Source organism: Paenibacillus artemisiicola, assembly GCF_017652985.1.
Classification (GTDB): domain Bacteria; phylum Bacillota; class Bacilli; order Paenibacillales; family Paenibacillaceae; genus Paenibacillus_Z; species Paenibacillus_Z artemisiicola.
This window is the reverse complement of the sequence record NZ_JAGGDJ010000002.1, coordinates 114,745-172,415: the sequence shown is the minus strand read 5'-3', so window position 1 is coordinate 172,415 and position 57,671 is coordinate 114,745. Positions and strand designations below refer to the sequence as shown.

General features: G+C 62.9%; 47 protein-coding genes and 1 other annotated feature (2 of these 48 only partly in view). Of the genes, 15 read left to right on the top strand and 32 right to left on the bottom strand.

Annotated features, from left to right (window positions below; translation table 11 throughout):
* A protein-coding gene (locus I8J29_RS04030) for an ABC transporter ATP-binding protein (protein WP_208846387.1) crosses the window boundary here: on the bottom strand, positions 1-656 show its 5' portion. Its footprint begins 46 nt before the window's first position; the window shows 656 of its 702 coding nt (coding positions 1-656); its start codon is at positions 654-656; the stop codon falls past the left edge of the window.
* Positions 657-891: 235 nt separating this feature from the next.
* Here I8J29_RS04030 and I8J29_RS04025 point away from each other — a divergent pair, with 235 nt between their 5' ends.
* The 4 genes from I8J29_RS04025 (at position 892) to I8J29_RS04010 (ending at position 3,348) form a co-directional block, all read left to right on the top strand.
* Complete coding sequence (locus I8J29_RS04025; protein ID WP_208846386.1) at positions 892-1,668, top strand: class I SAM-dependent methyltransferase; 777 nt, start codon at positions 892-894, stop codon at positions 1,666-1,668.
* A 21-nt stretch (positions 1,669-1,689) separates the two neighbouring features.
* Positions 1,690-2,646 (top strand): hypothetical protein, encoded by a 957-nt coding sequence (locus I8J29_RS04020; protein WP_208846385.1) that lies wholly within the window; start codon positions 1,690-1,692, stop codon positions 2,644-2,646.
* A 59-nt stretch (positions 2,647-2,705) separates the two neighbouring features.
* On the top strand, positions 2,706-2,960 hold the full coding sequence (locus I8J29_RS04015; RefSeq protein WP_208846384.1) for an NHLP leader peptide family RiPP precursor: 255 nt from the start codon (positions 2,706-2,708) through the stop codon (positions 2,958-2,960).
* A gap of 154 nt (positions 2,961-3,114) precedes the next feature.
* Positions 3,115-3,348, top strand: a complete 234-nt coding sequence (locus I8J29_RS04010; protein WP_208846383.1) for an NHLP leader peptide family RiPP precursor — start codon at positions 3,115-3,117, stop codon at positions 3,346-3,348.
* Between the two features lie 31 nt (positions 3,349-3,379).
* On the opposite strand, the gene I8J29_RS04005 is transcribed toward I8J29_RS04010, so the two are convergent.
* The 3 genes from I8J29_RS04005 to I8J29_RS03995 all read right to left on the bottom strand — a co-directional run bounded on the left by I8J29_RS04005 (position 3,380) and on the right by I8J29_RS03995 (position 8,164).
* Positions 3,380-5,299 (bottom strand): sensor histidine kinase, encoded by a 1,920-nt coding sequence (locus I8J29_RS04005; RefSeq protein WP_208846382.1) that lies wholly within the window; start codon positions 5,297-5,299, stop codon positions 3,380-3,382.
* A 225-nt stretch (positions 5,300-5,524) separates the two neighbouring features.
* Complete coding sequence (locus I8J29_RS04000) at positions 5,525-6,244, bottom strand: YebC/PmpR family DNA-binding transcriptional regulator (RefSeq protein ID WP_090637233.1); 720 nt, start codon at positions 6,242-6,244, stop codon at positions 5,525-5,527.
* Positions 6,245-6,523: 279 nt separating this feature from the next.
* Positions 6,524-8,164, bottom strand: a complete 1,641-nt coding sequence (locus tag I8J29_RS03995) for a flavin monoamine oxidase family protein (RefSeq protein WP_208846381.1) — start codon at positions 8,162-8,164, stop codon at positions 6,524-6,526.
* 242 nt (positions 8,165-8,406) lie between these two features.
* On the opposite strand from I8J29_RS03995, the gene I8J29_RS03990 reads away from it, so the two are divergent.
* Both I8J29_RS03990 and I8J29_RS03985 read left to right on the top strand, forming a co-directional pair.
* Positions 8,407-9,978 (top strand): FMN-binding glutamate synthase family protein, encoded by a 1,572-nt coding sequence (locus tag I8J29_RS03990; RefSeq protein WP_208846380.1) that lies wholly within the window; start codon positions 8,407-8,409, stop codon positions 9,976-9,978.
* 228 nt (positions 9,979-10,206) lie between these two features.
* On the top strand, positions 10,207-10,872 hold the full coding sequence (locus tag I8J29_RS03985) for an MBL fold metallo-hydrolase (RefSeq protein WP_208846379.1): 666 nt from the start codon (positions 10,207-10,209) through the stop codon (positions 10,870-10,872).
* A gap of 101 nt (positions 10,873-10,973) precedes the next feature.
* Here the strand turns inward: I8J29_RS03985 and I8J29_RS03980 are convergent, their stop codons facing one another.
* Positions 10,974-12,050: a branched-chain amino acid aminotransferase gene (locus I8J29_RS03980; protein ID WP_208846378.1), complete on the bottom strand. Its 1,077-nt coding sequence runs from the start codon at positions 12,048-12,050 to the stop codon at positions 10,974-10,976.
* Positions 12,051-12,176: 126 nt separating this feature from the next.
* Between I8J29_RS03980 and I8J29_RS03975 the strand changes: the two genes are divergently transcribed.
* Entirely contained in the window at positions 12,177-13,109 is a 933-nt protein-coding gene (locus I8J29_RS03975) for a LysR family transcriptional regulator (RefSeq protein WP_208846377.1), read from the top strand.
* Here I8J29_RS03975 and I8J29_RS03970 read toward each other — a convergent pair.
* Positions 13,085-14,257, bottom strand: coding sequence for an aminotransferase class I/II-fold pyridoxal phosphate-dependent enzyme (locus I8J29_RS03970; RefSeq protein ID WP_208846376.1), 1,173 nt, complete (start codon positions 14,255-14,257; stop codon positions 13,085-13,087). The two genes, I8J29_RS03975 and I8J29_RS03970, sit on opposite strands and share 25 nt — an antisense overlap.
* Positions 14,258-14,316: 59 nt before the next feature.
* Positions 14,317-14,561, bottom strand: a binding site (T-box leader).
* Positions 14,562-14,792: 231 nt separating this feature from the next.
* Here I8J29_RS03970 and I8J29_RS03965 point away from each other — a divergent pair.
* On the top strand, positions 14,793-15,593 hold the full coding sequence (locus I8J29_RS03965) for a class I SAM-dependent methyltransferase (RefSeq protein ID WP_208846375.1): 801 nt from the start codon (positions 14,793-14,795) through the stop codon (positions 15,591-15,593).
* Here I8J29_RS03965 and I8J29_RS03960 read toward each other — a convergent pair.
* The 7 genes from I8J29_RS03960 to I8J29_RS03930 form a co-directional block, all read right to left on the bottom strand.
* Positions 15,586-16,323, bottom strand: coding sequence for an HAD family hydrolase (locus I8J29_RS03960; RefSeq protein ID WP_208846374.1), 738 nt, complete (start codon positions 16,321-16,323; stop codon positions 15,586-15,588). The genes I8J29_RS03965 and I8J29_RS03960 overlap by 8 nt on opposite strands.
* A gap of 615 nt (positions 16,324-16,938) precedes the next feature.
* A complete protein-coding gene (gene cyoD / locus I8J29_RS03955; protein ID WP_208846373.1) occupies positions 16,939-17,289 on the bottom strand; it encodes a cytochrome o ubiquinol oxidase subunit IV in 351 nt (116 codons plus the stop codon).
* 1 nt (position 17,290) lies between these two features.
* Positions 17,291-17,911 (bottom strand): cytochrome o ubiquinol oxidase subunit III, encoded by a 621-nt coding sequence (cyoC, locus tag I8J29_RS03950; RefSeq protein ID WP_208846372.1) that lies wholly within the window; start codon positions 17,909-17,911, stop codon positions 17,291-17,293.
* Positions 17,912-19,885 carry a cbb3-type cytochrome c oxidase subunit I gene (locus tag I8J29_RS03945; protein WP_090637256.1) on the bottom strand — a complete coding sequence of 658 codons (1,974 nt, stop codon included), beginning with the start codon at positions 19,883-19,885 and terminating at the stop codon, positions 17,912-17,914. It abuts the gene before it with no gap.
* A gap of 21 nt (positions 19,886-19,906) precedes the next feature.
* On the bottom strand, positions 19,907-20,923 hold the full coding sequence (locus I8J29_RS03940; protein ID WP_208846371.1) for a ubiquinol oxidase subunit II: 1,017 nt from the start codon (positions 20,921-20,923) through the stop codon (positions 19,907-19,909).
* Between the two features lie 324 nt (positions 20,924-21,247).
* Positions 21,248-21,550: a hypothetical protein gene (locus I8J29_RS03935; RefSeq protein ID WP_208846370.1), complete on the bottom strand. Its 303-nt coding sequence runs from the start codon at positions 21,548-21,550 to the stop codon at positions 21,248-21,250.
* Between the two features lie 265 nt (positions 21,551-21,815).
* Positions 21,816-22,238, bottom strand: coding sequence for a MarR family winged helix-turn-helix transcriptional regulator (locus I8J29_RS03930; RefSeq protein WP_208846369.1), 423 nt, complete (start codon positions 22,236-22,238; stop codon positions 21,816-21,818).
* 284 nt (positions 22,239-22,522) lie between these two features.
* Between I8J29_RS03930 and I8J29_RS03925 the strand changes: the two genes are divergently transcribed.
* Positions 22,523-26,800 carry a sulfite reductase subunit alpha gene (locus I8J29_RS03925; RefSeq protein ID WP_208846368.1) on the top strand — a complete coding sequence of 1,426 codons (4,278 nt, stop codon included), beginning with the start codon at positions 22,523-22,525 and terminating at the stop codon, positions 26,798-26,800.
* 102 nt (positions 26,801-26,902) lie between these two features.
* Here the strand turns inward: I8J29_RS03925 and I8J29_RS03920 are convergent, their stop codons facing one another.
* The 17 genes from I8J29_RS03920 to I8J29_RS03840 form a co-directional block, all read right to left on the bottom strand.
* Positions 26,903-27,508: a hypothetical protein gene (locus I8J29_RS03920; RefSeq protein ID WP_208846367.1), complete on the bottom strand. Its 606-nt coding sequence runs from the start codon at positions 27,506-27,508 to the stop codon at positions 26,903-26,905.
* Between the two features lie 18 nt (positions 27,509-27,526).
* Positions 27,527-28,624, bottom strand: coding sequence for a hypothetical protein (locus I8J29_RS03915; RefSeq protein WP_208846366.1), 1,098 nt, complete (start codon positions 28,622-28,624; stop codon positions 27,527-27,529).
* Between the two features lie 272 nt (positions 28,625-28,896).
* The gene (locus I8J29_RS03910; RefSeq protein WP_208846365.1) at positions 28,897-30,879 is read right to left on the bottom strand and encodes an FtsX-like permease family protein; all 1,983 of its coding nucleotides are present in this window, start codon (positions 30,877-30,879) and stop codon (positions 28,897-28,899) included.
* The gene (locus tag I8J29_RS03905; protein ID WP_208846364.1) at positions 30,851-31,624 is read right to left on the bottom strand and encodes an ABC transporter ATP-binding protein; all 774 of its coding nucleotides are present in this window, start codon (positions 31,622-31,624) and stop codon (positions 30,851-30,853) included. The genes I8J29_RS03910 and I8J29_RS03905 overlap by 29 nt, the downstream gene beginning before the upstream one ends.
* An 81-nt stretch (positions 31,625-31,705) precedes the next feature.
* Complete coding sequence (locus tag I8J29_RS03900) at positions 31,706-32,698, bottom strand: sensor histidine kinase (protein ID WP_208846363.1); 993 nt, start codon at positions 32,696-32,698, stop codon at positions 31,706-31,708.
* On the bottom strand, positions 32,695-33,393 hold the full coding sequence (locus I8J29_RS03895) for a response regulator transcription factor (protein ID WP_208846362.1): 699 nt from the start codon (positions 33,391-33,393) through the stop codon (positions 32,695-32,697). The genes I8J29_RS03900 and I8J29_RS03895 overlap by 4 nt, the downstream gene beginning before the upstream one ends.
* A gap of 21 nt (positions 33,394-33,414) precedes the next feature.
* The gene (gene vanT / locus I8J29_RS03890; protein ID WP_208846361.1) at positions 33,415-35,631 is read right to left on the bottom strand and encodes a serine racemase VanT catalytic subunit; all 2,217 of its coding nucleotides are present in this window, start codon (positions 35,629-35,631) and stop codon (positions 33,415-33,417) included.
* Positions 35,621-36,502, bottom strand: coding sequence for a D-alanyl-D-alanine carboxypeptidase family protein (locus I8J29_RS03885; RefSeq protein WP_208846360.1), 882 nt, complete (start codon positions 36,500-36,502; stop codon positions 35,621-35,623). Before I8J29_RS03885 ends, vanT begins: the two co-directional genes overlap by 11 nt.
* 90 nt (positions 36,503-36,592) lie before the next feature.
* On the bottom strand, positions 36,593-37,681 hold the full coding sequence (locus I8J29_RS03880) for a D-alanine--D-alanine ligase family protein (RefSeq protein WP_208846359.1): 1,089 nt from the start codon (positions 37,679-37,681) through the stop codon (positions 36,593-36,595).
* 219 nt (positions 37,682-37,900) lie between these two features.
* Positions 37,901-38,530, bottom strand: a complete 630-nt coding sequence (locus I8J29_RS03875; protein ID WP_208846358.1) for an FMN-dependent NADH-azoreductase — start codon at positions 38,528-38,530, stop codon at positions 37,901-37,903.
* A 323-nt stretch (positions 38,531-38,853) separates the two neighbouring features.
* Positions 38,854-39,312, bottom strand: a complete 459-nt coding sequence (locus I8J29_RS03870) for a hypothetical protein (RefSeq protein WP_208846357.1) — start codon at positions 39,310-39,312, stop codon at positions 38,854-38,856.
* 4 nt (positions 39,313-39,316) lie between these two features.
* Positions 39,317-40,198 (bottom strand): DUF5683 domain-containing protein, encoded by an 882-nt coding sequence (locus tag I8J29_RS33635; RefSeq protein WP_240545916.1) that lies wholly within the window; start codon positions 40,196-40,198, stop codon positions 39,317-39,319.
* Positions 40,199-40,421: 223 nt separating this feature from the next.
* The gene (locus tag I8J29_RS03860) at positions 40,422-42,605 is read right to left on the bottom strand and encodes a hypothetical protein (protein ID WP_208846356.1); all 2,184 of its coding nucleotides are present in this window, start codon (positions 42,603-42,605) and stop codon (positions 40,422-40,424) included.
* A 98-nt stretch (positions 42,606-42,703) separates the two neighbouring features.
* Positions 42,704-44,392 (bottom strand): type 2 periplasmic-binding domain-containing protein, encoded by a 1,689-nt coding sequence (locus tag I8J29_RS03855; RefSeq protein ID WP_090637287.1) that lies wholly within the window; start codon positions 44,390-44,392, stop codon positions 42,704-42,706.
* A gap of 108 nt (positions 44,393-44,500) precedes the next feature.
* Positions 44,501-45,397 carry a carbohydrate ABC transporter permease gene (locus I8J29_RS03850; protein ID WP_090637289.1) on the bottom strand — a complete coding sequence of 299 codons (897 nt, stop codon included), beginning with the start codon at positions 45,395-45,397 and terminating at the stop codon, positions 44,501-44,503.
* A 24-nt stretch (positions 45,398-45,421) separates the two neighbouring features.
* Positions 45,422-46,339, bottom strand: a complete 918-nt coding sequence (locus I8J29_RS03845; protein WP_208846355.1) for an ABC transporter permease — start codon at positions 46,337-46,339, stop codon at positions 45,422-45,424.
* A gap of 268 nt (positions 46,340-46,607) precedes the next feature.
* The gene (locus I8J29_RS03840; protein WP_208846354.1) at positions 46,608-47,774 is read right to left on the bottom strand and encodes a GntR family transcriptional regulator; all 1,167 of its coding nucleotides are present in this window, start codon (positions 47,772-47,774) and stop codon (positions 46,608-46,610) included.
* A 374-nt stretch (positions 47,775-48,148) separates the two neighbouring features.
* Here I8J29_RS03840 and I8J29_RS03835 point away from each other — a divergent pair, with 374 nt between their 5' ends.
* From I8J29_RS03835 to I8J29_RS03825, 3 genes are all read left to right on the top strand, one after another.
* On the top strand, positions 48,149-50,218 hold the full coding sequence (locus I8J29_RS03835) for a GxGYxYP domain-containing protein (RefSeq protein ID WP_208846353.1): 2,070 nt from the start codon (positions 48,149-48,151) through the stop codon (positions 50,216-50,218).
* Positions 50,219-50,447: 229 nt separating this feature from the next.
* The gene (locus I8J29_RS03830) at positions 50,448-51,053 is read left to right on the top strand and encodes a TetR/AcrR family transcriptional regulator (RefSeq protein WP_208846352.1); all 606 of its coding nucleotides are present in this window, start codon (positions 50,448-50,450) and stop codon (positions 51,051-51,053) included.
* A gap of 126 nt (positions 51,054-51,179) precedes the next feature.
* Complete coding sequence (locus I8J29_RS03825) at positions 51,180-52,583, top strand: MFS transporter (protein WP_208846351.1); 1,404 nt, start codon at positions 51,180-51,182, stop codon at positions 52,581-52,583.
* A gap of 592 nt (positions 52,584-53,175) precedes the next feature.
* Here I8J29_RS03825 and I8J29_RS03820 read toward each other — a convergent pair.
* Complete coding sequence (locus I8J29_RS03820) at positions 53,176-53,985, bottom strand: helix-turn-helix domain-containing protein (RefSeq protein ID WP_208846350.1); 810 nt, start codon at positions 53,983-53,985, stop codon at positions 53,176-53,178.
* A 117-nt stretch (positions 53,986-54,102) separates the two neighbouring features.
* On the opposite strand from I8J29_RS03820, the gene I8J29_RS03815 reads away from it, so the two are divergent.
* Complete coding sequence (locus I8J29_RS03815; RefSeq protein WP_208846349.1) at positions 54,103-55,335, top strand: MFS transporter; 1,233 nt, start codon at positions 54,103-54,105, stop codon at positions 55,333-55,335.
* A 124-nt stretch (positions 55,336-55,459) separates the two neighbouring features.
* A complete protein-coding gene (locus I8J29_RS03810; protein WP_090637299.1) occupies positions 55,460-56,236 on the top strand; it encodes an ABC transporter ATP-binding protein in 777 nt (258 codons plus the stop codon).
* 176 nt (positions 56,237-56,412) lie between these two features.
* Here the strand turns inward: I8J29_RS03810 and modA are convergent, their stop codons facing one another.
* On the bottom strand, positions 56,413-57,246 hold the full coding sequence (gene modA / locus I8J29_RS03805; protein WP_208846348.1) for a molybdate ABC transporter substrate-binding protein: 834 nt from the start codon (positions 57,244-57,246) through the stop codon (positions 56,413-56,415).
* A gap of 152 nt (positions 57,247-57,398) precedes the next feature.
* On the opposite strand from modA, the gene I8J29_RS03800 reads away from it, so the two are divergent.
* Positions 57,399-57,671, top strand: the start of a protein-coding gene (locus tag I8J29_RS03800; protein WP_208846347.1) for a helix-turn-helix transcriptional regulator. The gene runs 681 nt beyond the window's last position; only the first 273 of its 954 coding nucleotides appear in the window; its start codon is at positions 57,399-57,401; its stop codon lies off the right edge, out of view.

The following is a 57,671-nucleotide window of genomic DNA, read 5'->3' as shown; positions in this document are numbered from 1 at the left end:
CAGCCGGCCTGCTCCCGGACCTCGGCGAGCGAGCCCTGCGCCACGACGGATCCCCCGTCAAGGAGAATGATGCGATCGCAGATTCGCTCGGCGGTGTCGAGCACGTGCGTGCACATGAGCACCCCCGCCCCGCGGCGGCGTTCGTCCTGCAGCAGCTCCAGGAAATCCCGCGTCGCCCGGGGATCGAGCCCGACGAACGGCTCGTCCACGACGTACACGTCCGGCTCCAGCAGGAAGCCGATGATGAGCATCATTTTTTGCTGCATGCCCTTGGAGAAGCCGGTCGGCAGCTTATGCCGCTCGCCGGTCAGACGGAACCGCTCCAGCATCCGTTCCGCGCGGGCGAGGAACGTCGCTTCGTCCAGCTCGTAAGCGGAAGCCGCCAGCTGCAGATGCTCCCACAGCGTCATATACTCGTAGAGCACCGGCTGCTCCGGCACGTACGCGTAACGTCCCTGCTCGCCTCCGAGGCGCACGTCGCCGTCCACGCGGCGAAGCAGTCCGAGCAAGGCCTTGATCGTCGTGCTCTTGCCGGCGCCGTTCGGGCCGATCAAGCCGACGAGCTCGCCCTTATCGACCGCGAACTTAATGTCGCGGATGATGTCCGCGTCCGAGGCATAGCCGGCTTTCCGAATGTCGACCTCCAATACCGTCATGCTTCGTCCTCCGCTTCGTAATCCATAATGATGTTTCGCGCATCCGCGTTCGCCGCAGTTACGACTCAGGATCGGCAATCCCAATCGATGCTTTTATCATAGCATCTCTAGAGGTATCTGTCCCTCCGGCCGGCATGCATCGCATCATCGTCGAAAATCACCAAAATTCGGCATTGTTCGACCGCTATCCCGGCATTATACTTAACCTAGCAAACAAACGTCATCGCCGAGAGGAGTGATTCCGCTGCTTACCGAAGACCCTGCCCGCCTGTTCGACGACATGCTGTCGTTGACCGCGGAGCTCTTCTTCGAACGCGAGCGTGCGTCGTTATTGGACGGGCATATGCGGGAAGCCGAATCCGTGCTCGATATCGGCTGCGGGAACGGCGCCTATCTGGAAGCCGTCAAGCGGGCGTACCCTCGCCTGCGCTGCACCGGAATCGAAAAGGACGCGCGCGTGTATCCGTTCGCGGCGGCCAGATCCGCGCCGGGACTTAGCTTCGTGCAAGCCGATTACAAGGATGCGGCGGCAGGCGGCGAGCCGTTCGACGTCGTCGTCATCAGACTGGCGGCCCTGCATCTGCCGGATTTCCGGCACTTCCTCGCTTGGCTGCGAGGCGTCACCCATGAACGTTCCGCGATTCTGATTCTCGACTTGGACGACGCCGCGACCGGACCGCTGCCCGGCGAGGAACTGCCGCTGTTCGATGCGTTGTTACGCGCTTCGCGCAAACCGCTGCTCGCCCGGTTTCCGAAGCCTCCCCGCGAGGCGCTGGCCGAGCTCGCGCAGGCCGAAGGCTGGATCGCGGACCCGCAGTCCTACCGCATACTGGCCGATGAACCGCGCACGAAACGCCGCATGTATCGGTACATGGAGACCTCGACCCGCATCCTGCAAGGCGGCCGACTCGACCATGATCGAAAAAAAGAGCTCGACGATTGGTTGAGCAAGGAGAGCGCTTCATATTCCGCGGGCATGTTCGCGCTGACGCTGCGGCGGGACCGATACTGATGAACGGAGGTTCTTCGAACGATGCTTTGGAAAACCGAATTCGAAACGGAGTTGACGCAGGTGTTCCGGGACGCGGAGCGGCTGATCGACGCCTTTCCGGCGCCGCTTAACGCGAAGGGCCGCGCCTATTTGCACGCCTTCAATCCGCTCAACCCGTCCGCCAAAAAAAATCATATCTGCTACCTGCTGCCGTTCTGGATGCGGCCGGTCGCGGACTTGGAAGCCGAACGCTACCGCCAGCTGTCGCTTGCAAACGTATTCGTGATGCTGTACTTCTTCATCCAGGACGATCTGATGGACGAAGCGCCTGCCGACTGGAAAGAACAGCTCGCGCTCGGCAATCTGTTCCACCTCGCCATGCTGGACCTCTACCGCGCGCTGTTCGAGCATGCGTCTCCGTTTTGGCGCTATTACCGGGATTACGTGACGGCGTGGTCGCTCGCCGTCGCCTATGAATCGCCCTCCGGCAGCCTGATCCCCGGCGAGCTTGCCCGAAAAGCGGCGCCCGTCAAGCTGGCGAGCACCGGCGCGCTGCTGCTGGCCGGCCGGGCGGAGCTGGAGCCCGCCGTCTCCGAGGCGGTCGATTTGACGCTGGCCACGCTCCAGATGGCGGACGATTGGTCCGACTGGGAGGAAGATTTCGACCGGCGCAACGCCAACGGTTTGGTGGGCATGATCGAGGCCGAACATCGAGCGGCCGGACTTCGGCCTCCGCTGGGGAAGCATGCGATCCAAGCCGCCATTCATGTCGACGGCGCGCTCGGCCGTTACGCCCAAGCGGCCAAAGCGAACGGAGACGCGCTCGTCGGGCTTGGCCTGCCGCTCCGTCATCTGTCGGCGTTCCACGACTATTTGGCGGACGGGCTGTCCGCTTCGGCCGAAAGGCTGAGCGATACGAAGAAACGGCTGCTCGGCGGCGGGTTCGCTTATTGGCTCTCGCAGTATCAGGCTGAAACCGCCGATAATAAACCCGATTAAGAATGAACCTAATTAATGAAAAGGCCAGAACCGCCTTATCGACAAGGAGGCACGCGAACATGACAATGTCCGATACTCAAGCCGCCGTTTGCGTCAAAGAACGCATTATCGAGCGGGCCTGGCGCGACCCGGCATTCCGAGCCGCCCTCGCCGCCGACCCCAAAGCCGCGCTGCGGCACGCGTTCGGACTTTGGATTCCGGACGAAACGGAACTTGCCGTCATCGCCGAAACGCCGAGGCGGCTGGCGATCGTCATCCCGCCGAATCCGGCCGCCATGGCGGAAAATCAGGAGAAGACCGATGATACGTGGTAAATGCGCCCCTCCTTAAAAAGGGAATTTCCGGTAGCGGAAATTCCCTTTTTTTGTCGTTTTTCCGCCTTAATCTAGCGATTTTTAGTAGAATTGTCTCAGCTTTAATGGTACACTTTACCTGGTACATAACTCCTATTAACGAGGTGCGAAACGGATGACCGAACAACAGCTGCAGCAACAAATTATCGAGAAAGCTTGGTCCGACCCTGCGTTCAAAGCAAAATTGCTGACGAACCCGAAAGAAGCGCTGCAAGAGGCGTTCGGCCTGTCGCTGCCGAATGACGTCGAACTCGTCGTCGTCGAAGAAACGCCTACGAAATTCGCGCTCGTCCTTCCTCAAAATCCGGCAGACGCCGGGAAAACGGACGAATCGCTCGACACATGGTAAAATCGAATCCCGCACGCAAAAAACGCGAAGGTCACATCGAGACCTTCGCGTTTGTTTCGACGAAGCGCGCGGCGGGAAAGCGAATCATCGCTTCGGTGCCGATGCCCTTCTGGCTTGTGAATTTGATCGTCCCCTGCATGACCTCGATGATGCGGAACGTCACCATCAGCCCCAGACCGGTCCCCTTCGTCTTGTTCGAGAAGTACGGTTCACCCAATCGTTCCAGGACGCGCTCATCCATCCCGGCGCCGCTGTCCGAGATATGAATGACCACTTGCTCCCGCTCCTCGTACGCCCAAATTTTGACGACGCCCGCGCCTTCCAGCGCTTCGATGCTGTTCTTGATGATATTGATCAGCGCTTGCTTCAGCTTGGAGGAATTGCCCAAGATCCGCAGCGAACGCGGCACGTTCATCTCCAGCCGGCCCCCGTGCAGATTCGCCAGAGGCACGATAATGCCTTCCACGTGCTTGAATTCCTCCGCCAGATTCAATTCGTGCACCTGCTCCATCTGGGGCTTCGCGAACGTCAGGAAATCGGTGATGATCGTCGAAGCCCGGTCGAGCTCGTCGATCGCAAGCTTGTAATAGTTCTCGCCGCTGCGCTCGATCTGATGGCGCGTCTCGAGGATCTGCAGCAGGCCGCGCGTGACTTGAAGCGGGTTGCGGACCTCGTGCGCCACGGAAGCCGCCAATTGGCTGATGATCTCCATCTTCTCCGACCGCTGCAGCTCGGAATTGTAAATTTCCAAGTCCCGCGAATACGTAAGGATCAATTTATGCTGATGCGCGAACCGTCGTCCGAGCAGCACGATGAGCGATAAGACGAACGCCACGAGTCCCCATTTCCACCACGACAGATCGTACGTCTGGGAAGACGCGTAGAACTTCACGAGCTCCGCCGAACCGATGATGGCGAAGATCGCCAAGCCGACCGACAGGATGATCGAATCGATGTTTCGTCTCCACAGCTGCCTGCCCAGAATGAGCAGAATGAGGATGAACTCGGCCAGCATCAGACAGCCGGCCGCCGTGACCGAGACGAAGAAATAAAACGACTGAAACTCATTGTGAAGCGCCCGGTTGACGATCAGCATGACAAGGCCGAATACGGAATAACCGATCTGGAACCGCCGGAAATGCTTCACGATGCCGCGATACCCGCTTCCGAACAAAAACTCGAAAAACACGAGCAGCGCCGGCAGGAACGTGTACAGCGACAGATCGAACAAGCCTTGGTACACGAAGCCGTACGAACCATAGAACGTGTACAGGAACGGGGAATACCCGATTAGCAGGCCGCCGATCGGCAGGATGATGAAGCAGAGCGCGAGCCACAGCTTCAGCTGGTTCCGGTCAAGGAATACCGAGCAGATCAGCATGACGAACGCGACGAAGATGAACGCGCTTCCGAGGATGATATCCAGCAAGTCGTACTTCGCGTACAAGCGCATCAGATCTTGATAATCCGAAATATGAATGCCGCGTCCGAGTCCCAGCCGGTCCGTATCGCTTTCCAGATGAAGCAGCAGCTCCTGGCCGGAATCGTAATTCTCGAGCGGGATCAACACGCGGTTCAAATCGAACCAATGCTTGCGTTCCGAATGAAATACCGCTTCGCCGTTCAAATACGCGGTAATGTTCTGCGCGTAAATCGAACGAAAAAACGCGCCTTGGTTCTTGCCGATTTCCGGCAGCTTGATCCGGACCCACGCGGATTCCACGCGTTCCGGTTTCGAAACGACCGGAGCGGATGCCCGGATGTCCTGCCACCCCGACGCCTGCATCGCCTCGTCCGGCGATGCAAGCCGGTCCCCGTCCGTCTCCCATCTCAGCTGCCAGGAAGAAATCGCGGCGTCCCCCGTAACCGGAGCCGCCTGCGCGGCCGTCGGCAGCATCGGAACAAGACAAGCGATGATGAAAAATAACCCTAAGACGACTTTCAGCTTCATTCCTTCCGACACCTCAAAACGTGGGTAATGTGTATTGCGTCTACAATACCTCATTTCGACAAAATTTTCGGTTTGCCTGCCTCGTTTTCGACAAAACCCCAAAAATCATTCCATTTTTCGCCTCGCAGGTTTATTTTACCTCAAAGCGGTAAAAAGCGGCACAAAAAAAGCCGCGGGATCGCGGCTTTTTGCCAATCAAGCGTGAAGCCGGCGACGGGAGCCGCCTTAGTCCTCGAACTCGACGTTGTGGTACACCTGCTGCACGTCTTCCGAGTCTTCCAGCAAGTCGATCAGACGCTCGAACTGCGCCTGCGCGTCTTCCGGAAGCGTGACGTACGTCTGCGGCAGCATCGTGAGCTCGGCGACGGTGAATTCCGAGATGCCGGCTTGCTTGAACGCGTCCTGCACGGCTTGGAACGCGCTCGGCTCCGCGTAGACGATGACGGCTTCGTCCTCTTCCACGATATCGCGCACGTCGACGTCCGCTTCCATCATGAGCTCGAGCACCTCGTCGACGGTCTTGCCTTCCACGCCGATCACGGCCGTGGCGTTGAACATGTACGACACGGAGCCGCTGACGCCCATGTTGCCGCCGCATTTCGTGAACGCGGAACGGACGACCGGCGCGGTGCGGTTCACGTTGTTCGTCAAGGCGTCGACGATGATCATCGAGCCGCTCGGCCCGAAGCCTTCGTAACGGAGCTCTTCGTAGCTCTCGTCGCCGCTGCCTTTCGCCTTCTCGATGGCGCGGTCGATGATCGCCTTCGGCACGTTATAAGTTTTCGCGCGTTCGAGCACGAATTTGAGCGCTTGGTTGGATTCCGGGTCCGGCTCGCCCTTCTTGGCGGCAACGTAGATTTCAATTCCGAATTTGGCGTACACCCGACTGGTATTGGCGTCCTTCGAAGCTTTCTTTTCTTTAATATTATTCCATTTGCGACCCATCTTGGTTCATTCCCGCTTTCTTTGGATTTCGATTGCACGCAATAACATTACCTCGTTTATTATTGCATTTTCCGCGGTACTAGAACAAGCTCTTGCGGGAAAATTGAGCCGCACCGCCCCGGGACGGCAGGCGAAAGCAGGCGATGGCAAACCGAAAAACCGGTTCCTGAGTCGGAACCGGTTTGCTCTTCACATCGATATTAGGTTCGATTACCGCACCCGGCCATGACCTTGCATGCGCGAATCCATTCGAAAATGCCGCCGCGCCCGGCCTTTGCCTCACTGCCCGCCGCCGGTTGGCCGGACTTGCAGGTCGCCGATGATTTCCTTGGCCGCCCGTTCGCCGCTCTCGACCGCGCCGTTCATATAGCCCTGGAACGCCACGGACGTGTGCTCGCCGGCGAAATGGCAATTTCCCCGCGTCCCCTCGCGCTCCTGCTCCACGCCGGCGAACGCCGTGTGCTGACCGACCTTCCGGTAGGAATACGAGCCGAGGGAAAAGGGATTGCTTAACCAGCAGTCGCGCGCCGCCCGGCCGTTCCACTTGGCCGTCAGTCCCGGGAGGACCGGCTCGATCTGCCGCAGGAACTGCGCCGCGCGTTCGTGCGGCGTCCCCGTGATCATGCCCTCCCCGACGCTGCCGCCGGTATAGTCCACGAGCAGGCCGGATGCGCCGGGCTGCCCCCGGACGACGTCGAACGTGTTCTGGTAGCCGGTGTCCGCGATCGTGTCGCCGTTCGAGCCGAGGCTATGCCAGTGCCGGTCGCGGAACTGCAGGTGCAGCTTGCTGTTCGCCCCCATGCCGAGCTCCCGGATCGCCGCGGCCTTGAGCGGCCGGAAGCCGGCCCGGCTGAAGTCGACGGACGAGCGGAGCACGGCGAACGGCAGCGTGAGCACGACCTTGTCCGCTTCGACGTCGACCGTCCCGGCATGCCGCTGAAACGTCAGCCGGTAGCTGCCGTCGGCCTGCTCGGCCAGCGCGATGAGCCGCATGCCGCGCCGGATCTGCCGCTCGTCGAGCTTGCCCGCCAGCCGGCGAACCAGCTGCTCGTTGCCGCCGCGGATCTGGTACCGCTCGTCGGAGAGCCCGAACATCCGGAAGTCGTCCTCTTCTTCCAGAATGCCGTGCAAATAAATGAAGTTCAAGGCGCTCTGCATGCCGGCATCCGCGCCGTATTCGATCGTGCAGGCGATGTCCAGCAGCCGGCCGAATCTCGAATCCGCGCCGCCGGGCACGTTGGCCGCGATCCAATCCGTGACGGACATCCGGTCCAATTCGCGGCCCCGCTGCGTATAACGGTTATAGAGCGTCGGGAAGCCCGCCGCCGTCAAATCGCGGTTCAGCGGCCCGATGACGGCTTTGAAGTCCTCCGCCGCTTCCGCGAACGAATACGGCTCGCCGTCGAAATAATACAGCGGCGCCGTGTCCGGGGGCTCGGCATCGAGCAGATCGGTCATTTCCAGCCCCAGCTCGCGCGCGAGCCGGCGGAAGGCGCGATGGCCCGTATCGATGAGCATGCCGCCGCGCTCGGCGACCTGTCCGTCTTCGAACTCGCCGTACCGGGTGCTGCAGCGGCCTGCCGAAGGCTTCGCGTCCGCCTCGTAGACCGCGGCGTCGAAGCCGGCGGCCTTCAGCCGGTACGCGCACGTCAAGCCGGCGAGTCCCGCGCCGACGATCGCGATTCTTGGCGCCGCGGGCGAAGCCGCGCCCGCGAAAGCGCCGGCCTTCGCTTCCGGCCTTCGGGCATGCAGGGTCGGGTCTTTCCCGCTTTGAATGTCGCCGACCAGGCGTTCCAGCATCGTTTTGCGGCGCTGCCGGCGTTCGCGGATCGCCTGTTCGACCGTCGTCTTCTTCGCATAAGAATCGGCTGCGACGATATACAGTTCGCGCAGCAGTCTGGCTAATGGTGTACGCGGCATCCTATCCTATCATCCTTCGAAACTCGGATTTGCTTGTCTGCAAGAGTTGTCTGCTCCAGCATATGCATCCAGCGAAGGCTCGGTTTTACGCAACCGTCTGTTTTTTCATCCCGTTTTCATTGTTTTCGGCTCCGGACGCGCGCCGGGCCGGCTCCCGGACGAATGAATCATTCCGACGATTCGTGGTAAGATATACCTGGTCTGCTTGAAGGTCATTTTTTGTCATCTGGAGGTTAATTCGCATGCTGATTACCATTCTCGTCGTGCTGCTCGTCGTCGTCCTCGTGCCTCCGCTCGTGTTCTTCGGGTACATGTACGTCTTGTCGAAGCAGCCGAAGCACTCCGTCATCCGCGCCCATCCGTTTCTCGGCTGGATCCGCTATTTGCTCGAGAAGCTCGGACCGGAATTCCGCCAATACTGGTTCGATAACGATACGGAAGGCAAACCGTTCTCGCGCGCGGATTTTGTCGGGCTCGTCTATGCGGCGAAATACCGGACGGATCTGATCTCGTTCGGCGGGCGACGGGATTACGAGAAGCCGGGCTATTATTTATCCAACGCGATGTTCCCCAAGCTCACCAGCGAGCTGCGGGTCGATAACGCCGTCGTGCGGCAAGGCCGAAGGTACGTCATTATGGACGAAGGCTTGTTCACGCGCAGGGAAAAAATCGTCGAGGAGCAGGTGAGACCGTGGCTGCTGCACGACGACGACGCCATCGTGGTCGGCGAGGGGCGACGGGAGCCTTGGCGGCTCAAGGGCATGTTCGGCGCATCGGCGACGTCGTTCGGCGCTGTCGGCGAGCGGTATATCCACTCGACGGGAGCCGGTGCGCGCATGGCCGGCGGCTCGTGGATCAATACCGGCGAAGGCGGCGTCGCGGACGCCCATCTCGAGACGGGCGCGGACATCGTCGCCCAGATCGGGCCGGGGCTGTACGGCTACAGGGACGCGGAAGGGCATTTCTCGCTGGAGGCGTTCAAGTTCAAGGCGTCGCTCGCCCAGATCAAGGCGTTCGAGCTCAAATTCCATCAAGGGGCCAAAATTCGCGGCGGCCATCTGGAAGGCGCCAAAGTCACCGAGCCCGTCGCGAAAGCCCGTCTCGTCCCCGTCGGCCGAACCGTCAATTCGCCGAACCGGTTCGAGTTCTTGACGAAACCGGAGGAAGCGCTGCAGTTCATTCGCACGCTGCAGGAAGAAGGCGGCAAGCCGGTCGGCGTGAAGATCGTCGTTGGCGATCCGAAACGGCTGGAACCGTTCTTCCAGGCGATGATCGACCTGGACGTGTACCCCGACTTCATCACGGTCGACGGGTCCGAGGGCGGTTCGGGCGCGACGTTCAAGGCGATGGCCGACGGCATGGGACTGCCGCTCTACCCGGCGCTGCTCATCCTCGACGACACGGCCCGCAAATTCGGCATCCGCGGCAAATTCAAGCTGTTCGCGTCCGGGAAGCTCATCACGCCGGACAAAGTCGCGGTCGCGCTGGCGCTCGGCGCCGACGCCGTCAACTCCGCGCGCGGCTTCATGATGGCGAACGGCTGCATCATGGCGATGCAGTGCCACACCGGCAAGTGCCCGACGGGCATCACGACGACGGACGACAAGTACCAGGAAGCGCTGGTGCCGGAAGAGAAGCAGTGGCGCGTCATGAATTACATCCTCCAAATGCGCGAGGGCCTCTTCTCGCTCGCCGCGGCCTGCGGGCTGTACAGCCCGAGCGAGCTGCGGCGCGAGCACGTCGTCTTCACGAGCGAAAACGGCGAAACCGTACGCGTCGTCGACCTGTTCCCGTATCCCGACGCCGCGTCGTAAGCGGCGAACGCAAAAGCGGCTTCCCCTTTGGGCGGAAGCCGCTTTTCTTTGCCCCATGCCGGACGGTTATGTTTTTTTGTTAAGCACGCATGGCGATGGGCACCAGAAGCAAGAGTTCGCGGCTCCATCCGAATTGCCTCCGCTTCCCCCTCTCGAGCGCGGCTTTGCCAAACCGTCTTTAATGTGCTATTATTTGCACATATAACAACGACAAGGCGGTAGATCGCGATGGATATGCAATGGTTCGGTCAATCCTGTTTTCTTCTGACGTCCGCTCAAGGCACCCGCGTATTGATTGACCCCTTCCGCCGGTTTCTCGGGTATCGCATGCCGGTCGTGGAAGCGGATCTCGTCGCCGTCACGCACGATCACCGGGATCATAACCAGGTGAAGGCCGCTTCCGGCGACTTCATGCTCGTGAACGGCCCCGAGCCGGCGACCGTCAAGGACGTCTCGATCCGCGGCGTCCGCACGTTCCACGACAAGCATCAAGGCGCGAAGCGCGGCAGCAACCTCGTCTTCGTCATCGAAGTCGACGGCCTCGTCGTCTGCCACTGCGGCGATCTCGGCCATCTCTTGACGCAGGAGCAAGCCGCCGCGATCGGCCGCGTCGACGTCCTGATCGTCCCCGTCGGCGGCAAAATGACGCTGGGCGGCGCCGAAGCCGCGCAAACCGTCGCGCAGCTCGAGCCGGCCGTCGCCATTCCGATGCACTACCGCACCAAGGCGACCGGCATCGTCGGCCGCCTGCTGTTCGAGCCGGCGGCGCCGTTCGCCGAGGCGACAGGGCTGCCCGCCGCCTCCGGCGTGCGTACGCTGACCCTGGACTCCGATTCGCTCGCCGCGAACCGGGGCGTCGTCGAAATGGCCTATTACAGCGAATATAACGTTTAACGCCATTAATAATATTCGCTCCATTCTTCTTCCGCCGTCCCTTGTTCCTTCAGCACAAAAAAAGACCGCGCCGGATAGCGCGGTCTTCGTATATTCGTCAATTAGTGGACTTCGATCATCCAGCCGAACGGATCTTCCAGCTTGCCGTATTGAATGCCCGTCAGGTCGTTGTAGATCTTCTCGGACAGCTGGCCCGTCTTGCCGCCGTTAATGATCAGCTTCTCGCCGCGCCAGTTCAGCTCGCCGACCGGCGAAATGACGGCCGCGGTGCCGGTGCCGAACGATTCCTCCAGCTTGCCGTTCTTGCCCGCTTCGTAAATTTCCTCGATCGAGAGCACGCGCTCGACGACCGGGACGTTCCAGTGCTTCAGCAGCCGGATGACGGAATTGCGCGTAATGCCGTCCAATATGCTGCCGTTCAGCGCCGGCGTGTAGACGGTGCCGTCAATCTTGAAGAAGACGTTCATGCTGCCGACTTCTTCAATATACTTATGCTCCGCGCCGTCCAGCCACAATACCTGCGTGTAGCCCTGATCCTTGGCCGCGTCCTGCGCCTTGAGGCCGGCCGCGTAGTTGCCCGCCGTCTTCGCTTCCCCGACGCCCCCGACCATGGCGCGCACGTAATGGGACTCGACGAAGATTTTAACCGGGTTGATGCCTTCGGGGTAATACGCGCCTACGGGAGACATGATGACGATGAACTGGTATTCGAGCGACGGCTGCACGCCGAGCAGCGCCTCCGTGGCGATGACGAACGGGCGGATGTACAGCGAGTTGCCTTCGCCGTCCGGAATCCAATCCTGGTCGATCTTCGCCAGCCCCTTGATCGCCTCGAGCGCTAGCTCCGTCGGAATCGGCGGCATGCTCATCCGGTCGTTCGAGCGGTTCATCCGCTTCATGTTGGCGTCCGGACGGAACAGCTGCACGCGGCCGTCCGCCGTTTTATACGCTTTCAGACCTTCGAACACGGTTTGGCCGTAGTGGAACACTTTCGCCGCCGGATCCAGCGTAATCGGCTGGTACGGCACGATGCGGGAGCGGTGCCAGCCGAACTCCGCCGTGTAATTCATAATGAACATATGGTCGGTAAAGTAAATGCCGAAGCCGAGCTTATCCTGCGGAGGTTTCGGTTTCGGAGTTGTCGTGCGTTCGATTTGAATCGGTGTCGATGCGATCATGCTGAATCCCTTCCCTCGTACGTAATAAGTGCACTAATTGCATTTTACTATGCCGGTGACTATATTAATAATATCTAAATTATCCATTTTCCATACCCTACGGGTATCGTAAAGAGGCGAACCACGATGGACTTCAAGCAATTGAAATATTTCCTCGCGATAGCTGAGGAGAAGCAAATCACGCGCGCGGCCAAACTCCTGCACATGGAGCAGCCCCCGCTCAGCCGCCAGCTGATGCTGATGGAAGAGGAACTCGGCGCCAAGCTGTTCGAGCGCGGACGGAAGCAATTGACCCTGACCGCGGCGGGCGAGCTGCTCCGTTCCAAAGCCGAATCGCTGCTGGCGCAGCTAGACGAGACGATGCTGGAAGTCCGCGAGCTGGAGGAAGGCGTACGGGGGACGCTCTCCATCGGGGCCGTCGTATCGTGCGTCTCGATCCTGCCGAAGCCGATTCGCCAGCTGCGCGCCGCCTATCCACAAATTACGTTCAAAATCACGGAAGGTGACCATTTTCTGCTCGGCGAAATGCTGGCCAAGCGGGCGATCGAGCTCGTCGTGTCCCGCCTGCCGTTCGAGACGGGCATCCTGCCGTCGAAGCTGTCGACGCTTCCGCTGCCGTCCGATCCGTACGTCACGGTGTTCCCCAGCTCTTGGGTGCCGCGGCCGCGCGCGGGCGGGGAAGAGCAGAGCATCGGCATGCGCGAGCTGGCGGAGTATCCGCTGCTCACGCTTAAGACCGACAACACGATCCGCATGCACGAGCAGGTCGTGAACGAATTTCGGCGCCATGGCCTCGAGCCGAACATCATCTGCGAGTGCTCCAGCGTAACGGTCATCATGTCCTTGATCGCCTCCGGCATCGGCGCGACCGTCTTCCCGAAATCGATCCTCAACTCGTTCCCGTACGGCGACGTCACGATGCTGCCGATCCGGGACGCCAATTTCCAATCGGATATCGGCATCCTCTGGCTCAAGGACCACCGCCTGTCGAAGCGGGCGCAGCATTTCCTCGATTATTTTCAGTCGGACGGCGCTCAGACATTCCGCAAAAACGTATAAATCCGCTCCAGCGCGGCTTCGAGCTGGGTCTGCGAGGCGGCGTAGCAGCAGCGGATGAAGCCTTCGCCGCCGGGTCCGAACACCTGCCCCGGCACCGCGACGACGCCGGCGGCGTCCAGCAGCCGCGTGGCGAATGCATCGGAGCTTAAGCCCGTGGTTGCGATCGACGGAAACGCATAGAACGAACCGAGCGGTTCATGGCACGGGAGTCCGATTTCGCGCAAGCCCGCGACGAAGATCGCGCGGCGCCGGTTATAAGATGCCACCATCCGGTCTTTTTCTTCCAGACCGACCGTAAGCGAGGCATGCGCGGCGATCTGTCCCAGGATCGGCGCGCACGTCGCGGCGTACTGATGAATCTTAAGCATCGTCGCGATCAGCTCGGCCGGCCCGCAGGCATACCCGACGCGCCAGCCCGTCATCGCGAACGCCTTCGAGAACCCGCTGATCAGCAGCGTCCGCTCCCGCATGCCGGGCAGCTCCGCGATGCTTTCGTGGCGGCCGGCGTACGTCAGCTCCGCGTAGATTTCGTCCGTAATGACGATCAAGCCGCGCTCGGCCGCCAGCTTCGCGACCGGCCGCCAATCGTCCAGCGTCATGACGGCGCCGGTGGGATTGCTCGGGTAGCTGACGAGGAGCACCTTCGAGCGCGGCGTCAGCTTCGCCCGCAGCGAATCGGCCGTCAGTTTGAACCCGTTCTCCGCCTTCGTCTCGACCGGCACCGTCACGCCGCCGAGCAGCGCCGCGAGCGGCGAATAAGCGATATAGCACGGTTCCGGAATCAGAATCTCGTCGCCCGGCGTCAGGAGCGACCGCAGCGCGAGATCGATCGCCTCGCTGCTCCCGTTCGTGACGAGCACCTCGTCCCGGGGATCGTACGGCAGCCGGAACGAGGCGGCCAAGTAGTCCGCGATCGCTTCGCGCAGCTCGGGCAGGCCGGCATTCGGCGTATACGTCGTCCGGCCTTTCTCGAGCGCCGCCGCGCAGGCGTCCCGGACGGGCTTCGGCGTCACGAAATCCGGCTCGCCGACGCCGAGCGAGATGACATCCTTGCGTCCCGCCGCGTAATCAAAATACCTCCGTATGCCCGATGGCTGCATGTCGCGAGCCGCCGGCGACAAAAAATCCGTTAACGTTGTTCCGCCCATCCGTTTCTCCTCCTTCTTGATCGTGAAGCGCCCGAAGACGCCAAAAAACCCGTCCCCAAAAAAGGGACGGGCTGTTACCCGTGTTACCACCCTAGTTCCGCCATCCGTCATGGACGGCAGCACTCCGTTACGTATCCGACAATACGCGTCCCGTTAACGCTGGACCTGCGGCATCGCTTACTTCTTGCGTTTCGGCTAGCTTCTCGGGGATGGCTTCGGCCGGCGTCCGAATGTTGGTTCGCACCTCTCCCAACTCTCTGCGATACGGACAGCCCGACGTACTCTTTCCCGTCAAGGAATTTCGGTTGTGTTGAATTAGTTGTCATTATAGCCAACAGCCGCCGAACGCGTCAATAGGCAAATTGCCGGCTCGGTCAAAATCGCCGTTGACGCGCCGCGCGCCCGTCCGGTATGGTGGCTATAGGAAGACATTCCTAAATCAGCCGAATCACCTGCAGATCCGGCAGCCTGGAATTCCGGCATCCTTCGAATCCCGCACGCAAGAATGCGATGATCCCAAGAAAAGAGGTGCGTCATGGACGATCGCTCCGCGCTCATACGCGACCAATGGAACGAATGGTCCGAGACCTGGTACAAACGCTACCGGACCGGCGAGGTCATCGCCGGCTTGATCGCGCGTCCCGAATCCGCTTTCCACCCGGCGACTCTCGCGCTGATCAAGCGCGCGCTGCCGGACTTGCGCGGCAAACGGGTATGCGTGCCGTCGAGCGGCAACAATCACGCGGTCTTCGCCTTTCACCTGCTCGGCGCCCGCGTGACCTCCTGCGACATCTCCGATAGGCAGCTGGACAACAGCCGCGCCATCGCCCTACAGCATGGCTGGGCGATCGATTTCGTCCAGGCCGATACGATGCGGTTGGACGCGGCCGCCGACGGGGCGTACGACCTCGTCTATACGTCGAACGGCGTCCATGTCTGGATCTCCGACCTGCCGGCGATGTACGGCAGCATCCGCCGCGTCTTGAAGGACGGCGGCGCGTGCGTCATGTACGACGAGCACCCGTTCACTAGGCCGTTCGACTACAACGCCGACCGGAAGCTCCGCGTCGTCAGGCCGTACGACGGTACGGGCCCGTTCGGCGACGTGCCTAGGTATACGTGGCGCGTGCAGGATATCGCCAACGCGATGTCCGGGGCGGGTTTGCGCATCGCCCGCATCGAAGAAACGTACGCGGAAGACGGCTCCTTCTGGATCGACGAATCGCGGGACGACCAGACGCCGCTCTCGCCGGAGGAACTGGAAGCGCTCGGCGATTGGCGCGCCAATCCGTTGGCCGCCCTGCCGCAATGGCTGTCGATTTATGCCGTTAAATAACCGATTCTGCCGCGACTACGTCCAATAACGCCCCGAGCTCGTTTAACGACGCCAGCGTCTTGTACGGCACGGCGGTGCCGGGGCGGTCCAAGCCTTTCGGATTGATCCAGATCCCCTTGATGGCAAGCCACTGCGGCGCGGCGATCTCCCATTCGTAATTGTCGCCGACCATCCACGTCTCCCCGGCGTCGACGCCAAGCCGCTCGAGCGCATGCAGGTATACGGCCTCTCCGGGCTTGCCCGTGCCGTACTCTTCCTCGATGAGGATGCAGTCGAAATGCGGCGCGAGCCCGAACCGCTCGATCTTGCTCCGCTGCGCCCGCGAGCTGCCGTTCGTGATGAGCGCCAGCTTGATGCCGCGCGCCCGCAGATCGAGCAGCGTCTCCACGGCGCCATCGTAAAGCGCGACGGCGGCGTCGCGCGCCTCGCCGTACGCGCGCGCGATGCGCCCGGCCAGACCGTCGTCGGCAAGGCCGGCCTCCTCCAGAACGGCCGCGACGATCGTCGTTCGCGCGGCGTCGAGATCGAGCCGCCCGACCCGATGCCGTTCGGCGTCGCTCCAGAACCACGCCGCCTGCCGCTTGATCCGCGCGATCAGCTCAAGCTGCCGCGCCTCCTCTTCCCGCATGTGAATGCCGCATACCTTGCGCCAGCAGCCGTCGATATCGACGCCGTGGTCGAAGGCGATAATCGTGTCGTCCAAATCCAGCAAAATCGCTTTCGGTATCATGCCGTCCCACGCTCCCCGCTACTAGGAATTGACTCTCCTTCACTATACCAACGATTGGCCCGCGCCGGAATGCCGCCGCTATAATTAACTCCATTAATCAATTAAGTCCAACATCCTTGATGCGAATGCATTCTTGTTCCGTTATAACACGGGGAGGATTTTCGGATGTTGCGCTCCCATTCGGACGGCGGCCGCACAGTAATTAACGAGATTAAATATATATGGCGGAGCCGTGTCCACCCCGCCTAAGCAAGACGGCGGCAGTGGTATGCCAGAGTTTAGGAATCAAAATGCCCGTGCTTCGGGATCGAAATGTCCGGGCAACGGAATCGGAATGTCAGGACTGCGGGATCCGGATTGTCTAAGCTGTGCCCAACAGCGTTCGACGAACCTCGACGCAGCCGAACCACCATTTAGACATTTAACGCCATTAATAGACCGTTTCGGACCCGTTCCGATACCGCTCATTCCGTCGACCCTCATGAACGAATGTATTCGAGGCCTCGACGCATGCCCGGCATTTGTTCGCGCCGCCCCTCGCTGACCGCAGGCGAAAAAGCGCGCGGCCCTCCCTTAACGGGACAGAGCCGCGCGCCTGAACGCATTGCTTTGCGGTTATTGTACGACCGAGTTGAACGACATGATCCACACGGACCCGCCGACGATGACGAGGACGATGAACAAGCCCAGGACCAGCGCCATGACGTTGTACTTCGGGCCTTCGCCTTCGCGGATGTGCATGAAGAAGAAGAGCTGCACGATCAGCTGAATGACGGCCATCGTAATGATGGTGATGATGACGCCGGTTTTGTTCATGCTCGTTTCGAACACGACCAACAGCGGAATCACGGTCAGGACGATGGAAATAATGAAACCGATGACGTAGGCTTTAAGCGAGCCGTGGTTCTCGTGTTCGTCGTGATGGCCATGGCCGTGTTCGGCCGCGCCCGCAGGATGCTGACTCATCTTACATCACCCCCATCAAGTAAACGATCGTGAAGAGGAAGATCCACACCACGTCAAGAAAGTGCCAGTAGAGGCTGATCACGGTGATTTTCCGCCGCGTGACCGGCGTAATGCCGCGCATCTTCAGCTGGATCATGAGCCCGATCATCCAGACCAGGCCGACGGAGACGTGAAGGCCGTGCGTGCCGACCAGGACGAAGAACGCCGTCAGGAACGCGCTGGTGGAGATCGTCGCGCCTTCGTGCACCATGTTGACGAACTCGTTGATCTCGAGGCCGACGAACGAGGCGCCGAGCACGACGGTGACGATCAGCCAACCGATGAGCTGGCCGACCTTCTTCCGGTTCATTGCCAGGACCGCGAGTCCGCTCGTGAAGCTGCTCGTCAGCAGGATGAACGTTTCCGCCACGAAGCCCGGGATTTCGAACAATTCCTTGCCGGTCGGTCCGCCGTCGGTATGCGCCTTGAGGACGACATACGTGGCGAACAGCGTGCCGAACAGCAGGCAGTCGGTGACGAGGAAGATCCAGAAGCCGAGCACTTTCATCGACTCTTGGTCGTGATGGCCATGGTCATGCGACTCGGCCCCGTTCGAATGGCCGTGTTGAATGGCATGCTGCATTTATACCGCCCTCCCTGCTGCTTTTTCGGTCTCGATGACTTCTTCGACCGGTACGTAATAATCGGTGTCGTATTGGAAGGAACGGGCCAGCAGCGTCGCGCCTACGCCGAGCATTCCCAGAATGGCCATCCAGAGCCAGTCGAAGACGAAGCCGAAGCCGGCAACGAACCAGCACGCCGAGAAGATGAACGGAATGCCGGAATTTTTCGGCATATGGATCGACTCCAGCTTCGATGCGGGAACCGGAGGAGCCGGCGCGAAATTGCGGCGCTCTTTCTCTTCCCAATACGAATCCTGTTCGGCCGCGACCGGCACGACCGCGAAGTTGTACATCGGCGGCGGCGACGGTATCGACCATTCCAGCGTGCGGCCGTTCCATGGATCGCCCGTGGTGTCGCGTTCGCCGAATTTGACGCTGTAGAGGATCTGCCACACCTGGAAGACGAAGCCGATGCCCATGAGGAAGGCGCCGATCGTCGACACGAGGTTAAGCGGTCCCCAGCCCATATCCCAGCCGTAGGTGTACACGCGGCGCGTCATGCCCATGAAACCGAGCGCGTACTGCGGCATGAAGCAGACGTAGAAGCCGATGTTCCACAGCCAGAACGCGTATTTGCCCAACCGGTCGTTCAGCTTGAAGCCGAACAGCTTCGGCCACCAGTAGTAGATGCCCGCGAGATAACCGAACACGACGCCCCCGATGAGCACCTGATGGAAGTGCGCGATCAGGAAGTAGCTGTTGTGGTACTGGTAATCCGCCGGCGCCACCGCGAGCATGACGCCCGTCGCGCCGCCGACCACGAAGCACGGAATGAACGCGAGCGTCCACATCATCGGCTGCTCCAGCCGGATCCGGCCGCGGAACATCGTGAACAGCCAGTTGAACACCTTGGCCCCGGTCGGTATGCCGATCGCCATGGTCGCGATGGCGAAGAAGACGTTGACGTCCGCCCCCGAGCCCATCGTGAAGAAGTGGTGAACCCAGGTGAAGAAGGACAGAATACTGATGCTCATGAGTGCGAATACCATCGATTTATAGCCGAAAATCCGTTTGCGCGAGAACGTGGCGACGATTTCGGAGAAAATCCCGAACGCCGGCAGCACAACGATGTACACCTCGGGGTGACCCCACATCCAGATCAGGTTGACGTACATCATCGGGTTCCCGCCGCCGTCCATCGTGAACAGATGGCCGCCGAGGAACCGGTCGATGAACAGCAGCGCGAGCGTAACCGTCAGAATCGGGAACGCGAAGATGATGATGACGCTGCTCGAAAAGACGGACCAGGTGAACATCGGCATTTTCATCAATTTCATGCCCGGCGCGCGCATCTTGAGAATCGTGACGATGAAGTTGATCCCCGTCGCGAGCGAGCCGATACCGGAGATCTGAATGCCCCAGATGTAGAAGTTCTGTCCGACGCCGGGACTGCCCGACATCTCCGACAGCGGCGGATAGCTGAGCCAGCCCGCGTCCGGCGAGCCGCCGATGACGAAGCTGATATTGAACAGCATCGCGCCGAAGAAGAACAGCCAGAAGCTGACGGCGTTCAGATACGGGTACGCGACGTCGCGCGCGCCGATCTGCAGCGGCACGACCATGTTGAACAGCCCGAACATCATCGGCATCGCCATGAACAAGATCATAATCGTGCCGTGCGTGGTAAATACTGAGTTATAGTGATCCGCCTGCAGGAAATGCACGTTCGGCATCGCGAGCTGCGCCCGCATGAGCAGGGCGTCGACCCCGCCGCGGAAAAGCATGAGCAGCGATGCGATCAAGTACATCATCCCGATTTTTTTGTGGTCGACGGTCGTTAGCCATTCCCGCCACAGCCAGCCCCACTTCTTGAAGTAGAAGAGAACGAACACGATGGCGATGGAGGTTAGTCCGATCGAGACGTCCGCGCCGTAGATAAGCGGATCGCCCGTCACAAAAAATGAGGAGGCGAATGATTTTATACTGGCGTACATAGTTGGTGCTCCTCCCTCATCCTACTGATGATTGTGATTCATTTCACTAGAATTCATATTGCTCATATCCATGTCGCTCATATCGTCCATGTCGTGGGCGTCCTTGGAATCGGACTTCGCGTCGTCCGCGTCGGCTTTATCGCCTTTGTCCGCGTCTTTGTCCATGTCCATGTCCATGTCCATATGGTGGCCGCCGTTCTTGATGACGACGGAATCGAACAGATCCGCCGGATACGAGGAGAACGTCTGCTCGCCCGATTGGCTCGGTTTAGCCAGCGCCTCGTAGCCTTCCTTCGTCAGCTCGTTGCCCGAGCCTTTCACGCTTTGGACCCATTTATTGAAGTCTTCCTGCGATTCGGCGATGACGTTGAAGCGCATATGCGCGAAGTCTTTGCCGGAGAAGTTCGCGCCCGTGCCGTAATACTCGCCCGGACGATCGGCCTGCAGCCAAAGCGACATCGCCATGCCCGGCATCGTATACTCTTGGCCGCCCAGCTGCGGAATCCAGAAGGAATTCATCGGCGCGTCGCTCGTCAGTTCGAAATCGACCTGCACGCCGGCCGGGATATGCACGTAATTGACGGTCGCGATGTTTTGATCCGGATATTGGAACAGCCATTTCCAGTCGAGCGACGTGACTTGAATCTTGACCGGCTTCACGTCCGTGACCGGCGGCTTCTTCGCCAGCGCATACGTATCGCGGGCCGTGTACGCGCCCAGGATGCCGATGATGATGACCGGAATGCCCCACCACAGAATCTCCAGCACCTTGCTGTCGTCCCAGTGCGGCTTATACGGCGCCTTGTTGCCCGGCTTGTCGCGATATCGCAGTACGATAAATACCGTGATCGCGAGCACGGGAATGACGACGATCGCGCACAGGATGGCCGACAGGATAATCAGCCGGTACTGCGTTTCGGCGACGGGTCCCTGCGGGTCGAACACGACGAACTTGCCGTCGCAGCCGGACAAAAGCACGGTCGTCAGCAGTCCGGTTATCAGCAGCATCAAGCCGCGGAGTTTGGAACGTTTCTTCATCTTGCTACTCATCTCCTTACACATGCAGCGTGCTCTCATGGCCCTTTGACGCTAGCATAACAGATGACCGCGCGGTTGTTACCGCCGTTAACAAATCCGTCAATCTTCTGTTTCTTTTCCGACACTTTTCGTTCATCAGTCGTTCACGAATGGCGTAGTTAAGGGCTTTCACGGCGAATTATTAGGAAAATCCGGAAATGAACCCTGCATTTTCATCGTTCAAGCTGTCACAATATTGGGCTTTTCCAGAGCGCCCCAAAAACGCAAAAAAGAGACAGCGACGAATCGCTGTCTCTTGAACGTGTAAGCGCTATACGATTAAAGTTAAATGCGTTCCGGCTGTTGGCCTGCGGGCATTGCCTGCTGTTCTTTGGCGAACTTCGGCTGCAGCGCGTGGAACAACGACCCGAGCAATAGCACTTGAATGCCGCCGATGATAAAGCCGAAGCCGACCATCAGGCCCAAGTTCGTGTCTTTGAAATCATGAACGAAGCAAGCGCTCATGATGATGCCGATGAGCATCAATCCAAAACCGATGCGCGGCATCAGGGACGTCCAGTACTTGATTTTCTCCGCTTGGGACGGGACGATCACTTCGGTACCAGTTGTTTTTTGGGTTTCGTTCATCGTGCAACACTCCCGGTGACGTTTTATAAGAATAGTATAACACAATTTTGTCACGTAGCGTTCACTTTTTGTTCAATTATTAAAAAAATATTTTTTCTTGCGCTATCGCGAAGACTCGCCGCCCGCCCCATGCGAGCGCGTCTCGGCGCCGCGCGCAAAGAAGCGCCCGCCGATTACCGCTTCCTTATCGGAAACGAATCGGCGGGCGCTTGCGCGTTCGAAGCCTTCTCCCTTGGCTTGCGCGGCCGAGCCTCGCGGCCGTCGTTCAAGCTTCGTTGGAGTCCAGATGCGAATAATCCTTGAATTCCAGCAGCCCAGCCCGCTTCAACTCTTCCATATGAATCTCCGAGAGCTCCTCGAGAATCTCCTTCGCGGCGTCCGTCAACCGAATGAAAATGCTTCGCCGGTCGTTCGGATTCGGAAACCGCTGGACGAGGTCGAGCTCCTCGCAGCGCTGAATGAGCTCGATGCAGGAATTCGGCGTGATCTGCAGCCGTTCCGCCAACTCCTTGGGCGTGGCGTGCTCGCGGCCCGGGAAGCCCATGATCGACAGCATCAGCTGATGGTACTGCGGCGTCAAGCCCTTGCCGCGGGCCGCCTCTTCGCTGAAGCGGATGAATTTGCGGATTTGGTAGCGGAAATAAGCAAGCTGTTCGTAGATCGGTTTGGGCAGTCGTTCCTTCGCCATCGGTTTGGCCCCTTCCTGAAGTCGTTGGTTGCGTGCGATGCGGCTTCCTCGAGGCGTGCGCATCCTCGTTTCCTCCTATCTATACGCGCGGACGCGCATCTCCTTGTCAGGACTTTCCCGCGCACCGCAAATAGCGTTATGTCATATTAAATAACATAAACCATCCGATGACGATTGACAAGATTTAATGTGTTATATAAACTAACATTAAAAATCCAGTTTGTTCGTAATCCGACATATCGATGTCTTGCATACGGGCAGCTGATCCGGCAAGGTGATGCAGCGTGACCACGAAACAGGTAAAAAGCGTTTGTCCTTACTGCGGCGTCGGCTGCGGCATCGTCATGGACGTCGAGGGCGGCCGCGTCGTCAAAGTGTCCGGCGACAAGACGCATCCCGCGAATTTCGGCCGGCTGTGCACGAAAGGCGCCACAAGCGCCGCCGCGGTCGCCGAATCGGGCCGGTTGGCGTCCGCGCACAAGCGAGACGCGCGCGGGCTGGCCCCGTCGCCCGTCGGCATGCGGCAGGCGATCCGCGAGACGGCCGGCAAGCTCCGCGCCATTCTCGACGAACACGGCCCGGACGCGCTCAGCTTCTACGTATCGGGCCAAATGTCGCTCGAAGCACAGTATCTCGTGAACAAACTCGCCAAGGGGTATGTTAGGACAGTTAACATCGAGTCAAATTCCCGGCTGTGCATGGCCAGCGCCGGCAGCGGCTACAAGCTGTCGCTCGGCGCCGACGGACCGCCGGGCTCGTACGAGGATTTCGACCGGACGGATCTCTTCTTCGTCATCGGCGCCAACATGGCCGACTGCCATCCGATTCTGTTCCTCCGCATGATGGACCGGGTCAAAGCCGGGGCGAAGCTGATCGTCGTCGATCCCCGCCGCACCGCGACCGCGGATAAAGCGTCGCTGTTCCTGCAAATCCGGCCCGGCACCGACCTCGCCCTGCTGAACGGCCTGCTGCACCTGCTGCACAAGCAAGGCGCCGTCGACGAGGCGTTCGTCGCGGCCTATACGACCGGATGGGAAGACATGCCGGCCTTCCTGGACGCGTACGATCCGGCGAGCGTGGCGCAAGCCACCGGCATTCCCGAAGCGGACATCCGCCGAGCGGCCGCGTGGATCGCCGAAGCGCCGGAATGGATCAGCTGCTGGACGATGGGGCTGAACCAGAGCACGCACGGCACGTGGCAGACGAACGCGGTCTGCAATCTCCACCTGGCGACCGGCGCGATCTGCCGTCCCGGCAGCGGGCCTTTCTCCTTGACGGGCCAGCCGAACGCGATGGGCGGCCGCGAGATGGGCTACATGGGCCCGGGGCTCCCCGGGCAGCGATCGGCGCTCGTCGAGGAGGACCGGCGGTTCGCCGAAGACCTATGGCGTCTTCCGCGAGGAACGCTGCGGGCCGAAGCGGGGCCGGGCACCGTCGCGATGTTCGAGCGCATGGCGGCCGGCGGCATCAAGGCCTGCTGGATCATCTGCACGAACCCCGTCGCCTCCGTCCCGAACCGCGGCACCGTCATCGCCGGCCTGGAAGCCGCCGAGCTCGTCGTCGCGCAGGACGTATTCCTGGAGACGGAGACGAACGCCTACGCGGACTATCTGCTCCCGGGCGCCCTGTGGGCCGAGGCCGAGGGCGTCATGATCAACTCGGAGCGCAACCTGACGCTGATGCGCAAGGCGGTCGATCCGCCGGGCGAGGCGATGCCGGACTGGATGATCGTCGCGGAGGTCGCCTGCGAAATGGGCTTCGCCGACGCGTTCACGTACGCGTCGTCCGAGGACGTCTACCGCGAGCTTCAGCGGGCGCGGAACCCGAAGACCGGCTACGACCTGCGCGGAGCCGGCTACGATCGGCTGCGCGAGACGCCCGTGCAATGGCCGGCGGCGGCGGACGACGGCCCGAGCCGCAATCCGGTCCGCTACTTGAACGACGGCGCCGGCCCTCGGCTCGCCGTACGCGAGGACGGCAGCGTGCCGCGGATCGTCTTCCCGACGCCGTCCGGCAAAGCCGCGTTCTTCGCCCGCCCCTTCCTCCCGCCCGCGGAGATGCCGGACGCCGAGCGGCGGTTCGTGCTGAACACGGGCCGCGTGCAGCATCAATGGCACACGCTCACGAAGACCGGCAAGATCGCCGCGCTCAACAAGCTGAACCCCGGGCCGTTCGTCGAGATTCATCCCGAGGACGCGGCCGAGCTCGGCATCCGCGAACGCGATCTCGTCGAGATCGCGTCCCGGCGCGGCAAAGCCGTCCTGCCGGCGGTCGTGACGGACCGCGTGTTGCCGGGCGGGTGCTTCGCGCCCTTTCATTGGAACGACCTGTTCGGCCCGGACCTCGCCGTGAACGCGGTGACGAGCGACGCGGCGGATCCCGTATCGCTCCAGCCCGAGCTGAAATATTGCGCGGTCTCGTTGACGCGGACGACGCGGACGCACGCGAACGCGGAGCGAATCGGGGGCGAACCCGTCGGTTCTCCCGCGATCGAACCCGCCGATCGGCAGCCCGCGGCCGAAGCGAGCGCCGCTTTATTCAAGGAGGAGATCTTTATGGCCAAAGTGGATACGCTGGCAAACATGCTGGGCATCGAAGCGGGTTCCCCCATGACGCTCGACCAGCATGAGAAAATGTACGTGGCCGGTTTCATCGCCAGCCTCCGGACCGACGAAGCGGCGGCCGCCGCCGGCGTCCCCGTCCTCCCTCCGACCGCGCCGCTCGAGCCGTCCAAGCGGCTCTGGCTGGACGGCATCCTGGCCGGCATGTTCTCCCGCGCTTATCTGCCTGCGGCCGAATACGGATCGAGCGGAGCGGGCCCGGCGAACGGATCGGCCGCTTGGCATGCCGCAGCGCCGGGGTCCGGCGCGGCGCTTGCCGAAGCGGCGGCCGCTCCCGCGGCCGTCCCGGACGCGCGGCGCCAAAGCGGCGCGCCGGACGGCGCCCGGCCGGCCGCGGGGACGCGTACCGGCGTCACGATTCTGTGGGCGTCGCAAACCGGCACGGCCGAAGCGGCCGCGATCGAATGCGCCCGGCGGCTGCAGCTGGCGGGCAACGACGTGCGCCTGGTGAGCATGGACGCTTACGATATGGCCGAACTGCCGTCCGAACGGCTGGTCGTGCTCGTCGCGAGCACGTTCGGCGCCGGCGATCCGCCGGATAACGGCGCGCGGTTCTGGCAGGCGCTTTCCGAAGACGCCGTCTCCCGGCTCGAAGCGCTGCGCTATGCGGTGCTCGCCTTCGGCGACTCCAGCTACGATCAATATTGCGGCTTCGGGCGCAGTCTCGACGAGCGGCTGGGGCAGCTGGGCGCGAAGCGGCTGCTGGACCGCGCGGACTGCGACGCCGGCGGCGAGGACGCGCTGGACGCATGGCACCGGACGCTGGAGTCGGAAGTGAAGGCGCTTCGCGCGAACGACCCGGCAGCCGAGCCCGCCGACCGGCATTACGATCGCAACCATCCGCTGCCGGCGAAGCTGCTGGCCGCGCGGCCGTTGAACGGCCCGGGCTCGGAGAAGGATACCCGCCATTACGTGTTCGATCTGAAAGGCACGGGCCTCCGTTACGAAGCCGGCGACGCTCTCGGCGTCTGGCCGACCAACGACCCGGAGACGGTCGCGGATATCCTGGACGCGCTCCGGCTTCCGCCGGACGCCGAAGTCCAAGTCAAGGGCGAACGCACGACGCTCGGGGCCGCGCTGCTTAAGCAAGCCGACATTACGCGGATCACGCCCGCGCTGTTGGAACTCGTTCGCGACCGCTCCGGCAGCGGCCGGCTTGCCGCGCTGCTTCGGGACGATGCCAAGCAGGAGCTGAAAAAATGGCTTTGGGGCCGCCAGCCCGCCGATCTGCTGCGGGAGTTCCCGACCAAGGCCGGCGCGGAAGAGCTGCTTGCGGCGCTAAGGCCGCTGCAGCCGCGCCTGTACTCCATCGCCTCGAGCGCCGCCGCCCATCCCGGCGAAGTGCATATCGCGGTCTCGACCGTCCGTTATGAGCAGAACGGCAAGCTCCGCAAGGGCGTCTGCTCCGTCTACCTCGCGGAACGCGCGGACGAGGCGGCCGAAGTGCCGATCTTCGTGCAGAAGGCGCCGCACTTCCGCCCGCCCGCCGATCCGGCCGCGCCGATGATCATGGTCGGCGCCGGAACCGGCGTCGGCCCGTTCCGCGGATTTCTGCACGAGCGCCGGGCGTCGTCCGCCGGAGGCCGCAACTGGCTGTTCTTCGGCGAGCAGCGCGAAGCCTGCGACTTCTACTTCCGGGAAGAGCTCGAGGCTATGCGGGACGCGGGCGCGCTTCACCGGCTGACCACCGCCTTCTCCCGCGATCAGAAGGAGAAGGTGTACGTGCAGCACCGCATGCTGGAGCACGGCGCGGAGCTCTGGGCCTGGCTGAAGGCGGGCGCGCACTTCTACGTCTGCGGCGACGCGGGCATGATGGCGAAGGAGGTCGAGGCCGCCCTGAAGCAGATCATTCAGCGGCACGGCGGCATGAACGAAGCCGAGGCCGGCGCGTATATCCAGGAGATGGCGCGCGCGAAGCGATACGCGCGGGACGTGTACTGAGCGGTTGCTTCCAACCCAAAGCCCGTTGACGCAAAACGAAAAAGCAGTCCGTCCGGTTCGTCCCGGACGGACTGCTTTTTCGATTCGCGCGCTTCGGGGCCGTTACGGCCCCGGCTTCCGTTCCCGCAGCAGCTTGGCGATCTCCTCGTCGATCGCGTCGCCGCGCTCGCCCTGCCGGAGCTCCGCCAGCGCTTCGGCGGCGAGCGCTTCGTCGCTCAGCCTGCGCAGCCGCTCCTCCTGCCCTTCCGCCGACGCGGCTCGGCCGGCTTCCCGTTCCGACGACGCGGCGAGCGCGCGCAGCCGCAGCTTGTCGTGCTTCGCGCCGGCGTCGTCCACCGCTTGCTTGAACGCGGCGTAGCGCGCCTTCGTCCGCGCGACGTCGTCCGCCATGCCGCGCACGGCCTCCTCCTGCGAGGCCGCCTGCCGCCGGCACTCGTATTCGCGCTCCAGTCCCGCCCGGGCGGCGCGTTCGTCGCCCCGCGCCGCCGCCTGCTTGGCCGCCGCGCGGAAGCCGTCGGCCTGCCGCTCCAGCCCCCGCAGCCGCTCCTTCGCGGATAGCAGCCCGGATTCCAGCTTCCCGACCGCGACGGCGAACTCGCGCAGCTTCTCGCCCGCGGCTTCCGTATAGGCTTCGAAAGACGGCTCGCCGCGGCCGCCGGCGCCGCTTTCGGACGCAAGCCAGCCTTTGATCCGTTTGATCAATCCCATTCCGCCGCCTCCGCCGAATTAGTCTTCGCAGTATTTGCGCTCATCCGCCGGCTGAAACGACGCCTGCGTGATGAACCGGCCCGGCTCGCCGTCGTCCCCGTACTCGAAGACGAATACATGGCCGCGCGGGATCTGATGGCCGAGCACGCGGACGTACGGCGCGCTCACCCGGTACACCGACGGGAACGGGCAGCAGTACCAGTACGAGTCTTCCTTGATCATGCCCTGCGCGAGCAGCTCCTCGACCGTCGACTCGTACTCCCGCTCGACCGGTGTCTCGACGAACAGCTCCCAATGCTCGGTCAGATCCTCGATCGCCTGCGCGCGTTCGCCGGAACGGTTGATATCGCGGATCGCGAGCTCCGAGGTCACTTTCCAAATATCGTCCGAGTCGAGCTTGCACGCCTTGAACGCCGACCCGGAACGGATCGGGCGGGCGGGGATCCGTTTCAGCAGCTCGGGCTCCTTCAGCCCTTGCGCGATCAGGATGAAATTGGACAGCGCGATCCAATATTGCTCCTCCGCTTCCTCATGCGACTCGGGCGAGACGCGGCGGCCGTTCGAAATCGTGCCGACGATGGAATCCCCGGCTTGACGGCGCGTGCGCGCTTCTTCATATAGCAGAATCGCTTCCTTAAAACGCTCGCCTTCGTTGCGGGCAAGATCGACGTCGAGCCGCAGCAGCTCCTCCATGTCGCCGGCGGCGCGCCGCAGCCCGGCCAAATGCGCTTCCGGGCAAGGCTTCGGCCCTTCGATCTGCTCGCCGAGCGTCACCGGCAGCGGAGTCCGCGCCGAATTCGCGAAGGCCGCTTCCTGCCGCGCCGCGACCATGATGTCCGGGAGCGCGCCGTACCAGACGTCCGCCTGATCGTGCGTGACGATCGGCACCGGCTTCGGCTCGTCGCCGTCCAGGGCGTCCCCGATCAGCGCGTCCGCCATCGTCTGCAGGCTCCGCGCCGCCTGCACGAACGCCTGCGACCGCGGCGAGCCGCTGCCGGCCAGCTCGGCGTGCAGCGCGTACACCTGCTCGCCCAATCGTTTGTAAGCTTCCAAATGCTCGATCGGGCATATTTTTTGCCCCGTGATTCCCTCGCGCAGCCAATCCATCAATCCCATGTTCCCTAACCTCCAAGTGACGTAAGTTAACCAAATGTACGCACCGCGCGTCGACATGTTTCACATTTTTTGTAAGCCGATGATGTAAAACGACCCTCTCAGCATACCACACGCGCGGGCCGGCGGGAGCAAACGGACCGAAAAAGAACGGCGCGGCCGAAGCGCCCTTCGGGCCGGCCGTCTACCCGGACCGCGGCCGAACGGCAAAAACCCCCGGCGACAAAACCGGGGGTACCGTTGCAAGCCGCGCGTGCCGCTGGCGATGCCGACGCTCAGCGCGTCAAGCCGGGCTCCGCCAGCCTGCGCCGCAGATGCTCGACCGCGCGCCAGCGGGCGATCAGGAAATAGACGAGCTGGATGGCGACGAACGACGCGAAGATCGCGAGCGAATGCGCCACGACGGAGTAATCGACGAGCAGCTGCAGCGCGAAGAACGCGACCGAGCTGTGCACGAGCGCCATCAGCAGCGGCACGAAAAACATGATGAACAGCTGCCGCGTCATGATCCGGCTCAGCTCCTTGCCGCTCAGGCCGACCTTGGCGATCATGCCGTACTGCCTCTCGTCGCGGTCCATGTCCGCGTACAGCCGGAAGTAGATCGTGCTCGCCGCGAACGTGAAGAACACGATGCCGACGAGGCCGCTGACGATGAACAGCATGCCGTTCTCCTGCTTGGACGAGACCCATTCCAGCGCGAGCGAACGCAAGTAGTCGTCGTCGCTCCCGCCGTTGTTGACCCGGTCGACGAGCTCCTTCGACAGGCCGACGGTCTTCTGCCAGTCCGGCACGTCGAAGAGATAGGTCCGGGAGAGCGACGTCTTATCGGTCACGCCCTTCAGCAAGCGGTCGTACAGGCCGTCGGTCACGACCAGCGTGCCGGCGTAGCCGACGTCCGGCAGGACGATGCGCGGCACGTACTTGACGATCTGCGCGTCCGCCTTCTTGCCGCCGACAACCAGCTCGACGGGAGCCGGATTCGCGCCGGAGCCGTTTTCCGTTCCCACGCCTTCCGGATAGCCGGACTTTTCCCAATCTTCCTTTTGCCATAAGTACGACGGCGTCAGGAAGGCCTCGCCTTCGCCGCCCAGCGCTTCGGCCGGATACCCGAGATCCGCGGCAAGCCGGTTGTATTCGCTCAATTTCACCAGCGTGTACGACGTCTCGGTCTGCAGCGGCGACATCGGATGCACCGTGTACGGAAGGCCCGCCGATTGGAGCGCCCGTCCGATCTCCGCGACGGCGGCAGGCTCCTTCGAATAATCCGCCGAATAGGACGAATAGCTGTAGGCGTACGGATTGTACATCGCCGCGAGCCCCGGATCGCCGAGCGCCAGCGTCGTGCCGATGCCGGTGAACGCCACCGCCGAGACGACCGCCACGATGAAGAACGTCGCCGCGTTGTCGCGCATCCGGTACGTCAATTCCGACAGCGTCAGCATGTTCGTCCGGCGGAAGAACAGCTTCTTCCCCCGCAGCGCCCGCAGCGCGTACACGCTCGTCTGGGTGAACAGGAAGTACGTGCCGGCGATCGACAGGACGACGCCGGCGAGCAGCTGCTGGAACGAGAAGTGGCGGTTGATCGCAAAATCGAGCACGATGCCGTACCCGCCGGCCAGCAGCAGCACGGCGAGCGCCGACAGCCACGGCGATGCCGCCGGTTCGGGCTTCGGCTTATCCTCGGCCAGGATCAGCTCCGCCACCCGCTCCTTGCCGGCCATGACGGACGTCAGCGACGCGATCATGAGGAACAGCACGCCGAACGCGACGACCGTCAGCAGGACCGCATTCAGCGGCACGTAGAAGCGCAGGCCGTCCTCGATCGCCAGCAGCCGCGCGCTCGCGAGCAGGATCAGCTTGGAGAAGATCAGGCCGACGCCGATGCCGAACGCGAGGGCGGCGAAGCCGATCCAGGCGTTCTCGACGAAGAGCATCCGGTTCAGCTGGCGCCGCGACATGCCGAGCAGGATGAGAATGCCGAATTCCTTCTTGCGCAGCTTGAGGAACGCGCCGACCGAATAGAGCAGGAAGAAGAACGAGAAGACGAAAATAATGACCTCCGACACCTGCATGCCGATCGTGCCGAGCCGGCTGAGCGTACCGCTAGACGAGACGAGCTCGCCCTTCAGGTCGGGATGGAACAGCAGCAGCGCGTACGTGAAGAAGATCATGACCGAGAACGCGCTGCTGAGGAAATGCGCCATGTAGATCCGCTTGTTGCGCAGGACGTTAAGAATGGCGAACCGGCGAAAATTCATGCTCCGTCCCTCCCATCATCGACAGCAGGTCGATGATTCGCTGATAGAACGCGGCGCGGCTGTCCCCGCAGTGAATCTCGTTGTACAGGCGGCCGTCCTTGATGAAGACGACGCGGTGGCAGTAGCTGGCCGCGGCCGGGTCGTGCGTCACGAGCAGCATGGTCGTGCGGTCCGCTTCGTTGCGCTTCTCCAGGATCTCCATGACGTCGCGCGCGGCCTTCGAATCCAGGTTGCCCGTCGGCTCGTCCGCGAGCACCAGCTTGGGCCGGTGGACGAGCGCCCTGGCAATCGCCGTCCGCTGGGCCTGCCCGCCGGAGATTTCATAGGTGCGCTTGCCCAAAATCGCCGAGATGCCGAGTTTGGCGGCGATTTCGTCGGCGCGCCGATTCATCTCGCCGAGCGGCACGCCGTCGAGCACGAGCGGCAGCAGGATGTTTTCTTTGACGGTCAGCGTCTGCAGCAGATTGTAGGCTTGAAAGACGAAGCCGAGCTCCCGGCGCCGGAACAGCGCCAGCTGGTCGTACGTAAGCCGGTACGGGTCCTGGCCGGCGATCCTCACTTCGCCGGACGTCGGCTTGTCGATCGTCGACACCATGTTGAGCAGCGTGGTTTTGCCGCTTCCGGACGGCCCCATGACGCCGACGAATTCGCCTTCGGCCACCGTCAGGTCGATATCCGCGAGCGCTTCGTACGAGACGGCCCCCGCGTAGATTTTGCCGAGATTGCGAACGGTTAGCAGATCCATCTTCTGTCCCCCTTGATTCTTCGATGCCTCCAGTGTACCCGCTCGGGCGCCGCGGTCCTATTGATCGCTCTTTCAGCAACCTTACAACGTTGTAAGCCGGCGGCCGAACGCGATGCGCACCGCGGTGCCGGCGCCGACCTCCGATTCCAGCTCCAGCCGCAGCTCCAGCTTCTTGGCCACCTCGTTCGCCAAATACAGGCCCATGCCCGTCGATTCCTTGAACGACCGGCCGTTCTCGCCGGTGTAGAACGGCTGGAACACCCGCTGCCGGTCGGCCTTCGGAATGCCGACGCCGCGGTCGCGGATCTCGAGCACCGGCGCGCCGTCCCGCTCGAACGCCGACACCGTGACGGTCCGGCCGCTGCCCGACGAATACTTGATGGCGTTGGACAGCAGCTGCAGCACAATAAACCGAAGCCATTTGGCATCGGTCTGCACGACGAAGCGTTCGTCGACGTTCACTTCCGGATAGACGTGGCTGCGGATGAACAGGCGTTTGTATTCGTGCACGGCCTCGTTCGCCGTCTGCCGCAGGGAAACCGGCTCCACGCCGAAATCCTGCTCGAACGTCTCGAGCCGGGCCGTATAGAGCATCATTTCGATGCCGTGCCGCATCCGGTCGCCTTCCTCCGAAATGCTTCGCAGGCGCTCGTCTTCCTCGTCCTGCGTGATCATTTCGATGACGGAGAGCGGCGTCTTCATCTGGTGCGCCCATTGGTTGATGAAGGTCAGATGCTCCCGCTGTTTGCGCTCCCAGGCTTGGATTTCGTTGCGGTAGTGGCTGTACTGGGCGTCCAGCAGGCGGCCGAGCGCGGACGGCAGCGGCGCCGTCTCCCGGCGGGCGACGGATTGGCCAAGCGAGCCGAGCCGCTCCGTCAGCCGGGCATAGAAGCCGCGATGCGTGAAGTAGCGGATGAGCAAGTAGCAGCTGAGCAGCACCGCGCTCAGAAACACCGCGTAGAGCGCCGTCGAGGGCCGCGCGAAGCCGTCGAGGCGATAGACGAGCAGCACGACGGCCCACTGAAGCGCCGACCAGAACAGGAGCGGCAGATGCTCGCGCGCGAACAGCTTCATCGCGGAGCCTCTTCCGTCCAGACCGGGTTCAGGCGGTAGCCCGAGCCGCGGACCGTCTCCAGCGCCTGCTCGATGCCGAGCTCGGACAGCCGCTTGCGGATGCGCGTAATGTTCACGCTGAGCGTGTTGTCGTCCACGAACGCGTCATCCCACAGCTTGTCCAGGATCGTCTCCCGGCTCACCACGCGCGGACTGCGCTCGAGCAGCGTCTCGAGCAGCACCGTCTCCTTCTTGCTCATGGCGACGGACCGGCCGTTCAGGTGAAGCTCCATCCGCTCCGGATAGAGCAGCAGGCCGGCATGGCTGACGACCCGCTCCTTGGCGGCGAGATCGCCGTAAGCCCGCCGCAGCTGGTTGCGGATCTTGGCCATGACGATCTCGTAATGAAACGGCTTCGTCATGTAATCGTCGGCGCCGTTCTCGAGCGCCATCAGCTGGTCCATCTTGCCGCTCCGGGCCGAGATGACGATGATCGGGCAGCTGGACACCGCCCGGATTTGGCGGCACCAATAATACCCGTCGAAGCTGGGCAAATTGATGTCGAGCAGCACCATATGGGGCTCGAGCTCCCGGAACCGGTCCAGCACCGCGTCGAATTCGTCGACGATGATGCCGTTGAAGCCGTATTTGCGGATATGGGCCTGCAGCATCGCGGCGATCTTGCCGTCGTCCTCGACGATCATGATATCGTACATGGTTCCTAGTATCCCTCCTTGTTACCGCAGCGCGTGAAGCCCGGCAAGCGCCTTCCGCGCGGGACGGCGGCCGGCTTCGGGAACGAACCGCTTCGCCGCCCGCATGCCCATCGCGCAGACGATCTCGTTCGTGATCGTGCCGGTGCGCGCCGCCATCTCGCCCGCGGTAATCCGCTCATCGCCGTCCTCTCCGATGATCGTCGCGGCGTCGCCTTGGCGGACGTCCGGAATGCCGCTCACGTCGACGGTCAGCTGATCCATGCAGATGCGGCCGACGATGGGCGCCCGCCGCCCGTGGATCAGCACGCTGCCGCCCCGCTCGGACAGCTCGCGCGGAATGCCGTCCGCGTAGCCGATCGCGACCGTCGCGATCATCGTGTCGGACGCCGCCGTGAAGCTCCGGCCGTAGCCGACGGATTCGCCCGCCTTGACGGGATGCACCCGCGAGACGCTGGCCTTCAGCGCGAGCACCGGACGCAGGTCGAGCCGGGTCCGGGTCGCGTCGCTTTCCGAAGACAGCAGCCCGTAGAGCGCGATGCCCGGTCGAGCCAGATCCATCTCGAGATCGGGGAAGTTCAGGATGCCGTAGCTGCTTTGCAGGTGCAGCCGTCCCGGATCGAGGCCCGCCGACCAGACGAGGGCGACGGCGCGCCGAAAGCGGTCGATCTGTTGGCGGCTGAACGCGATGTCGGCCGGATCGAGGCTGTCGGCTTCGGCGAGGTGGCTGTACGTGCCCGTCACCTCCAGCCGGCTGTGCCGGTACATCGAGCGGATTTCGTCGTCGTTGCCGCTCTGCTCGCCGAGCCGGTTCATGCCGGTGTCGATTTTGACGTGCACCTTGAACCGGCCGCCGTGCGCCTGCAGCCGCCGCGCGTCGTCGGCGTGGATGACCGTCTGCGTCAGCTTCCAGCGGATCAGCTCCGCCAGCCGCTCGGTCGGCGTATAGCCGAGTACGAGAATGTCGCCCTTCACGCCGGCCTTCCGCAGCTCGACCGCCTCGCCGATCTCCGCGACCGCGAAATGGCGGACTCCGCCGCGATAAAGGCGCTTGGCGACGCCGACCGCGCCGTGGCCGTACGCGTTCGCCTTGACGACCGCCATGAGGCCCGTCCCTTCCGGCAGCGCCTCCCGCAGCGCCCGCGCGTTATGGTCCAGACGCGCCAGGTCGATCTCCACCCATGCCCGCTGCCCGCCGGGCTTCCGCGAAGCTTTAGGTAACGCGAGTATAGCAAGCGCGGCGGCGATCAGCAACGTCAGCGCGGTCACGACGGCGAAGAATACGAAGCTGTTGCCGACCACGATCGTTTGCACGCCGGCTAATTCGGCGGCGCCGCGCACCAAGATGATGACGAGCGGATGGAGCAGGTACGTCGCCGTGCTCATGTAGCGCAGCCGTCGGCGCGAACGGCTGCTCCGCGCCGTCAGCAGGCGGAACAAGGCGTAATCGGCCGGAATGAGCGCGATGTACATATCCTCGTGCAAGGGCAGCCCGAGCCGGTGCAGCACGGTGCCTTCGAGCAGCAGCAGGGCGAGCGATGCCGCGAACAGGCCGCCGTACCGCCGGGCGGAACGGCCGCCGCCGTCGCCCTCCCGGCCGGCGTCTCCCGCCTGGCTGCCGGCATATGCGCCCAAAGCGATGAACAGCGGCGCGAAAAACAGGCCGTTGCGCGTCTGGCCGAAGACGTCGAACAGCTGCGCATAGAACCCGGACAGCGCGCCGGACTTCGCGGACAAGCCGTAGTAGCTGTCGCCGAACAAGCCGACGGCGTACAAGGCGCCCGCCAAGATCAGGATCGTCCGGTCGCGAAGCCGGAGCCGCAGCGCATAGATAGTCGCGGTGCCGAGCAGCAGCGCGGGCAAATACCAGAGGTGATAAAACGTGCCGCCGAAGAAGAGGTCCCGCAGCAGCGCGCCGACCGTCAGACCCGGGCCGAAATGGCCGGTATACAGATTCACCGGCAAGTAGAGCAGCAAGCCGAGCGCGTACAGGCCGCCGACTCGCCACAGGAATCGTTTGACCGGCGGCTTGTTCCGCGTCCCGTCCTTCGCGGGGCGGAAGAAGAAGAAGCCGGATGCCAGGAAGAAGAACGGCACGGTCAGATGCGAGAGGATGCCCGTCAGGACGAAATCGGCTTCCTTGTTCCACGAGGTAAGCGGCCCCGTGTGGTTGGCGATGACGAACAGCGCGGCGACGAGCTTGACGAGGTCGACGCGGCCGAAGCTGCGGTCAGCGGCCATGGCGCTTCGCCCCCTTGCCGTAAACGGCCGTCACGACGAAGCCGTCCTCGTTGTTGCCGGATACGTCCCAGTCCGCCGCGCCGGCGGCGGGCACCGGGACGGGCGTGAAGCCTTTCGCCGCCGGCACGTAGTACGTCTCGGCCAGCAGGCCGGCGTCCGCGACGATCAGGTGCTTCCCGCCGAACGCGTAGGTCTTCATGAACGCGGTATATTCCTCGAGGCACAGGTTTTCGCGCGCCATCACGGCCGCATGCGGGCGGCCGACGTAGCGAAAATGCCACGGCTCGCAGGCGATGCCCGTCAATGCCGTCTTGTCCTCCTCGTAGCGCTGGACGAAGCCGTACGCCGGCGCCAGCCGCTTGAACGAAGCGGCCTCTTCCGCGCCCTCCGAGAACGACGGGGCGATGTAATCGAGCCCGCCGTCCGCGAGACCGACGTCGACGGCCAGCCCGGTCTGATGCTCGCTCGCGCCGGGCAGCGCGACGTAGCTTTCGGTGTAGGCCGGGCCGCGCTCGCGCAGCGTGTCCGTGTAGATCGCCCGCTGCTTCTCTTTCGAGCGGTAGCCGCTCACGACGGCGATCCGCTCCCGGCCGCCGCAGCCGTCCAGCAGCGCCGTCAGCTGCGCGAGACAGACGGCGTCGAGCGCGATGTCAGGCTCTTGGCTGCCGGTCTCCCGCAGCAGGCTTCCGGCCGCGGGCGCGAGACGCGTCTCGAACGTCCGCACGGGATGCGCGGCGTTGACCAACACCAGCTTGCCGCTGCCGACCCGCTCCACGCCCAGGTAGACCGTCCGGTACGCGCCTGCGAGCGGAGCGCCGCCGCGCAGCGACCATGCCGGTTCTTCTATAGGTTTTCTCGTTATCGGGATCATATGCGACTTCTCCTCGCTTCCGGTTGGTTGTCTTACGCTAAGTGTAGGCGGGCCGTGCGGAAATTCCTATCGGTTCGCCTTTCAGCTTCCTTACAGCGCCGTAAGGCGGGCCGGAACGGCCGGTCGGCCGCGCAGCGCCTCTTCGACGAGCCGGTCGAGCAGGTCCGGGAAGGTTAGCCCGGCGGCCCGCATCATGTTGGGATACCGGCTCGCGGGCGTAAAACCGGGAATCGTGTTCACCTCGTTGAAATAGAGCGTGCCGTCCGCCGCGAGGAACAGATCGACGCGCGCGTAGCCGCTGCAGCCGAGCGCCCGGTAGACCCGCAGCGCCGTCTCGCGGGCCTCGTCCGTCTTGGCCTTCCCGATGCGGGCCGGCAGATGGATGGATGACGTGCGCAGCGAATATTTCTCGTCGTGGTCGAAGAAGCCGCCCGAGAGCTCGATCTCGTCGAGCTCGCCCGCGAAGAGCTCCGTCCCGCCGAGCACCGCGCAGCCGATTTCGACGCCTTCGACGTGCGTCTCCACGACGAGCTTATCGTCGTGCCGCAGCGCTTCGGCGATGCCGGCCTCCAGCTCCGCCGGGCCGTGCGCCTTCGTGATCCCGATCGACGAGCCGGAGCGGGCGGGCTTGACGTAGACCGGGTACGCGAGCCGATCGATTCCGCCGCGTTCGCCGGCCGCCCACTGCGCCGCGGTCAGCGTCGCCGCGGCCGGGACGCGGACGCCCGCCGCTTCGACGAGCGTCTTCGCGACCGCCTTGTCCATGCAGACGGCGGACGACAGCGAGCCGCAGCCCACGAACGGCAGGTCCGCGAGCTCGAGCAGCCCCTGCAGCGTTCCGTCCTCCCCGTTCCTGCCGTGCAGCACCGGGAAGACGGCATCGAGCGGCGTGAAACGGTATTCCGTTCCGGCCAGCTCGAACAATCCTTTGCGAGACCGGTCCGGCGACAGGAAGGCGGTCACGCAGCCGGGATGCGCCGCCCAGCGGTCGTCCCGGATGTCGTCTTCGCCGCCGAAGTAGCGCAGCCAGCGGCCGTCCCGCGTAATGCCGATCAGGGTCAGGTCGTATTTCGAGCGGTCGAGCTCCCGGATGACGGCGGCCGCCGACGACAGGGATACCGCGTATTCCGTCGACGCGCCGCCGAACAGGACGCCCAGCGCGATTTTATCGTTCATCATGATCTCTCCTCGCATGAATCGATGTCGTGAAGCCTGGTTCGCTTTCCCTTACGAGTGTAGCCGCCTCCCTTCGATTCACCTATTGATTCGGCTTTCAACAACCTTACAAGCTTGAAAGGCAAGGCGGGCGCGCACGACAAAAAGGGCAAGAGAGAACGCGTCTCTCTTGCCCCATATGGATGGCCGGATATCATTCCGGACTGGCGATTGGCGGATGAATTAGAACGATTTTGCGAGATCTTGCGCCGCGGCGATGGCTTTCGCTTTGGACTCTTCGGCGTTGGCAAGCGCCATGCCTTCGACGTACAGCGGCTCGAAGGAAGGAATGCCGAAGAACGTGGCGATTTTTTTCAGGTAGCTGAAGCCGCTCTCCATGACGGCTGCCGGACCGGCGGAATATACGCCGCCGCTAGCTTGGATGTGCAGGCCTTTTTTGTCGGACAGCAGGCCGACCGGACCTTCGGACGTGTATTTGAACGTTTTGCCGGCTACGGCAACGGAGTCGACGTACGCTTTCAGCACCGGCGGGAACGAGAAGTTCCACATTGGCGAGACGAAGACGTATTTATCGGCAGCGACGAATTGGTCGACGAGCTGGCCCAGACGTGCGACTTTCGCTTTCTCGGCGTCGGACAGTTGATCGAAGGCCGTGCCGGATTGCAGCTTGCCCCAGCCTGCGAAGACGTCGGCGTCGATTTGCGGGATGTCCGCTTGGAACAGGTCGAGGTGAAGAACTTCGTCGGACGGATTCGCTTCGCGGTAAGCCTCGATGAACGCTTTGCCTACGGCCATGGAAGCGGAAACGCTGTGATCGTGCGGGTGTGCAGTAATGTACAGTACGGTTGCCATTATCTGTATACATCCTTTCGGGTTGGTTTAATTTTAAGACTTTCTCATTATCAATCATTTTATCGGAGTTGGGAAGAAGGCACATTAAAGTGTTCAGGTATCCGCCGAGATACCGCCAGGATTTCCCATATTTTACGAATCCCTTGCAACGGACGGAACCGCAGCCGCAGAGGCATTCGCGCCGCGGCATGAAGGCCGCGTTCAAGGTTCGCCTTCCCGTCCTGACCGCATTCCACGGTCCAGGAATGGTTGTCCGGGCGCAACAAAAAAAACGGACGCCCCGCCGGTCCGGCGGTTTGCCCGTTCGCTTATCCGCGCTTCCGTCACGCTTCGATCCGCCCGACCGAGAGCGCCCGGTATTCCCACAGCACGCGCTGCACCTCGTGCACCCGATGCTCCTGGCACTCCACGATGACGGCCAGCTCCGGGAGCCGCTCCCGGATCCGCAGCGCACGCCGGAAATACTTCGCCTGCAGCAGGCGCGTCGTTCCGAACCCCGCGGCGAAGCCGAACAACGCCGTCAGCATGCCCCAGATGAGCGGTCCCCAGTCCAGCACGAAGCCGGCGCTGATGCCGACGACGCTGCACGCGGTCGCGCTCCCCATGCCCGCCTCGAACGCCAGCGTCGTCTTGTTCGGATAGAAGGCGGCGGTCTTGTCCGTCCGTTCGCCGCCGTTCTCCATCATGACCGTCATGATGGATGACCGGCTCACGCCCATCTGCTCCAGCACGGCCAGCGCTTGCTCGACTTCGAGCGAATGCTCGAAGGTACTAATGATCATCACCTTACTCCTTCTCCCTTCCGAAGAGCCGCAGCGGAAAAGGGGGATAGCGTTCCGCGAAATAGCACGCCTGCTCCAGCCGGAACAGCCGGTTGTGGTCGCGCGCCGTCATGTAGGCGTCGTACATGGCGCCCCCGATCACGGAGGGCATGAAGAGCAGCCACTGCGGATCGAGCGCGGCCGTCGCCTCCTTCAACCGTCCGTTCAGCAGCAGCAGGAACGCTTCGTGGGAGCGCGACATCGTCAGATAGACGAACCACCAGAACACGCCGTAGAAACCGAGTCCGAGCCGGTTGTTGTACAGCTGCCCGAGCCCCGGGAAAAACATGGAGCAAAACATGGCGGCGGCCGGCCGCTTCGGGCTGAGCGACGCGATCGTCCACGGCTTGATCACCGCAACGGCCGGCCTGGCGCCCTCCAGCTTGGCCAGATGGAATTGCTTGTTATTCTCGACGGCTTTGACGTAGCTGTCCCAAATCGCGAATAAATAGACGATGGCGTAGGCGAGCACCCATCTGGGCTCCAGCACCTCGGCCGCCAGGGCGTACCGGCCGCTGAACGAGTAAACGATCGCTTCGTTCACGTGCGCCGCCGTGTTAATGATGACTTCCCAGGCCGACAGCAGAAATCCGCGGACGAACTGGTGAAGCAGGAAGTGGCCGAAACCGGGAAAGGCGACCGACCACCACGCGATGATTCTCGGGTCCTGCCAGCGCAGGCTGCTGAGTCCGTCCTGGCTGAGCAAAGCTTGTTGTCTGCGTGCCGGGCGGGATGGGTGCAGGGAGCTCAAGTCGATCGCAATCTCCTTCTCGTGGCGCTTCTGGCTGCCGCGCGCCCCGCTGATCCGATAGCCGCTCGCAGCAAGGCGCGCTTCGATGACACGCATTGCTACCACTATGCCCATTTCTTCCCGGGTTTAAAAGCCTGCGCGAAAGCGCGCTCGTCCGCGAGGGACGCGCGCTCGCCGGCGGAGCCGGTTCGCGGGGCCGGTTCGCGGGGCCGGTTCGCGGGGCCGGTTCGCGGGGCGAAACGACGAAGAAGCGGCCGGGGGTTCCCGGCCGCTTCTCCTCGTGCCTGCGTCTAGTAGAGCCGCGATTCCGGCCCGCGGTCTACCATTCGATCGCGATCGCCGCGCCTTCCGGCCGTCCCGGATGGCGGACGAGCAGCGTGCCCGACGCCGGATCGTGCGCGAACGCGGCGTCCGCGCCGTCCGCCGTTACCCGCGCCGGCGCCGCCGCGCAGCGGATGCGCGTGCTGACGGTCATGCTCGCCGGCGACTCCGAGACGAACTCGTAACGGCCCGGCTCGCGCCGCTCGTCCCGGACGCGGGACGCGCTGATCAGGATGGCCGGCTCGCCGCCGGCCGCCGCATCCTGAGCGAGGTCGTACAGCAGGCAGTTCTCGCCCGGCCGCAGCTCGACCCGCTCGAGGACCGGCAGATCCGCCTCGAACAGATCCACGAACCGGCCGTTAAGCGTCAACCCTCCGTCCGCTTCCGTCTCGTCCATCGCCTGCGCAATCACGTACGGTCCGCGCTGCATGCGGAGCACGCCGCTTTCGAAGTAGTCCTTCGCCTCGCCGCGCAGGGCCAGCGCCCGGCGGACCGTGTTCGCCACGAGCTCCGCGCCTTTGCCGGTCTTGGACAGAACCGCGGGGTTGACGCGCACGAAGATCACCGCGCCGCCGCCCACCGCATGCTCGCCTTCCTCCGGATCGCGGCCGAGCCCCAGCGATTCGAACAAATGCTCCTCGGGCCGTTCGTACGTGCGGCTGCCCGCGCCGCGGTTCCACCATTCCTGCACGCCGTGGAACGGATCGCTGCCGTCGCCGGCGTAGATCAGCACGCCGCCTTCGCGCACCCACTGCCCGAGCGCCTGGTGAATGCCGGGATGCTCCGGCTTCATGAACTCGTAGCTGATCAGCAGCACGCGGTATCCTTCCAGGTAGCCCGGGAACGTCAGGACGTTGTCGAGCTGCACCGGCCGCAGCGGGATGCCCCGCTTCACGAGCGGCAGCGCCAAGCCGTAGAACGCCGACCAGTCGAGCAGATCGCACTGCTCCGCCGTCAGCTCGTCGGGCGAGCCGGTGCCGTCGTACTTGAACGCCGCGCGCTCGTCGCCCTCGCCGAGCACGTCGCCGCGCTGGTACATCGCGGAGTTGGCCAGCAGCAGGCCGATGCCGCGCGTATATTCGGTCCCGCCCGCCGCTTCTTCGTGGTTATGCATGTCCCGCAGCACGCTCATGACGGTCAGCAGCACCGTCGCGTAGTCGCCCGGGATGCCTTCCTTGCCCGTGCCGTCCGGGGTCGGGTATTTCCCTTCGAAGACGCGGCGCGGCCACGGACAGACCTCGTACTGGCTCACGCCGGGATGCAGCAGCGAGGCGACGACGGTCTGCCGGTAGTTGAACTTGTAATCGCTCCATGTATAGCGGGGATTGTCCTCGATCGGATCGTGCAGGAACCACATCTCCCGGCCCGTGCCGCGGGTCAGCTCCTGCATGACGCCGTATTCCAGGTACGCGGTCTCGAACGTGCGCTCGCGGCGCACGCCGCGGTAGACGTTGGCCGTCCGCGCCGTGCCGGTCCAGATCTGCGCGATGAAGCCGTCGCAGGCCGGCATGGAGACGAGCAGCGCCTCGGGGCTGACGATCCGCCACTGCGTATAGTTGATCAGGCTGTGCGTCGGCACGTAGAACCGGACCGTCCGGCCGTGGGTGACGAGCGCGTACTCCTTCATCTGGCTGCAGATCCGGTCGAGCGCCCGGTAATACATCGCCGCCTTCAGCTTGGACGCGCGGTACTGCGCGTCCGGCGAGCTATGCGGCGGGATCCAGTCCTCGCCGTAGTAATTAAGCCACTCGCGCTTGAACGCGTCTTCGTAGCCGGACTGCGCCCAGAACTCCGGCTCTTCCATGTGAATCGCCTCGACGCCGCTGTCGATCGCTTTCTTGATATACGTCGCCAGGTATTCCGCGAACGAAATCGTCGGCACCATGTACGGCACGTCCTTGCCGTGCAGCATATGCGAGCCGTCGCGAATCTTCTGCGCCTCGTCCCAATGGTCCCGGCCGTCGAACCGGCTGTACAGGTAATCCTGGTATTGGCCCCAGGACACGCCCGTCATCAAGTGAATCGTATAGCCCGCTTTCTTCCAGCCTTCGATGCGCTCCGGCAGATCCTCGCCGATTCCGTACACCATGACGAAATCCGTGCGTAAATCGTAGTTCGGCCCGTACGGGCGGGACTCCTGAAACCCGGTCCATTCGGGGTTTGCTTTCGCTTTGCGGCTCACGGCGCATACGCCTCCTTAATAAAGCCGGCCGGCTTGCGCCGGCCGGGATTCATGGAATGTGGGATGCCGTTCGGGAACGGCCGTCAGCAGGACGGGAATTAGTTCGCCATTTGCAGCTTGACGACTTCTTTGCCTTTCAGGTTCTCGTTGACGTACTTCATCGCGTCCGCGTAACCCGATTTGTTCATTTGATCGCGCAGCTCGTTCAGCACCTTGATCGCGGCGGCGTCGGACTTCGTGAAGATCGCCTGCTGCCATACGTCGCTGATTTGGTCCATCGCCGGCTTAAGCGCCTCGTATTGCGGCGATTTCGCCAGCACGTCGCCCGGGTTGTAGGCGGAGATGACGCTGATGCCGTTCGGGCGAAGGATTTTGCGCGCGTTGTCCATGGCCGCCTTGCGGTCTTGGTCGGCCCAGATGTCGCCGCCCAGCGTGACCGTGCGGTCCAGACCCGTCATCGACTCGAAGCCGATGCCGAAACCTTCGTTCTTCTTCACTTTGCCCGTCGTGTCGGCGTTGAACTTGTCGAACACGTCCTTCTTCGCGACCGGCTTGCCGTCGACCATGTCGTAATCGACGCCTTCGATGCCGTAATGGACGAGCTTGAAGCCTTCGTCGGAAGCGAGGAAGTCGAGCAGCTTGAGCGAAGCGTCGACGTTCTTGTTCTTCTTCGTGATGACGGTGACGTTATTGCCTTGGATGGCGAGGTCGGCCGGACGGTCAGCCTCGGCTCCGGCGCGCTCCAGCGGGCCGACCGGCACGTAGTCGCTGCCCGGATGCGCTTTCACGTAGTCCTTGGACGCGTCGAGAATGGCCGGGTAGTGCGCGGCCAGCACGGCGATGCGGCCCTGCTTGATTTTCTCGTTCGCGATCGGGTCGGTCTGCGTGAACGCCTCGGGATCGAGCAGCCCTTCCGAGATCAGCTTGCGGTAGTAGAGCGTGTAATCCTCGTACTGCTTCGACATGAACGTATGCTCCAGCGTGCCGTCGCCCTTGTCGACGTAATCGGAGCCGTAGAACATCGAGCTGCCGATCGTGACGGCCCAGCCGGCGTGGAAGCCGCCGAGCGGGATGACCGGCAGGCCGCTCTCCTGCAGGTTCGCGTCCTTGATTTTCTTCAGGAAGTTGTACAGGTCGTCCTTCGTCTTCACCGACTGCGGATCGACGCCGACCTTGGAAGCGATGTCCTTGCGGACGTAGAAGCCGTACAGCCAATCGAGCGCGTCCTGATCGCTTGCCGGCTGGTTCTGATAGAGCAAATATTTTTTGTCGCCGAAGGCGCCGATCGCTTTGTCGTACAGGGCCGGCGGCACGTTCTCTTTGGCGATCTCTTTCGCGAGGTTCGGGTATTTGTCCAGGTACGGCGCCAGGTCGACCAGCTGGTCTTCCTTCGCGGCTTTCACGATGCCGTCCAGCTCGCCGCCCCATGCCGGGCCGGTGTAGATGTCGGGCAGATCCTGGGTAGCGAAGATCGTGTTGACTTTCTCGACCTCGCTGCCCTTCGTATAATCGAACTGCACCGTAACGCCGGTCTTCTCCTTGATCTTCTCGGCGATCGGCGTCATGTCGACGTCGCCCGCGGACGAACCGTTCCAGTTGTGCAGGATTTTCACCGTGACGGGTTTGTTGCCGGCCGCGGCGTTATCGCCGTTCGCCGCCGTATCGCCGCCGTTGCCCGCGCTGCCGTCATTGCCTCCGTTGCCGTTGCCGCTGCAGCCCGCCAGCAGGCTGCCGAGCAGCGTCAATGCCAGTGCCGAGGACATGACCGTCCCCTTCTTTTTCCACATGCGAACCCCTCCAATTTTAATAAGTGATCTATGATAAAGTTTCTCGCGAAACGTTTATCCGAAGGCACGCCTTGCGATGGAACCCGAACCGCCTCGTACCGGAACGCCTTACCCTTTGACGGAGCCGATCATCGCGCCTTTGACGAAGAAGCGCTGCAGGAACGGATACACGCACAGGATCGGGAAGACCGCGATGACGAGCAGCGCCATGCGCAGCGATTCCGGCGTCGAGCCCGACACGTTGACGTTGATCGTCTGACCGCCGTTCTGGGCGGCTTGCTGCATCGAATTCGACAGCGCTTCCGCTTCCGTCAGCATTTGCTGCAGCAGCGTCTGGACGGGGATGAGATCCTTGTTCGACACGTAATAGGCACCGGTGAACCAGTCGTTCCAATGCGCGACCCCGACGAAGAGCCCGATCGTCGCGAGCACCGGCCCCGAGAGCGGCAGGATGATGCGGGCGAAGATTTGGAAGTCGCCGTAGCCGTCGATGCGCGCGGATTCCTCGAGTTCCTCGGGAATGCCCTGCAGGAACGTCCGGATGATGACGATGTGCATGAAGCTGAACAGCGACGGAATGACGTACACCCAGAACGTGTTGATGAGGTGCAGCTTCTGCAGCGTGATGAAGTACGGGATGAAGCCCGCGCTGAAGATCGTCGGCAGGAAGATGTAGAAGGTGAAGAACGTCCGGCCGGGCAGCGATTTCTTCGACAGCGCGTACGCCATCAGCGTACACAGGAATACCGAGAGGAACGTGCCGAGCAGCGTCCGGGCCAAGGTGATTTTGTAGGCGGCCCAGATTTTCGGGTTATCGAACACCTGCCCGTAGTTGTCGAACGTGAATTTGCGAGGGAAGAAGTAGAGCGCTCCCATCATGGAGTCCTTCCCGTCGTTCAATGAGTAGACCAGAATGTAAATGAACGGATACACCATGGAAAATCCGAGAATGGCGAGAATAATGTAATTCAAAATATCGAATGGCGAGAATTGCCGCTTCTTCATGTCCGGTTCGCTCCTTCCTGCTCGTTAGAAAAGGGATACGTCACTCACTTTGCGGGCCACCTTGTTGACCGTCAAAATCAAGATGAGCGCGATGATGCTTTGGAACAGCCCGACCGCGGCCGCGTAGCTGAGCCGGCCTTCGTTGATGCCCGCGTTGATGACGTGCACGTCGAGCACGCTTCCGATCGCGGCGGTCGCCGGTCCGTTCAGCAGGAGCAGCTGCTCGTAGCCGGCGCTCATCAGGCTGCCGGTGGCGAGAATGAACAGAATGACGGCGATGTTGCGGATGCCCGGCAGCGTGATGTGCCAGATCTGCTTATATCGGCCGGCCCCGTCGATCTTCGCGGCTTCGTACAGCTGCGGGTCGATGCCCGCGATGGCCGCGATGTAGATGATGGAGTTCCAGCCGATGTTCTTCCACACGTCGGAGCCGAGGATCATTTGGTAGAACCAGTTCGTGTTATTCATGAATTGAATCGGGTCATGCACCAGGCCGAGCGCTTCGAGCGCGTTGTTGACCGGGCCTCCGTACTGGGCGAACAGCCGCTGGATCAGCGTCACGACAACGACCCAGGAGACGAAGTACGGCAGATACGAAAGCGTTTGCACGGTTTTCTTGAATTTGACGTTGCGAACCTCGTTCAGCAGGATCGCGAGGAGGATCGGCATTACGAAGCCGATGCACAGCTTCATCGCGCTGATCAGGATCGTGTTGCGGATCAGCTTGCTCGATTGGTAGTAGTCGAAGAATTGATGGAAATATTTCAGGCCCGCCCAGGGGCTCCCGCTGAAACCGCCGGAGAACTGGAAATCCCGGAACGCGACTTGAATGCCGTACAGCGGCACGTAAGAAAACAAGAAAAACCAGACGATACCCGGCAGCATGAACAGATAGAAGAGCTTGTGCCGCCAAATGCGTTTCCAAAGCAAGGATCCAGTCATGTCGTATGTCCCCTTTCAACTAAGTAAACCCGTCTTGCCCGATGCCCGCCGAGCGAGGCATCCATATCCTTCCTTCATCTCACCAATAATATATATTAAATATTATATATATTCAATATATTTTTATTAAATTCTTAGCGGCAATTTTTTCTAGGTTCATCGGAAGTACGGCCAACGGGCGGCCAACGGGCGGCAGACCGGGGCGGAACGCAAAAAAACCGGCTTCCGGGGAAGCCGGAAGCCGGTTTGGGACAACATGGGGCGGCGGTTACGCCTGACGGGGCGGGCCGGACGTTTGGCGCACGACCAGCTCGGGTTCGATGAGCGTCTTCATGTACTTGAACCCTCTGCCGCTGCCCCGCTCGATGATCTGCAGCAGCATTTCCGCCGCGCGGCAGCCCATGTCTTGCTCGAACTGCTTGACGTGCGTGAAGAGGCTGAAGTCCTCCACCACGGAGGTCGGGTCGTCGAAGCTGACGATGGATACGTCGCCCGGCACGTTCAGGCCGGCCTGGCGGGCCATCCGGTAGATCTCGACGCCGAGCCTGCCGTTCAGCGTGACGTACGCCGTCGCCATCCGGTTGCGGATGTACCGGTACAGCGGATGGCGCTCGGTCTCGTCCCCTTCGTCCATACGGAAATCCGTGATCATGTGGGCGGGGTTGATCAGCGCCCCTTTGTTCTTCAGCGCGTTCATGTAGCCTTCGATCCGTTCCTGCACCGTGATCGTCTGCAGCGGGGAATCGGAGCAGATCGCGATTTCGCGGTGCCCCAGCTCCCACAGGTGCTCCACGGCGAGCCCCGCGCCCATTCGGCCGTCCGAAGCGATGTAGTTCGTCTCCACGCCGGGCAGGAAGCGGTCGATCAGGACGAACGGGAAGCCGGAAAATTTCATCGCGAGAATCTCGTCGTTATAGCGCTCTTCGTCCACCGGGAAGATCAGCAGCCCCTCCACCCCGATGTCCTTGAGCGTCTGGATCGCCTCGATCTCCTTCTGCAGCTCGCCGCCCGACAGGAGGATGATGCACCGGAATCCCCGTTCCTCCAGCGTTTTGCGAATGCCTTCCACGAGGCGGATGGCGAAAAAGTCGTAAATCGACGGCATGACGAGGCCGATGACGCCTTGGCGCTTGCCCGCCTCGCCCCCGTCGGGAGCGCCGTGGCCGAACGCCGGCGAGGTCCCGTGCGAATCCGCCGCGGCGTCCTTGGCCCTGCCGCTGACGAAGCTGCCGCGGCCCGGCACGCGCGAGATGACCTTCTCGTTCGCGAGGCCCGACAGCGCGTTCACGACCGTGATTTTGCTGACGTTGAAGCGTTCCATCAGTTCTTTCTCCGTCGGAATGCGGTCGCCTTCCTTCAGCCCTTCCGATTCGATCAAGTCGCGGATGTAATCCTGGATTTTCTGGTATAACGGCACTCGGTCGGCTGTACTCATTCCATATCACCAATCTTCGGTATCATATTAGTATATATAATATATTTTTGTTTGCGGGTACGCAAGGGTGATTCTTTGCGCCTACTCGCCTTTTTTACAGGATCGTTCTGCACCTTTCGACCCAATCTCGCACAGACTCTGATAGGAATTTGTAAGAACTTTTGTCGAAAGTATTGTAAGTACATATACAATATATTAAATATAAATTGACTCAACATGTAAGCCATCTTTGGTTCAGTCGAAGCTTCTTCGGAGGTGAACGCGAAGCATAAGCCGGATATCGGGGCTGGCGAACGAAGCCCTCCGGCGAGGAGCAAGAGGAAGGGCATGATTCCAAGTTCAACCAAATCGACGAGGATGAGGTGTACCAATTCATGATGCGAAAACTTGCGACCGCGGGACTCGCGCTGGCGTGCACGCTGACCTTCACGGTCGGCGCCTCCGCGGAATCCCCCGCCGTTCAGACGGCACAGAAAGGCGGAAGCGGCATTTCCTGGCCGGCCGATCAGGCGCTTCCGAGCTTCGCCAAGGTCAAGCAGCTCGAAGTCGCCGACATTTACGATCTGCCGGGCGACGCCAAAATCATGCTGACGACGCTGGAGGGGATCGTCAACCGCGCGGAACCCCGCCTGTACGTGCTCGAAAGCAAGGAAGAAGGCAAGTTCACTTGGCTGAACGACCTGGACGTGCCGTATAAAGTCCGCGACAACTATTGGGATATCGTGAAGACGTTCAAGAACGAGATCAAGGGCGTCATCGTCTACGATCCGAACGTGCCGGATTCCATCAACGTCGCCACGACGCTCGCCGGCCTGAAGGACGCCGTCGTCGCCAGCCCCGGGCTCGCGGAGAAGCTCGCCGCCGCGCCTTACGGCTTGAAGGTCCTTGACGACCTGCGCGGCAAATTCAAGGATCGGCTCGACGCTTACACATGGCAATACGACAACCTGTGGAGCCAGACGACGCACCGGATGCTGGTCGGGCTCAGCCCGGACACGTCCATCCGCATTCCGGACGGCTTTCCGGCTTCCTTCAAGACGATCGCCCAAGACACGACGCAGGAGCGCGACGCGAAGAACCGCAAGGTCTACGACCTCGACCTGACGCCGTTCCTCGGCAAGGACGCCGTCTTCCTTCGGTTCGACGACGCCTTCACCCAAGACGGCTGGGGCACCGCCGTGCATGAAGTCACCGTCAAGGCGGACGGCCAAGAGATCGCCCGCTTCGTGCCGGGCACGCCGGAGGAAGAGCCGTTCCTCTACGACGCGCAGAGCTCGCAGCTCTCCACGGGCAGCGGCGGCCACCGCTTCGCCGACAACGGCCGTTATTTCGTCTACAAGTTCCCGGTTCCGGCCGGCGCGAAGCAGCTGACCGCTTCCGTCGACATGTGGAACCAGTACAAGGTGTCCGCGGGCAACGAGCAGCCGCTCTCCTCGGAGCAGAAGGAGCCGTACGGCTACCTGCGCGATTACGCGGTCGCCAACAAGGCGATGGTGTTCTGGCTCGACGCCAACGTGCCGGAGCAGCGCGCCCTGTTCGAGAAGATCCTCTCCGACGTCAAGCCGGGCACGCCGTACCTGGGCTGGTTCAGCAATGACGTTCAAGGCGAGTTCAACTCCGTCGAGATCACGTCCAACCACAGCGTCTACGTGCTGGCGGCGGACTGGTTCAGCAACATGTCCGTCTTCTCGGGCACGCAAGTGAAGGCGAAGCTTCCCGCTCCGGCGAAGACGCCGAAGCTGGAAAATAAAATTTACGTCACCTACACGTTCAGCGAAGGCGACAACTTCCAGTACAACGAGCACCGGCTGCGCGTCCTGTGGGACGATCCGAACCGCGGCAAGGTGCCGATCAACTGGACGTCCAGCCCGCTGCTGTACGACGGCGCGCCGGCGATGCTCGACCACTACCTGAGCACGGCTACGCCGAACGACCAGCTGATCGCCGGACCGTCCGGCGCCGGGTATTTCTATCCGAACGCTTGGCCGGACAACACGTTCGCGCCGTACCTGAAGCAGACGAATTCCTACCTGAAGAAGACCGGCATGACGATTCCGTACGTGCTGAACCGCGTCGACGGCCAGAACGTGCCGCTGAGCGAAGCGAAGCTGAACGCCTACGCGAACGAGTACCGCGTGCCGGGTCTGTTCCTCAGCTGGGAAGACCGCTACGGCGTCTCGATCGAAGGCGGCAAGCTGCCGGTCTCGACGATTCAGGGCATCAGCACCGTCCAGGACGGCAAGCGCATCCTCGACGAGGCGAAAGCGAAATGGGACGGCAAGTCGCCGCTGTTCGTCTCGCTCGGCCTGCTGGCTTGGAGCATGACGCCTTCGGACGTCGTCGCGCTGAACGGCTCGCTCGACAGCGGCAGCTTCTCCGCCGTTCGCGCCGATCAGTACTTCGCGCTCGTGCGCCAGGCGAACGGTCTGCCGGCCAAGCCGTAAGGCTAGCGCGTTCTATTGCGAAAGGGCGACAGCCGAGTTTGTCGGACTTGTCCGCTCGCAACGACCGAATTCCACTCGGCCTAGCAGCTCCCGGGAAATTTCCCGGGAGCTGCTTTGATGCGCGGCCGGCCGCCGGGGACGATTGACAAACCGCCTCTCCGTCGACTATGATGACATCAATCGCAATTGTTAGTTAGCACTAACATACGCACGGAAAGGTGGAACGCCAGTGACCGAGAACGACCCCCGCGACAAATCGGGTACCCGGGAGCGTCTCATGAACGCCGCCGTCGACTTGATGGCCGAGCACGGGTACAAGGGCGCGTCGACGAAGGACATCGCCGCCGCCGCCGGCGTCAGCGAGATGACGCTGTTCCGCCAGTTCGGCAGCAAGCTGAACATGCTGGAGGAAGCCGTCGACCGGTATTACTACACGGTGGAATTCCGCAAGCTGTTCGCCGAACGGATCGTCTGGGAGCTCGAGCGGGACCTGCGCCTGATCGGCGAGACGTATCACGAGCTGATGGAGCGCAACAGCCGCATCCTGCTTATCTTCCAATCGGAGAGCCGGTCGATTCCGAGTCTGGCCGATCGGATCCGCAAGCATCCCCTCGCGCTGCAGGAGATGTTGACCGGCTACTTGGCGGCGATGAAGGAGAAGGGCAAGCTGGCGGACGTCGATCCCGCCACGAACGCGGCTTCCTACCTGTGGCTTCACCACGGCGCTTTTCTCAGCCGGGCGCCCGGCGGCTCCAATCTGCTGGCCGGGCTTCCGATCGCCGATTTCGTCGACAACGGCGCGAAATTGTTCGCGCGCGCCTTATCTCCGCGCTGACGCATCGCTTTGACGGCTTAGGCCGTTTTTTTACGGCTTGCATGTTAGTGTGTGCTAACTAACGTGTATGCGCTCAACACCCGCATCCTGCAAGCTCAATCTATTTCGAAAGAAGGCCGATCGTCCATGGAATCGCAACCCCGCGCCGATAAGCTTATCCGCCTGCTCTGCTTCATCCTTCTCTTCTCCGTCATGAACGTCACGATGTTCAACATCGCCCTGCCGGACATTTCGCGCGCGTTCGGCCTGCTGCCGTCCGAAGCCGGCTGGGTCATTACCGGCTACTCGATCATCTACGCGGTCGGGTCGCTCACGTACGGCAAGCTGGCCGACCGGTACCCGCTTCGCCGGCTGCTTACGATCGGGCTGCTCCTCTTCGCCGCGGGCTCGCTGCTCGGCTTTCTGTCGCCGAATTACGCGACGGTGCTGGCCGCCCGCTTCGTCCAATCCGCCGGCGCGTCCTCCATTCCCGCGCTCGTCATGATCGTGCCGGTCCGGATGTACGCGCCGGAAGGCCGCGGCCGCGTGCTCGGCATCCTCGCCTCGGCCATCGCGTTCGCGTCCGGCGTCGGGCCGATCGTCGGCGGCTTCGTATCGGGCTGGCTCGACTGGCGTTATCTTTTCCTCATTTCGATCGGCACGCTCGCGGCACTGCCGTTTCTGCGCAAGTGGCTGCCGGACGAAGAACCGCGGAGCGGCAAATTCGACCTGCTCGGCGCGCTGCTGCTCGGCGGCTCCGTCACGCTCTTCATGCTCGGCATCACGCAGTGGAGCGGCTGGCTGGCGCTGACCGGCGCGCTGCTGCTCGCGCTGTTCGTCCTGCGGATCGTCCGGACCGCGGATCCGTTCGTGCAGCCGGCGGTCTTCCGCAGCGGCGGCTTCCGCTCCGGCTTGTTCAGCAGCTTCCTCGTCTACGCCGTCTCGTTCACCGTCACCTTCGTCACGCCGATGCTGCTGAACGCGGCGAACGGCCTCGGCACGTCGGCGATCGGTCTCTTGATGTTCCCGGCCGCCATGAGCGCCGCCGTGTTCGGCCGTTACGGCGGCAAGCTGGCCGACCGCCGCGGCAGCCTCTTCATCATCGTCGCGGCGCTCATCCTCCTCGCGGCCGGACAGCTGGCGCTCTCGCTGTTCAGCGGCGGCGCGGCGGGTTACGTCGCGGCCTGCCTCGTGTTCGGCAACGTCGGCGCCGCATTCTACCAAGCGGGGATGACGAAGCTCGTCGCCTCAACGCTGCCCGCGGGACAGACCGGCGTCGGCATGGGCATCCTGACGCTCGGGAACTTCCTCTCCTGCGCGATCGCCGGCGCCGTCGTCAGCAAGCTCGTCGACGGCGCAGCGAGCGGCAGCGCCTCCCCGGCGTTCGGCGTATTCGGCCACGCGGGCGCGGCCGCCGTGTTCGGCAACGTCTACTTCGCTCTCGCGGCGCTCTGCCTGCTGAACCTGGCGTTCGTCTGGGCGGCGTTCGGCCGTCGGCGCAAAGCCGCGCGGCGGGCAGCGTCCCCCGGCGCCGAGACGCAGCGGGCGTAAGCGCGGCTCTTCGGTTGGGCCGCAAGCCGGGTTGGCGGCCGCATGTGCGGTACCTCGTACCGTTCTTTGCGCCAAAAGTTGCTTGATCGCCTCATGTGGCGTACCTCGTACCGCTCTTTACGCCAAAAGTCGGATCCCCGACTCATGTACGGTATCTGGTACCGCTCTTTGCGCCATAAGTCGGCCGACGGCCTCATGTACCGTACCTCGTACCGCTCTTTAAGCCGTTAGTCGGCTCACCGACTCATGTACGGTATCTCGTACCGCTCTTTGCGCTAAAAGTCGGCTCGACGCCTCATGTGCGGTACCTCGTACCGCTCTTCGCGCCGACTCGGCTGGCGAGCGAACCCGCGCGGCACTTGGCGACGCGATATTCCCGCCCCTGCAATCGCCCCAGCCCGCCCTGATAGCATCGAAAGCGCGGCGCTACCGCCAGCCACCGCTGCCACCGCTGCCACCGCTGGCCCACCGTCGCCACCGGCGCCACGCCGCAGCCGCCGCACACGCAACGCACCCGCTCATCGGAGCGCAACCACCGCGCGACGCATACCAAAAAAGCCCGGGACGCGGTCCCGGGCTTTTTCCCATCGTCTCACTGCTGCCGGAACGCCTGCGGCGTCATGCCGGTCGATTTCAGGAACGCGCGGTGGAACTGGCTCGTGCTGGAAAAGCCGAGATCGGCGCTGATCCGGCCGACCGTCTCTCGCGTGCGGCGCAGCCGGTTCATCGCTTCGTCCATGCGCAGCTTCAGCAAATATTGGTACGGCGTCACGCCCGTCGCCTCGCGGAAGGAGCGGATGAAATGATACCGGCTCCGCAGCGCGATGCCCGCCAGCTCGTCGACGCTGAGCGCGCGGTCGTAACAATCGTGCAGATAAGCGAGCGCCTCGCGCATATGCGGATCGGCGATCCCTTTCGGCGGGACGGAGCGCGCCCCTTCGGGCGCCGCGCCGACGAGCCCGCCCATGTACGCGAGCACGTCGTGCTCCACGTCCTGCACGGCAAGCGGATCCGCCAGCGCCTGGCCCTGCATCAGCGCCGTCATCCACCGCCGGAACCGGCCCGCCAGCTCGTCCGGGTCGAACGGCCGGCGAATATCATGGCTTTCCCCGCCGGCGAAGCGCGGCCGGACCGCCTCCATGCCGCCGGCGCCGCGTTCGCGGACCTTGACGATGATAACCGACGTCCCGCTCCCGAGCCGAAAATGATGGTTCGCGCCCGGCGGCTGAATCAAGCCGCTTCCTTCGCCCAGCGCATAGCTCCGGTTCTCCTGCGTGAACGCGCACGTCCCTTTCACCGGCAGCGTCGCCTGCATCCAATGATCGTGCCGGTGGGAGTCGTTCTTGAAGCTCTCGCTCCCCTGCCACAGCTCGATCCATTGCGTTTCCGCTTTCATCTCCATGTGTCTTCACCTAGCCCCCATTATAGCAAAAATTGCGCCGACCGCAGCACTTTTCACGACGACCCGGCCCCGGCCGTCCGGTAGACTGAAACCAAATACCGAAAGGGGTCCTGACCCATGACACATACCGCAGCCTTGACCGCGGCGCGCCGTTCCGCCGCCTGGATGCTGGGCGGCGTCAGCTTCGCGCACCTGCTGAACGACGCGATGCAAACCGCCGTGCCGGCCGCGTTTCCGCTCTTCCAAACCACGATGCGGCTCTCGTTCACCCAGATCGGCTGGGTAGCGTTCGTGCTCAACATTACCGCCTCGGTGCTGCAGCCGCTCGTCGGCTACTTGTCCGACCGCCGGCCGATGCCGGACCTCCTGCCGCTCGGCATGGCGTTCTCGCTGCTCGGCGTGCTCGACTTCGCGTACGCGGATTCCCTCGGGCTGCTGCTCGCCGCGGCCGCCCTGATCGGCGTCGGCTCTTCCGTCCTCCATCCGGAATCGTCCCGCGTCGCCCGGATGGCGGCGGGGCGCGGCCGGGGCATGGCGCAGTCGATCTTCCAGGTCGGCGGCAACACCGGCCAGGCGCTCGCGCCGCTGCTCGTCGGCTTCGTGCTGCTGCCGCTCGGGCAGCGCGGCTTCCTCTGGTTCACCGTCGCGGCCGTCCTGGGCATCGCGGTGCAAACCGTCGTCGGCCGCTGGTACAAGCGGCAGCTCGCCGCGGCCGCGCCGGCGAAGAAGGCCGTCGCCGCGGCCTTCTTCGCCCCATCGCGCCCGACGCATTCCCGGCTGTTCGTCGCCGGCACGATGACGCTGCTGATCGCCCTGCTTTTCTCCAAATTCGTCTACATCGCCGGCATGACGGGCTTCTATGCGTTCTACTTCATGGACCGTTACCACCTGCCGCTCGACCGCGCGCAAATCTGCCTCTTCGCGCTGCAGTTCGCCGGCATGGCCGGCACGCTGCTCGGCGGACCGCTCGCCGACCGCTTCGGCCGCAAAACGATGATCTGGATCTCCATCGCGGGGACGGCGCCGTTCTCGCTGCTGCTGCCGCATGTCGGCCCGACCGCCGCGCTGCTGCTCTGCTGCGCGATCGGCATGATTCTCATGTCCGGCTTCTCCGTCATCATCGTCTACGCGCAGGAGCTGCTGCCGCGCCACGTCGGCACGGTATCCGGCCTCTTCTTCGGCCTTTCGTTCGGCATGGCCGGTCTCGGCTCCGTGCTGCTCGGCCGATTGATGGACGTCCAAGGCGCCGATTTCGTCGTCGGTCTCTGCGCCTTCCTGCCGCTGATCGGCGTCTGGGCCTTCCTGCTGCCGCGCGAATCCAAACTGATGCGCGGATCGGACGCGGCGTGAACGGCGGCCCACACGATTGAGGAATCGCGAAGACAGGCGTACAATGGGCAAGGAGACGACCGGCGCACGCCGCGATCGCAAGCAAGCAGGCAAGGCATCACGAAAGGAGTTTGACGCACTTCTCATGATCATCGATATTCAACATGTCACATGGCGGCGCGAGCAGCTGACGCTGCTGAAGGACGTGAGCTGGCAAGTCGCGCCGGGCGAGCATTGGGCGCTGCTCGGCTTGAACGGCTCCGGCAAGACGACGCTGCTGAATCTCGTCAACGGGTATTTCTGGCCGTCCGAAGGCGCGGTCAGCGTGCTCGGCCGCCGCTTCGGCGAAGTCGACCTGCGGGAGCTCCGCAAGGAAATCGGTTGGGTCAGCACGTCGCTGCAGGAGAAGCTGTACGCCTCGGACCGGACGCAGCATATCGTCATCAGCGGCAAGCACGCCACCATCGGACTGTACGAGCGCGTGACCGACGAGGAGCTGGATTTCGCCCGCGAGCTCATGGCGAAGCTGGGCTGCGCCCATCTGTGGGACCGCGAGTTCCGCACCTGCTCCCAGGGCGAGAAGCAGAAACTGCTCATTGCCCGGGCGCTCATGGCGAAGCCGCGCATCCTGATCCTGGACGAGCCGTGCAACGGGCTCGATCTGTTCTCCCGGGAGCGGCTGCTCGCCAGCATCAAAGACTTGGCCGGGAGCGAAGACGCGCCGACGCTCATCTACGTCACGCACCACACGGAGGAGATTTTGCCGGCGTTCACGCACGCGCTGCTCATCCGCGACGGCGAGGTCGTGCGCAGCGGCCGGACGGAGGACGTGCTGACGACGGACGGCCTGAGCGCGTTCTTCGAATCGCCGGTGGCAGTCGAGAAGCACGGCGAGCGGGTGTACGTGCGCGTAGCGGAATAATGGGAACAAAAACGCGGAGGGTCCCTAGGGACCGCTCCGCGTTTTCGTTCCCGCCGGGACGCGGCGGCAGCGCCCGCCGCGGAACGCAGGAAAGCGGTCCCGGCTCCGGGACCGCCTTCTTGCGTTCGAACAGGCGGGATGGCGCCCTTCCGTCCCGCGCGCCGGTTTCTCCGCGCTTATTTCCTTTCCTCCGCGGCCGAGAAGCCGTACTTCGCGAACGCGTCCGCCGCGGCCCGCGATCGCAAGTATTCGTAGAACGCCGCCGCTTCGGCCGGATGCTTGCTCGCCTTCAGCACGCCGCCGGGATACCGGATCGGCGCATGAAGCCCCGGGTCCACCGCGAACGCGATGCCGGCCTTCTTCGACGTCAGCGCGTCCGTCTTGTAGACGAAGCCCGCGTCCGCGTTGCCGGTCTCGACGTACTGCAGCACCTGCCGGACGTCCTTGCCCTGCACTGTTTTCGGCTGCAGCTTCTCCCACAGCCCGGCGTTCGTCAGCGCTTCCTTGGCATAGCCGCCCGCCGGAACGCTCTCCGGAATGCCGATCGCGAGCCGCTTCACGCCGCCTCCCGCCAAATCGGCGAGCGTCCGCACGCCCGTCGTCCCCGCGGGCACGACGACGACGAGCTCGTTCGCGAGCAATTCGCCTTCGCGCGCCGGATCGACGAGACCTTGATCCAGCAGCGCGTCCATGTTGCGGTCCGAGGCGGACAGGAACACGTCGGCGGGCGCGCCCTGCTCGATTTGCTTCTGCAGCGTGCCCGACGCGCCGAAATTATAGGTCAACGCGATGCCGTCGTTCGCCGCCTCGAAGGCGGGCTTCAGGTCCGTCAGCGCGTCCGTCAGGCTGGCCGCGGCCGAGACGACGAGCTCGACCCGCGCCCGGTCCGGGCCCGCCGGAGCCCCGTTCGTCGCGCCTTCGCTGCCGCTCCCCGCGTGCCCGCAGCCGGCCAAGGCGGCGGCCAGCGCCGGCAGCAAGAGCGGCGCGAGCCGTTTTTTCTTCCCAATCATGCTTCGACAGCCCTCCCGAATCCGGTCGTATAACCCGCATTATAGCAAGGCCCGGCGGTCCCTGCCAAACGCGTCCCGGCAGGATATGGTACAATGAGGGCAATCAAACGGCCGGCATGCGGCAATTAAACTTTACGCGGGAGGACCCGACCATGGCCAGCGACGAATCCTATACGACCGAAGAAATCGCGAAGCTGCTCAAAATCTCCAAGCTGACCGTCTACGACCTCATCAAGAAGGGCGAGCTGCCCTCCTACCGCGTCGGCAAACAAATGCGGATCGACGCCGCCGATCTCGACGCGTACAAGCAGCGGGCCAAAGGCATCGCCTTCGCCGAACGGCCGCTCCCGGCGGCGGAAGCGGCGCCGCCGCCCGCCTTCGCCGCGCGGCCGGCCGGCGCGCGTCCGCTCGTCATTACCGGACAG

What these genes read in the sequence shown, in the direction of transcription:
- I8J29_RS03945 (WP_090637256.1), bottom strand. Translation starts at nt 19,885, where the DNA reads ATGTACGCCAGTATAAAATCATTCGCCTCCTCATTTTTTGTGACGGGC.
- I8J29_RS03855 (WP_090637287.1), bottom strand. Translation starts at nt 44,392, where the DNA reads ATGTGGAAAAAGAAGGGGACGGTCATGTCCTCGGCACTGGCATTGACG.
- I8J29_RS03970 (WP_208846376.1), bottom strand. Translation starts at nt 14,257, where the DNA reads ATGGGCGGAACAACGTTAACGGATTTTTTGTCGCCGGCGGCTCGCGAC.
- I8J29_RS04010 (WP_208846383.1), top strand. Translation starts at nt 3,115, where the DNA reads ATGACCGAACAACAGCTGCAGCAACAAATTATCGAGAAAGCTTGGTCC.
- I8J29_RS03965 (WP_208846375.1), top strand. Translation starts at nt 14,793, where the DNA reads ATGGACGATCGCTCCGCGCTCATACGCGACCAATGGAACGAATGGTCC.
- I8J29_RS03895 (WP_208846362.1), bottom strand. Translation starts at nt 33,393, where the DNA reads ATGTACGATATCATGATCGTCGAGGACGACGGCAAGATCGCCGCGATG.
- I8J29_RS03995 (WP_208846381.1), bottom strand. Translation starts at nt 8,164, where the DNA reads ATGCCGCGTACACCATTAGCCAGACTGCTGCGCGAACTGTATATCGTC.
- I8J29_RS03810 (WP_090637299.1), top strand. Translation starts at nt 55,460, where the DNA reads ATGATCATCGATATTCAACATGTCACATGGCGGCGCGAGCAGCTGACG.
- I8J29_RS04020 (WP_208846385.1), top strand. Translation starts at nt 1,690, where the DNA reads ATGCTTTGGAAAACCGAATTCGAAACGGAGTTGACGCAGGTGTTCCGG.
- I8J29_RS03985 (WP_208846379.1), top strand. Translation starts at nt 10,207, where the DNA reads ATGGATATGCAATGGTTCGGTCAATCCTGTTTTCTTCTGACGTCCGCT.
- I8J29_RS03905 (WP_208846364.1), bottom strand. Translation starts at nt 31,624, where the DNA reads ATGGATCTGCTAACCGTTCGCAATCTCGGCAAAATCTACGCGGGGGCC.
- cyoD (WP_208846373.1), bottom strand. Translation starts at nt 17,289, where the DNA reads ATGAGTCAGCATCCTGCGGGCGCGGCCGAACACGGCCATGGCCATCAC.
- I8J29_RS03930 (WP_208846369.1), bottom strand. Translation starts at nt 22,238, where the DNA reads ATGGCGAAGGAACGACTGCCCAAACCGATCTACGAACAGCTTGCTTAT.
- I8J29_RS03825 (WP_208846351.1), top strand. Translation starts at nt 51,180, where the DNA reads ATGGAATCGCAACCCCGCGCCGATAAGCTTATCCGCCTGCTCTGCTTC.
- I8J29_RS03870 (WP_208846357.1), bottom strand. Translation starts at nt 39,312, where the DNA reads ATGATCATTAGTACCTTCGAGCATTCGCTCGAAGTCGAGCAAGCGCTG.
- vanT (WP_208846361.1), bottom strand. Translation starts at nt 35,631, where the DNA reads ATGGCCGCTGACCGCAGCTTCGGCCGCGTCGACCTCGTCAAGCTCGTC.
- I8J29_RS03900 (WP_208846363.1), bottom strand. Translation starts at nt 32,698, where the DNA reads ATGAAGCTGTTCGCGCGCGAGCATCTGCCGCTCCTGTTCTGGTCGGCG.
- I8J29_RS33635 (WP_240545916.1), bottom strand. Translation starts at nt 40,198, where the DNA reads ATGCGTGTCATCGAAGCGCGCCTTGCTGCGAGCGGCTATCGGATCAGC.
- I8J29_RS03960 (WP_208846374.1), bottom strand. Translation starts at nt 16,323, where the DNA reads ATGATACCGAAAGCGATTTTGCTGGATTTGGACGACACGATTATCGCC.
- I8J29_RS03820 (WP_208846350.1), bottom strand. Translation starts at nt 53,985, where the DNA reads ATGGAGATGAAAGCGGAAACGCAATGGATCGAGCTGTGGCAGGGGAGC.
- I8J29_RS03940 (WP_208846371.1), bottom strand. Translation starts at nt 20,923, where the DNA reads ATGAAGAAACGTTCCAAACTCCGCGGCTTGATGCTGCTGATAACCGGA.
- I8J29_RS03880 (WP_208846359.1), bottom strand. Translation starts at nt 37,681, where the DNA reads ATGATGAACGATAAAATCGCGCTGGGCGTCCTGTTCGGCGGCGCGTCG.
- I8J29_RS03840 (WP_208846354.1), bottom strand. Translation starts at nt 47,774, where the DNA reads ATGAGTACAGCCGACCGAGTGCCGTTATACCAGAAAATCCAGGATTAC.
- I8J29_RS04000 (WP_090637233.1), bottom strand. Translation starts at nt 6,244, where the DNA reads ATGGGTCGCAAATGGAATAATATTAAAGAAAAGAAAGCTTCGAAGGAC.
- I8J29_RS03845 (WP_208846355.1), bottom strand. Translation starts at nt 46,339, where the DNA reads ATGACTGGATCCTTGCTTTGGAAACGCATTTGGCGGCACAAGCTCTTC.
- I8J29_RS03815 (WP_208846349.1), top strand. Translation starts at nt 54,103, where the DNA reads ATGACACATACCGCAGCCTTGACCGCGGCGCGCCGTTCCGCCGCCTGG.
- I8J29_RS03875 (WP_208846358.1), bottom strand. Translation starts at nt 38,530, where the DNA reads ATGGCAACCGTACTGTACATTACTGCACACCCGCACGATCACAGCGTT.
- I8J29_RS03935 (WP_208846370.1), bottom strand. Translation starts at nt 21,550, where the DNA reads ATGAACGAAACCCAAAAAACAACTGGTACCGAAGTGATCGTCCCGTCC.
- I8J29_RS03990 (WP_208846380.1), top strand. Translation starts at nt 8,407, where the DNA reads ATGCTGATTACCATTCTCGTCGTGCTGCTCGTCGTCGTCCTCGTGCCT.
- I8J29_RS03920 (WP_208846367.1), bottom strand. Translation starts at nt 27,508, where the DNA reads ATGGGATTGATCAAACGGATCAAAGGCTGGCTTGCGTCCGAAAGCGGC.
- I8J29_RS03850 (WP_090637289.1), bottom strand. Translation starts at nt 45,397, where the DNA reads ATGAAGAAGCGGCAATTCTCGCCATTCGATATTTTGAATTACATTATT.
- I8J29_RS03910 (WP_208846365.1), bottom strand. Translation starts at nt 30,879, where the DNA reads ATGAATTTTCGCCGGTTCGCCATTCTTAACGTCCTGCGCAACAAGCGG.
- I8J29_RS03835 (WP_208846353.1), top strand. Translation starts at nt 48,149, where the DNA reads ATGATGCGAAAACTTGCGACCGCGGGACTCGCGCTGGCGTGCACGCTG.
- I8J29_RS04015 (WP_208846384.1), top strand. Translation starts at nt 2,706, where the DNA reads ATGACAATGTCCGATACTCAAGCCGCCGTTTGCGTCAAAGAACGCATT.
- I8J29_RS03885 (WP_208846360.1), bottom strand. Translation starts at nt 36,502, where the DNA reads ATGATCCCGATAACGAGAAAACCTATAGAAGAACCGGCATGGTCGCTG.
- cyoC (WP_208846372.1), bottom strand. Translation starts at nt 17,911, where the DNA reads ATGCAGCATGCCATTCAACACGGCCATTCGAACGGGGCCGAGTCGCAT.
- I8J29_RS03975 (WP_208846377.1), top strand. Translation starts at nt 12,177, where the DNA reads ATGGACTTCAAGCAATTGAAATATTTCCTCGCGATAGCTGAGGAGAAG.
- I8J29_RS04005 (WP_208846382.1), bottom strand. Translation starts at nt 5,299, where the DNA reads ATGAAGCTGAAAGTCGTCTTAGGGTTATTTTTCATCATCGCTTGTCTT.
- I8J29_RS03980 (WP_208846378.1), bottom strand. Translation starts at nt 12,050, where the DNA reads ATGATCGCATCGACACCGATTCAAATCGAACGCACGACAACTCCGAAA.
- I8J29_RS03915 (WP_208846366.1), bottom strand. Translation starts at nt 28,624, where the DNA reads ATGGGATTGATGGATTGGCTGCGCGAGGGAATCACGGGGCAAAAAATA.
- modA (WP_208846348.1), bottom strand. Translation starts at nt 57,246, where the DNA reads ATGATTGGGAAGAAAAAACGGCTCGCGCCGCTCTTGCTGCCGGCGCTG.